49 protein-coding genes, 5 tRNA genes, 1 pseudogene and 1 other annotated feature are annotated in these 57,671 nt (G+C 59.5%); of the genes and pseudogenes, 11 read left to right on the top strand and 44 right to left on the bottom strand.

Features of this window, described 5'->3' with window-relative positions:
- Positions 1–309: 309 nt before the first annotated feature.
- The 6 genes from ADN01_RS10205 to ADN01_RS10185 form a co-directional block, all read right to left on the bottom strand.
- Complete coding sequence (locus ADN01_RS10205; protein WP_147238934.1) at positions 310–1,500, bottom strand: DNA adenine methylase; 1,191 nt, start codon at positions 1,498–1,500, stop codon at positions 310–312.
- Positions 1,449–2,762 carry a hypothetical protein gene (locus tag ADN01_RS19275; RefSeq protein WP_147238935.1) on the bottom strand — a complete coding sequence of 438 codons (1,314 nt, stop codon included), beginning with the start codon at positions 2,760–2,762 and terminating at the stop codon, positions 1,449–1,451. The genes ADN01_RS10205 and ADN01_RS19275 overlap by 52 nt, the downstream gene beginning before the upstream one ends.
- A 4-nt stretch (positions 2,763–2,766) precedes the next feature.
- Complete coding sequence (locus tag ADN01_RS10200; RefSeq protein WP_075071111.1) at positions 2,767–4,299, bottom strand: DGQHR domain-containing protein; 1,533 nt, start codon at positions 4,297–4,299, stop codon at positions 2,767–2,769.
- Between the two features lie 262 nt (positions 4,300–4,561).
- On the bottom strand, positions 4,562–5,092 hold the full coding sequence (locus ADN01_RS10195; RefSeq protein WP_062419788.1) for a hypothetical protein: 531 nt from the start codon (positions 5,090–5,092) through the stop codon (positions 4,562–4,564).
- On the bottom strand, positions 5,085–5,855 hold the full coding sequence (locus tag ADN01_RS10190) for an ImmA/IrrE family metallo-endopeptidase (RefSeq protein ID WP_062419789.1): 771 nt from the start codon (positions 5,853–5,855) through the stop codon (positions 5,085–5,087). Before ADN01_RS10190 ends, ADN01_RS10195 begins: the two co-directional genes overlap by 8 nt.
- Positions 5,842–6,183 carry a helix-turn-helix domain-containing protein gene (locus tag ADN01_RS10185; protein ID WP_160318409.1) on the bottom strand — a complete coding sequence of 114 codons (342 nt, stop codon included), beginning with the start codon at positions 6,181–6,183 and terminating at the stop codon, positions 5,842–5,844. The genes ADN01_RS10190 and ADN01_RS10185 overlap by 14 nt, the downstream gene beginning before the upstream one ends.
- Before the next feature lie 168 nt (positions 6,184–6,351).
- Between ADN01_RS10185 and ADN01_RS10180 the strand changes: the two genes are divergently transcribed.
- Complete coding sequence (locus ADN01_RS10180; RefSeq protein WP_201778669.1) at positions 6,352–7,305, top strand: alpha/beta hydrolase; 954 nt, start codon at positions 6,352–6,354, stop codon at positions 7,303–7,305.
- 5 nt (positions 7,306–7,310) lie between these two features.
- Here ADN01_RS10180 and ADN01_RS10175 read toward each other — a convergent pair whose 3' ends face one another.
- From ADN01_RS10175 to ADN01_RS10150, 6 genes are all read right to left on the bottom strand, one after another.
- Entirely contained in the window at positions 7,311–7,955 is a 645-nt protein-coding gene (locus ADN01_RS10175; protein WP_062419791.1) for a cation transporter, read from the bottom strand.
- A 5-nt stretch (positions 7,956–7,960) separates the two neighbouring features.
- Positions 7,961–8,683 carry a diacylglycerol/polyprenol kinase family protein gene (locus ADN01_RS10170; RefSeq protein ID WP_062419792.1) on the bottom strand — a complete coding sequence of 241 codons (723 nt, stop codon included), beginning with the start codon at positions 8,681–8,683 and terminating at the stop codon, positions 7,961–7,963.
- Complete coding sequence (locus ADN01_RS10165; protein ID WP_062419793.1) at positions 8,673–9,140, bottom strand: MarR family winged helix-turn-helix transcriptional regulator; 468 nt, start codon at positions 9,138–9,140, stop codon at positions 8,673–8,675. Before ADN01_RS10165 ends, ADN01_RS10170 begins: the two co-directional genes overlap by 11 nt.
- A gap of 246 nt (positions 9,141–9,386) precedes the next feature.
- Positions 9,387–9,474: transfer RNA gene (locus ADN01_RS10160), tRNA-Ser, on the bottom strand.
- Between the two features lie 28 nt (positions 9,475–9,502).
- Positions 9,503–10,900: an MBL fold metallo-hydrolase gene (locus ADN01_RS10155; protein ID WP_062419794.1), complete on the bottom strand. Its 1,398-nt coding sequence runs from the start codon at positions 10,898–10,900 to the stop codon at positions 9,503–9,505.
- Between the two features lie 9 nt (positions 10,901–10,909).
- Positions 10,910–12,037, bottom strand: a complete 1,128-nt coding sequence (locus ADN01_RS10150; protein ID WP_082142977.1) for a ribonuclease D — start codon at positions 12,035–12,037, stop codon at positions 10,910–10,912.
- A 136-nt stretch (positions 12,038–12,173) separates the two neighbouring features.
- On the opposite strand from ADN01_RS10150, the gene ADN01_RS10145 reads away from it, so the two are divergent.
- Both ADN01_RS10145 and ADN01_RS10140 read left to right on the top strand, forming a co-directional pair.
- Positions 12,174–12,851, top strand: coding sequence for a response regulator transcription factor (locus ADN01_RS10145; RefSeq protein ID WP_062419796.1), 678 nt, complete (start codon positions 12,174–12,176; stop codon positions 12,849–12,851).
- Positions 12,851–14,230: a sensor histidine kinase gene (locus ADN01_RS10140; RefSeq protein ID WP_062419797.1), complete on the top strand. Its 1,380-nt coding sequence runs from the start codon at positions 12,851–12,853 to the stop codon at positions 14,228–14,230. The genes ADN01_RS10145 and ADN01_RS10140 overlap by 1 nt, the downstream gene beginning before the upstream one ends.
- Positions 14,231–14,296: 66 nt before the next feature.
- Here ADN01_RS10140 and ADN01_RS10135 read toward each other — a convergent pair whose 3' ends face one another.
- The 4 genes from ADN01_RS10135 to ADN01_RS10120 form a co-directional block, all read right to left on the bottom strand.
- Positions 14,297–15,049, bottom strand: a complete 753-nt coding sequence (locus ADN01_RS10135; RefSeq protein ID WP_062419798.1) for a hypothetical protein — start codon at positions 15,047–15,049, stop codon at positions 14,297–14,299.
- 82 nt (positions 15,050–15,131) lie between these two features.
- The gene (locus ADN01_RS10130) at positions 15,132–15,611 is read right to left on the bottom strand and encodes a GNAT family N-acetyltransferase (protein ID WP_160318408.1); all 480 of its coding nucleotides are present in this window, start codon (positions 15,609–15,611) and stop codon (positions 15,132–15,134) included.
- Between the two features lie 108 nt (positions 15,612–15,719).
- Positions 15,720–16,583 carry an SPFH domain-containing protein gene (locus ADN01_RS10125; protein ID WP_113918805.1) on the bottom strand — a complete coding sequence of 288 codons (864 nt, stop codon included), beginning with the start codon at positions 16,581–16,583 and terminating at the stop codon, positions 15,720–15,722.
- Between the two features lie 72 nt (positions 16,584–16,655).
- A complete protein-coding gene (locus tag ADN01_RS10120; RefSeq protein WP_160318407.1) occupies positions 16,656–17,264 on the bottom strand; it encodes an NfeD family protein in 609 nt (202 codons plus the stop codon).
- A gap of 167 nt (positions 17,265–17,431) precedes the next feature.
- On the opposite strand from ADN01_RS10120, the gene ADN01_RS10115 reads away from it, so the two are divergent.
- Positions 17,432–19,348, top strand: coding sequence for an FHA domain-containing protein (locus ADN01_RS10115; RefSeq protein WP_062419802.1), 1,917 nt, complete (start codon positions 17,432–17,434; stop codon positions 19,346–19,348).
- The gene (locus ADN01_RS10110; protein WP_075071110.1) at positions 19,345–20,469 is read left to right on the top strand and encodes a PP2C family protein-serine/threonine phosphatase; all 1,125 of its coding nucleotides are present in this window, start codon (positions 19,345–19,347) and stop codon (positions 20,467–20,469) included. Before ADN01_RS10115 ends, ADN01_RS10110 begins: the two co-directional genes overlap by 4 nt.
- Before the next feature lie 17 nt (positions 20,470–20,486).
- Here ADN01_RS10110 and ADN01_RS10105 read toward each other — a convergent pair whose 3' ends face one another.
- Positions 20,487–21,353: an HpcH/HpaI aldolase/citrate lyase family protein gene (locus tag ADN01_RS10105; RefSeq protein WP_062419806.1), complete on the bottom strand. Its 867-nt coding sequence runs from the start codon at positions 21,351–21,353 to the stop codon at positions 20,487–20,489.
- Between the two features lie 20 nt (positions 21,354–21,373).
- Between ADN01_RS10105 and ADN01_RS10100 the strand changes: the two genes are divergently transcribed.
- Positions 21,374–22,048: a DUF3267 domain-containing protein gene (locus tag ADN01_RS10100; protein WP_062419807.1), complete on the top strand. Its 675-nt coding sequence runs from the start codon at positions 21,374–21,376 to the stop codon at positions 22,046–22,048.
- 78 nt (positions 22,049–22,126) lie between these two features.
- Here the strand turns inward: ADN01_RS10100 and ADN01_RS10095 are convergent, their stop codons facing one another.
- Entirely contained in the window at positions 22,127–22,513 is a 387-nt protein-coding gene (locus tag ADN01_RS10095) for a response regulator (RefSeq protein ID WP_062419808.1), read from the bottom strand.
- 186 nt (positions 22,514–22,699) lie between these two features.
- Here ADN01_RS10095 and lexA point away from each other — a divergent pair, with 186 nt between their 5' ends.
- Positions 22,700–23,422: a transcriptional repressor LexA gene (gene lexA / locus ADN01_RS10090; RefSeq protein WP_062419809.1), complete on the top strand. Its 723-nt coding sequence runs from the start codon at positions 22,700–22,702 to the stop codon at positions 23,420–23,422.
- 109 nt (positions 23,423–23,531) lie between these two features.
- Here the strand turns inward: lexA and rplL are convergent, their stop codons facing one another.
- The 15 genes from rplL to ADN01_RS10015 all read right to left on the bottom strand — a co-directional run bounded on the left by rplL (position 23,532) and on the right by ADN01_RS10015 (position 31,723).
- Positions 23,532–23,912, bottom strand: a complete 381-nt coding sequence (gene rplL / locus ADN01_RS10085; protein ID WP_062419810.1) for a 50S ribosomal protein L7/L12 — start codon at positions 23,910–23,912, stop codon at positions 23,532–23,534.
- Between the two features lie 89 nt (positions 23,913–24,001).
- The gene (gene rplJ, locus ADN01_RS10080) at positions 24,002–24,529 is read right to left on the bottom strand and encodes a 50S ribosomal protein L10 (protein ID WP_062419811.1); all 528 of its coding nucleotides are present in this window, start codon (positions 24,527–24,529) and stop codon (positions 24,002–24,004) included.
- A gap of 38 nt (positions 24,530–24,567) precedes the next feature.
- Positions 24,568–24,721 (bottom strand) — a sequence feature (ribosomal protein L10 leader region).
- 58 nt (positions 24,722–24,779) lie between these two features.
- Positions 24,780–25,499 carry a 50S ribosomal protein L1 gene (gene rplA, locus ADN01_RS10075; RefSeq protein WP_062419812.1) on the bottom strand — a complete coding sequence of 240 codons (720 nt, stop codon included), beginning with the start codon at positions 25,497–25,499 and terminating at the stop codon, positions 24,780–24,782.
- Positions 25,500–25,552: 53 nt separating this feature from the next.
- Positions 25,553–25,978 carry a 50S ribosomal protein L11 gene (rplK, locus tag ADN01_RS10070; RefSeq protein ID WP_062419813.1) on the bottom strand — a complete coding sequence of 142 codons (426 nt, stop codon included), beginning with the start codon at positions 25,976–25,978 and terminating at the stop codon, positions 25,553–25,555.
- An 88-nt stretch (positions 25,979–26,066) separates the two neighbouring features.
- On the bottom strand, positions 26,067–26,717 hold the full coding sequence (gene nusG / locus ADN01_RS10065; RefSeq protein WP_082142979.1) for a transcription termination/antitermination protein NusG: 651 nt from the start codon (positions 26,715–26,717) through the stop codon (positions 26,067–26,069).
- A 45-nt stretch (positions 26,718–26,762) separates the two neighbouring features.
- Complete coding sequence (secE, locus tag ADN01_RS10060) at positions 26,763–26,999, bottom strand: preprotein translocase subunit SecE (RefSeq protein WP_062419814.1); 237 nt, start codon at positions 26,997–26,999, stop codon at positions 26,763–26,765.
- Between the two features lie 62 nt (positions 27,000–27,061).
- Positions 27,062–27,134 (bottom strand) — tRNA-Trp (locus ADN01_RS10055).
- Between the two features lie 54 nt (positions 27,135–27,188).
- Positions 27,189–27,359, bottom strand: coding sequence for a 50S ribosomal protein L33 (rpmG, locus tag ADN01_RS10050; protein ID WP_062419815.1), 171 nt, complete (start codon positions 27,357–27,359; stop codon positions 27,189–27,191).
- A gap of 43 nt (positions 27,360–27,402) precedes the next feature.
- Positions 27,403–28,605: an elongation factor Tu gene (gene tuf / locus ADN01_RS10045; protein ID WP_075071109.1), complete on the bottom strand. Its 1,203-nt coding sequence runs from the start codon at positions 28,603–28,605 to the stop codon at positions 27,403–27,405.
- A 46-nt stretch (positions 28,606–28,651) separates the two neighbouring features.
- Positions 28,652–28,724: transfer RNA gene (locus ADN01_RS10040), tRNA-Thr, on the bottom strand.
- Between the two features lie 68 nt (positions 28,725–28,792).
- Positions 28,793–28,876 (bottom strand) — tRNA-Tyr (locus ADN01_RS10035).
- Between the two features lie 85 nt (positions 28,877–28,961).
- Positions 28,962–29,033 (bottom strand) — tRNA-Thr (locus ADN01_RS10030).
- Between the two features lie 147 nt (positions 29,034–29,180).
- On the bottom strand, positions 29,181–29,432 hold the full coding sequence (locus ADN01_RS10025) for a FeoC-like transcriptional regulator (protein ID WP_062419817.1): 252 nt from the start codon (positions 29,430–29,432) through the stop codon (positions 29,181–29,183).
- 3 nt (positions 29,433–29,435) lie between these two features.
- Positions 29,436–31,475 (bottom strand): ferrous iron transport protein B, encoded by a 2,040-nt coding sequence (gene feoB / locus ADN01_RS10020; RefSeq protein ID WP_062419818.1) that lies wholly within the window; start codon positions 31,473–31,475, stop codon positions 29,436–29,438.
- Positions 31,472–31,723, bottom strand: a complete 252-nt coding sequence (locus tag ADN01_RS10015) for a FeoA family protein (RefSeq protein ID WP_062419819.1) — start codon at positions 31,721–31,723, stop codon at positions 31,472–31,474. Before ADN01_RS10015 ends, feoB begins: the two co-directional genes overlap by 4 nt.
- Positions 31,724–31,883: 160 nt before the next feature.
- Here ADN01_RS10015 and ADN01_RS10010 point away from each other — a divergent pair, with 160 nt between their 5' ends.
- The gene (locus tag ADN01_RS10010; protein ID WP_062419820.1) at positions 31,884–32,558 is read left to right on the top strand and encodes a metal-dependent transcriptional regulator; all 675 of its coding nucleotides are present in this window, start codon (positions 31,884–31,886) and stop codon (positions 32,556–32,558) included.
- A gap of 81 nt (positions 32,559–32,639) precedes the next feature.
- Here the strand turns inward: ADN01_RS10010 and ADN01_RS10005 are convergent, their stop codons facing one another.
- On the bottom strand, positions 32,640–35,717 hold the full coding sequence (locus tag ADN01_RS10005) for an NHL repeat-containing protein (protein ID WP_062419821.1): 3,078 nt from the start codon (positions 35,715–35,717) through the stop codon (positions 32,640–32,642).
- A 272-nt stretch (positions 35,718–35,989) separates the two neighbouring features.
- The gene (locus tag ADN01_RS10000; protein ID WP_062419822.1) at positions 35,990–39,169 is read right to left on the bottom strand and encodes an NHL repeat-containing protein; all 3,180 of its coding nucleotides are present in this window, start codon (positions 39,167–39,169) and stop codon (positions 35,990–35,992) included.
- A gap of 240 nt (positions 39,170–39,409) precedes the next feature.
- Here ADN01_RS10000 and ADN01_RS09995 point away from each other — a divergent pair, with 240 nt between their 5' ends.
- A complete protein-coding gene (locus ADN01_RS09995) occupies positions 39,410–39,775 on the top strand; it encodes an MGMT family protein (protein WP_062419823.1) in 366 nt (121 codons plus the stop codon).
- Between the two features lie 63 nt (positions 39,776–39,838).
- Complete coding sequence (locus ADN01_RS09990) at positions 39,839–42,181, top strand: hypothetical protein (RefSeq protein WP_075071108.1); 2,343 nt, start codon at positions 39,839–39,841, stop codon at positions 42,179–42,181.
- 86 nt (positions 42,182–42,267) lie between these two features.
- On the opposite strand, the gene ADN01_RS09985 is transcribed toward ADN01_RS09990, so the two are convergent.
- From ADN01_RS09985 to dnaK, 3 genes are all read right to left on the bottom strand, one after another.
- Positions 42,268–43,623, bottom strand: a complete 1,356-nt coding sequence (locus ADN01_RS09985; protein ID WP_062419824.1) for a hypothetical protein — start codon at positions 43,621–43,623, stop codon at positions 42,268–42,270.
- Positions 43,624–43,777: 154 nt separating this feature from the next.
- Positions 43,778–45,055, bottom strand: coding sequence for an NBR1-Ig-like domain-containing protein (locus ADN01_RS09980; protein WP_062419825.1), 1,278 nt, complete (start codon positions 45,053–45,055; stop codon positions 43,778–43,780).
- Positions 45,056–45,414: 359 nt separating this feature from the next.
- On the bottom strand, positions 45,415–47,265 hold the full coding sequence (gene dnaK / locus ADN01_RS09975; protein ID WP_062419826.1) for a molecular chaperone DnaK: 1,851 nt from the start codon (positions 47,263–47,265) through the stop codon (positions 45,415–45,417).
- 170 nt (positions 47,266–47,435) lie between these two features.
- Here dnaK and ADN01_RS09970 point away from each other — a divergent pair, with 170 nt between their 5' ends.
- Positions 47,436–48,767 (top strand): NfeD family protein, encoded by a 1,332-nt coding sequence (locus tag ADN01_RS09970; protein WP_160318406.1) that lies wholly within the window; start codon positions 47,436–47,438, stop codon positions 48,765–48,767.
- On the opposite strand, the gene xylB is transcribed toward ADN01_RS09970, so the two are convergent.
- The 6 genes and pseudogenes from xylB to ADN01_RS19630 form a co-directional block, all read right to left on the bottom strand.
- Complete coding sequence (xylB, locus tag ADN01_RS09965; protein WP_062419828.1) at positions 48,764–50,272, bottom strand: xylulokinase; 1,509 nt, start codon at positions 50,270–50,272, stop codon at positions 48,764–48,766. The two genes, ADN01_RS09970 and xylB, sit on opposite strands and share 4 nt — an antisense overlap.
- Positions 50,273–50,349: 77 nt before the next feature.
- Entirely contained in the window at positions 50,350–50,877 is a 528-nt protein-coding gene (locus ADN01_RS09960; RefSeq protein ID WP_062419829.1) for a DUF2179 domain-containing protein, read from the bottom strand.
- A 20-nt stretch (positions 50,878–50,897) separates the two neighbouring features.
- Positions 50,898–53,072, bottom strand: coding sequence for an alpha-glucan family phosphorylase (gene glgP / locus ADN01_RS09955; RefSeq protein ID WP_062419830.1), 2,175 nt, complete (start codon positions 53,070–53,072; stop codon positions 50,898–50,900).
- Between the two features lie 169 nt (positions 53,073–53,241).
- Entirely contained in the window at positions 53,242–53,715 is a 474-nt protein-coding gene (locus ADN01_RS09950) for a hypothetical protein (protein WP_062419831.1), read from the bottom strand.
- Between the two features lie 27 nt (positions 53,716–53,742).
- The gene (locus ADN01_RS09945) at positions 53,743–55,764 is read right to left on the bottom strand and encodes a hypothetical protein (RefSeq protein ID WP_062419832.1); all 2,022 of its coding nucleotides are present in this window, start codon (positions 55,762–55,764) and stop codon (positions 53,743–53,745) included.
- A 34-nt stretch (positions 55,765–55,798) separates the two neighbouring features.
- Positions 55,799–57,671: pseudogene (locus ADN01_RS19630) on the bottom strand (hypothetical protein); the annotation flags it as partial.

The raw sequence follows: 57,671 nt of genomic DNA, 5'->3' as shown, positions 1-57,671 counted from the left end.
TAATTTTCCAACCAAAAGAAAACCAAAAAGGCGGCCAATGGCCGCCAGAGGTGTAAGAGGGGGTGTGTGTTGAGGGGGAGGGGGTTTAAGACCAGGGACAGGTGTTTACAGAGCAGCGTCTGAAAGGCTGTTTACCTTTGGTATCGCCGGAGGGGAGAGGAGACTATACGGTTGGAGGGGCGGGGGGAAACACCCATCGTTAGGATAGCAGTAACATCGGGGAATTGTAGATGGGGTAGAAAAAATGTTAGCTTCAGGCTGTAGATTGGTTTAATCTTTTTTCATTCGAACAAATCATCATTTATAGTTTTAATTAATCGGCTTTAATAGAAGAATTAACTCGTCTGACTTTTGCCTCGCCGTTCTATTGTAATTATTACCACCTAAGGTGCTAAACATACCTTCGATATTATTATGACATTCAATATTAAACAATGGATGCGCAACTTGTTTGACGTAATCCCCTGATAAGCCATTGCTTGACTGTCCACTTGGATAAGTAAGAATAATTGTGCATTTCTTTGACGCCAATGCGCTAAACAATCTACTTAGAGCTGCTTTGGCTTGAGTAATATTGCTAAATTCTGATTGCGGTCGTTCGTTTATAGGCGGGTACCTCCCAACCCCCTCGACGCTACGTGTTTTTCGTACCTCAGCAAAAGTTTCTAAAACGTGGTAGAAGCGACTATATTGAACACTGGAATACGGCGGATCAATGAAAACAAGATCGGTAGGTTGGACATACACAAGAGCGTCTTCTGCATTACCAGTAATTACTTGTCCTTCGACATTCGCATGTTTTGGACACAAACTTTCTAATGCCTTTTTGACATATTCAATTGGATCCCTTGACCATGACTCAAGGATATATTTACCAGCACCTTTGGTGGGTTGAAATGGCTGAGCCGTATGCCCTGGCGAAGCGACACACTGACTAGCGGCAGATATACATGCAGCTAAACAAATTGTTCGTTCCTGATCATCGTGAGGCAAAGAATCCAATAGCAGGTCAAAAGTAATCGCCTGCGTGGGACTAAAATAGTGCCCCCCGTAAGCATTCCATATAGGGCCTATATTCGATAACAAAGAACACAAATCTCTTGCTCGATCAACATAAGCTTTTATCCCTTTTGGCCCTATACGTAGCTTCTTCCCTCTAATCCATAAGTCACTCTCGTTCCTTCGAATTTCAACAGGTTTTATCCATCGCTCTTCAAGCATCGAAAAGTTCATTGGCTTTGTACGGCAAATAATGGATTTGGCAAGTACTGCTGAGTATTTTTGAAGATCAACCGCTAAAACAGGTTTTTGAGTATTTTCAGCTACAAACCAAGCGACGGACCCAGAGCCAGTAAATAGATCCACCATCCTTTCAGCGCATTCAACTTCTCGGAGAAGTAAATGCCCTAAGCCATTATTCAACATCGTTCGTTTCGATCCCATATATTTCATAATCCGATAGCCCAAAGACCAGCCTTTGTAAATTGTTTCACTTGCCACAATTCATATGGAACAGAATAATGTGCTTGGGTAACACATATGTTAGTATCTGCTTGATCAAGAAAATCCTCCAAACCTAGAATGGCTTCATCTATATCGCTCCATAAATCGCTCATCTGTTCCGGCGGATTTCCTGGTGTCCATAATCCATTGTTAATTCCGAAGTTTGACCACCAGAATTCGATATCCGAACTACTAATAGAACTTTTTTCTAAAAAATTCTCAACAGCAGCAGACGCAATTCGAAGCAAAATAAAAGCTCGACATAAAACTGGAACGGGGTCGGTCCCCGTAGTTTTATGGAAGGCTGTTTTTTCTGCATTCTTTAAAATCTCATTTGTAATAGGATTTGAAGATGTCATGACTCGATAAAGACGCGAATCTGTACCAAGGCCAAGATTAACCATGGAGGTTGCAACGAATTGCTCAAAATCCATCCTGGTAGTTTTACGACGTTCATAAACAGCTAGCAGAATTTTTCGGAGTAAAATTTGGTCTAAGATAGCAAATCGATTTGCTGCAAAAGGTTCTGTTACCTTCCATGCTTCAAGGCACATACTTAAATCATTCTCAAAGTGACGTGAAGTTGGTAGCTTAGTAATACCTTGAGGTCGGTAGCTTACCTCATTTCTTCTAGTATGGTCTTCTCCAAGAATTTTAAGGTCAATCGACCATGCTTGTAACCAATCCTTGGCTACTTCAGGAATTGTTGGAGAACCAAGCACAACGTCTGCGCTTGAGATCCAATCTGAAAATGGTCTTCCTTCCAGTTTGAGCACGTTAAGAAAGCGAGGGCTTTTAGCTTTATCCTGCGCCCAGGCATTGATCAAGTTCTTTACTACATCATGAGTGTTACTTTTAAAAAAGAAACAGTCCCCACGATTATCAAAATAGAAATGTTTATTATTAAAGATGCCGATTCCTTCTGTAGCAAAATAAGCCATCAATGCACGTAATTGTGCGTAATAAGCCATAAATACAGAATTAGCTGAGTCTCCATTTAGGAGATTGTCCATTCCCAAAGAGAAGAACTTCCAACCATCACAACAATGTAGAACTGTTGATGCGGCAATATATTGAGCGAGGTGATCTGGTTTAGAAGGGGCTGAATTATCCTCTCGTTTTATTGTATCAATTACATCGGAACGGTAGATATTTCTATATAACCACCTGCTTTTTATAAAAGCTGATTTTTTGATTCTCTCTGCAGAGGAAATGATTAAGTTTGGAGAAGAGTTTTGAACAACGGTTTCGATTGTCATAGTCTTAGTACTTTAGAACTCCCCTTAAGCGTTCTGCAATTCTTGATATTTCTTGATCTTTCGCATCACATAACCTTCGAATAAGCTGTAGGCGCATTTCTTTATAACCGCTGCTTCCTTTGTATACCATTTGACCTCTTCTGGTTTCCTCGTCTAGTTGGGGAGTAGAAGAAGCTCTCCAGTCAAATTCAGCGATAATCCGCGCTATCTTTTCCAAGAAAGGGTATACCGGTTGCTCTCTTAAGGTCTTCACGCTTTCTGAAATCGCATCGTCGTTTATAACATCACTTTTTAATTCATCTAAGACCCATTCACTCAATTTCAGAATGTCAGCTCCAATGAAACACATATCGTTTGTCACTTGCAAAACACCCCTTACCCCTTGGTCTGTTGCCAAAAGCGAATAAGGGCCAGAAAAAGCAAGGTCCGTTTGATTAGCGTTAAGGAGAGGCAAACTCTCCTGACGAATTACTGATCTTAAATGTCGCATCCATGGTTCATCCATTCCAAGAATTACCGTTTGTATCGCCTGCCACACTACAATCAGGAAAGCGCCTTGCTTAATTCTGTTCCATTGCAACAGGTCTCCTTTATTTGTGTGGAGCTCATCACCAAATAATCCGCCGATCGGTGCACCACGTTTCACGTAACTAGTTAACAATGAACGAACAAAAGCCGCTTGAGTTACATCACCGCCCCTTTTCTCACCCAGCATATTAATCCGACCACGCCATGGACTTTCAGGGTGCGACCAAAGTATCTCCGTTAATTCCTGAGCACGGGTTTCTCGGTAAACAGCTGGACCATTTTGGGCTTTTTCTAACCAATCCTGTATGCGTAGCAATGGATATAAGTCATAAGCCAAACTTGTGTTAATCTTCTTAGGTTTGATGTTGATCGTATAAAACAAATAGGCTTGCCAAGTAAAATCAAGATTATTAAAAGCCACCACTGGGAGATCAAAATCTCCATCAAGCTGTTCGTTATTTTCAAATGAATATAGTCGATGTTGTCCATCAATAATTTCTAATGGTGGCACATTCGGATTCCAGTCATCATCTAAAAACCCTTTTGGCAATACCAACCGAGCCATAGATTTATCTACCAACTCAACCCTAATTGCATTTTCGGCTAACAACTTACTTCCATCTCTTTCTGCACCTACTGGCAGGATATTAGCAACTATAGCAGTAGGTAGCCAACCAGGCATTCGAAGATCACTATATTCGTCCTGCTTTTTTTGATTCTCATTAAGCTCAGACCAAGGATAGCCGCCATGGATGAATCGCCCTATCTCTTCGGCTCTTGGCTTCTCAAGCGTGCGTTGTACAGACGTATCTTGGGCTCTAGGGCGGTCTGCTTTGCGCTGATATACTTTAGACAGTCTTCGTAGTTGGAGGGCAGACAATGTAAACAGGAAGAACTGGGGTTCAGGAATTCGTCGATGCTTTTTATCCGCAAAATGCACGTTGTCCCATTCCCTTAACCATTGCCGAACAATTATTGCATTTACGTGCATTTCATTCATTTTTTTCATCGTGTCCTACCTTTTCACCTCAATTGAAGGTATTTTCTGGAGGCGATTGGGTTCTAATTGTTCAATATTATGCAGGATTATGGAATCCACACCGTGATAGTCAAATTCTTCAGGTTTTAATGATACAACAAATCTCATTTTGTCTGCAAGGAAATTTTTGTTGACGAATATCATAATGGCATTTAACCGTCTTGGGTGAAGACATCCTGATAAGATTTTATGGTCTTTTCTATGAGACCATCAATCAGCAGTCCTCCCTCCCCTATGATTCCCGACTTGCCAGGAACTCAGAAAACGTATCCGTGGGCAGCTTGCGGTTGCGCTGGAGCATTTGCTTCCAGATGGCATTGCCCTGCCCTTCGCTGATCAAATGCTGTTCCAGCGCCTCAGCCATGATATCGGCGCTGGTGCGGTGCTGCAAATGGTACCTGCGGATATAGGGCAGAATATCGCGCAGGTTATTGCTGCCCAAAATGCCGTTGTAGTGTTGGGTCAGAACAATCGCGGCAGCCTCACCGCTGCCGATGACCTTATACCCCGGGTCCGGTTTGGTGGTCAGTTTAAAATAAAAATCCCCCTCGGTTGTACCGGCGCTGATTTGATAGAGCACCACTTTGCCGGTTTGCCGCAGCACATCCACTTTGTGTTTCATGAAATGCACTTTGCTCAGCTCAGCGTACACCTGCTGGGGGATGCCGATGCGTCCGGCGTACAGCCGCAGAACCAGGTTCTCCTGGCCGACCACCAGAAAGGTGGAGAGGCAGTCTGTATCCAGGAACAACGGCTCAGTCATACGTCTCCTGGCCTTCGGCTTCCAGGTTGAAAACGATGTCAGCCCGGTAGGCCTCCAGCAGCAGCCCTTCGTATTTGCCGCTGGAGATGACATCCGCGTCCAACAGCCGCTGCGCCAGCCCAATGTAGCTGCCGCTGGTGAAATACTGACGGTTCTCCGGCGCGGGCACATATAACTCATCGCTAAACCCCAATCGGCGCGCCGAGGCGACAATGCCGCCCTTGAGGGTGTTGGCAGCATCCAGGGTCAGCCAGCCGTCTCCCACCAGTCGGTAGAGGGTGGCCTGGCGGCTCATGCGGAAATACTGCTCAATGCGCACCACATCCTCCACCGTCAAGGCCTGGCGCGAGCCCTTCTGCAAATTCTTCTCAATAAAGCTGTGCAGTGCGTCATTGGGCGCAAGGAAATACGAAGCGAAGCAGTCTGCGTTCTTTTCCTCTTCGTCTTTGGCGGCGCCAATTTCACCGCCGCAGATCACGGAGGCAATCTCTTTCTGGACGAAGAGGTGATACAGCTCATGCGCCGCCGTAAAGCGCTGCCGCCCCAGCGTGCTGGTGGAGTTGATGGCGATCAGCTGCTCGCCGCTGTGCGTGCGCATGCACATCCCAGAAATGCGCGCGGAGAATGGGTAAAACACCAGGGTCAGGTTCTCCTGCGACTGCAGGATGGAAAGCACTTCGACCGGCGAGAACAGATCCTCGCCAAAGCGTTTGCGCAGTTCATTGGCCTGGTAACTCAGCTCGCTTTGTTTATGCGGCTTCATGCACGCTCTCCCGCAAAAGGGTGCGCATCTCATCCAGGTTCAGGGCGATCTTTTGAATATCGGCAATCGCCTGAAGGTCTTCAACTTGCATACCATCCGCACGAAAGGCAATCTGCAAGGTCGCCGCTGCATCTTCTGCGTTCATCAAAACACCCAGAGAAAGGCCAAACAGGCTGCCCAACCGCTCCAAATGATCCACTTGAAACTGGCGTTCACCCTTTTCACATTTTGAAATCATGCTTTGATCCACCCCCAAGAATTGCGCGATCTGCGCCTGACTCAGGCCGGCCTTCTCGCGCAGTCCTTTGACCTTTTGTCCGATATTCATTTGGGTCATCCTACTCCTCCGTGAGTGACTTGAGTATAGCACGCGTTTGTCATATTTTCAATAGGATTTATTATAATTTTATGACAAATTTGACGTACCGCAATTCCCGCAGCGACCGAGCGGGTGTTGAGGGTTATAATTCCCCTATCCCCCTCCCTGGAGGTCCCCGTGGCAAAAGACCTTTCCACCGTGCATGCCGAACTGCGCCCCATGGCCAAATTCCTCCCCCGGCTGCCCTTCCGCCGCTGGAACATCCCCCTCCTTCAGCGGCTCATACGCCTGCAGCCCGGGGTCAAGCCGCCCGCGGGCGTCCTGGTGGAAGATGTGTGGGCCTCCCGCGCGGAGGGCGGCGCCCCACCCCTGCGCCTGCGCATCTATCAGCCCGCCGCGCGGCCCGCGCCCACCCCCGCCCTGGTGTGGATGCACGGCGGCGGCTATTTCCTCGGCCGGCCCGAACAAAACGACCCGCACCTGTGCTATCTGGTGCAGCAGCTGGGCATCGTCATCCTCTCGGTGGATTACCGCCTGGCACCGGCGCACCCCTTCCCCGCTCCGTTGGAAGACGCCTACGCCGCCCTCACCTGGGCGCACAGCCGCGCCGATCTGCTGAAAATTAACCCCCAGCGCCTGGTGGTGGGCGGCGAAAGCGCCGGCGGGGGGTTGGCGGCGTCCCTGGCCCAGCTGGCCCACGACCGCGGCGAGGTGCAGCCCGCGGCTCAGCTGCTGGTCTATCCCATGCTGGATGACCGCACGGTGCTGCGCGAAGATATCAACCGCGCCGAGCACCTGCTCTGGTCGCCAGAAAATAACCGCCTGGGGTGGGAACTGTATCTCCACCAGCCGGTGAGTTCAGCCCCCCTGCCCCCCTATGCCGCCGCGGCCCGGCGCGCAGACCTCTCTGGCCTGCCGCCCGCCTGGATCGGCGTGGGCACGTTAGACCTGTTCTATGAAGAAGACCTGGCCTACGCCCAGCGCCTAAAAGACAGCGGCGTGGCATGTGAAACCACAGTCGTTCCCGGCGCCTTTCACGGCTTTGACCAGTTCGGCCCAAGGTTCCAGGTGGTGCGCGATTTCCGCGCTGCACAGGTCAGCGCCCTGCGGAAGTATCTATTGGGGGATTGACGAAGCTAAGCTGCGCGGCGGTCCCACTGCGCGCGCGCCATGCGCAGGCCGCTCCACAGCAGGTAGCCCGCCACCATCACCGACCCCAAAATGTCCACGTAACGCGTGGCGGGGTGGCTGGGGGCGAGGGCGACCGCGGCCAGGGCGGCCACCACGCACAGATCCACGCTGGCCTTGGCGCGGTATAAGCCCATCTGGGCCGCGATGACAGCGCTGTACTGCTCGCGCGTCAGCACAGTATACCGCCGCCAGAACCAGGTGTTGGCCAGCAGCCCCAAAAACGCGATCACCAGCCCGAAGATCACTTTGCCCCCCGGCTCAAATATCGAAAGCCGCGAAACGGCCACCCCCAGCATCACCAGCCCAGAACAAATCATCGCCCCCGCCACGCTGAACCCCGCCGTGCGCTCCAGCCGCGCACGGTCGGCCTCGCTCTGGGCGGCGCTGCGCTGCAGCTGGCGAAAGACCCACCAGGAAAGAAACAGGGCCACCAGTTCCACCCCCCGCCGGATGAAATCTGCCAGCTGGGTGGTGGAATGGCTGGTCAGCATGGCGTAGCCCGTAAACAGCGGCCCCGGCGCGCTCAACAGCAGGGCGGTCAGCAGCGTCTTCTCCCGGCTGGCCGCCTGATCTTTGGAAAGTGCGTTCATGGGTGTCAGATCCCCAGGTAGGCAAACAGCGACATCAGCGGCAGCATGGCAAAGGCCGCCGACAAGGGCACGGTCAGCGTGTCCATGCCGCGCGAAGAGAACAGCTCCACCAGCGCGCAGATCGGCGCCACCAGGGCCGCCACCGTCAGGCTCGCCAGCCAGGGTTGGTTGACCTCCACCAGAAGGGTGATGAAAATGGTCAGCCCGGCGGTGATATACATGGCGAAGGTGCCTTCATAGGTTTTCGTCCCCTGAATGCGCGGATGCTGAATGCGGCGGCGGCCGATGGATTTGCCCACCAGGGCCGCGGCGGCGTCGCCCAATCCCCAGGCCAAAACGGCCACCACGGCGATGAACTTCCACGACTCCCCCAGCAGCCCCCAAAACACAAAGAGCAGCACGGCCATTGCCCCTTGCACAATCAGCAGACTGCTGCGGAATTCGCCGCCTTTGCGCTCCACGGCGATGCGCTGGAACCAGGCGGTTTTCTCCGCCAGCACCAGGGCCGGGTAGGCGATGGCCGCCAGCAGGAACACCGTCAGCACCGCCATATACCAGGTGGTGAAACATTTCACCAGGGGAAAAATGGAAAGGGTAATCAAAAGGTGGTACAGCTTACGGGTGATCTCAAAAGGCAGTTTGACATACGCCTTGAGCAAGATCACCGGCAGCCCCAGGGCAATCAGAAACCCAAAGTAACATCCCATACCGATCCAATCAGGCAGCATCGCGGTCTTCTTTGTTTTGATTCTTCTGCGCGCGGGTGAAGTTCTCCGACATGCGCGTGAAAAGGTGAAGGAAGGCGGCCAATTCTTCCTGCGAAATCCCCTGCATGGCAGCCGCATACAGCTGGTTATAGGCCCGCTCAATCTGGGGGCCAACGGTGCGCGCCCGCTCCGTCAGCCGCACACGGTGAACGCGCCGGTCGCTGGGGTCTTCCTGGCGCAGCACGTAGCCTTTTTGCTCCAGCGAGTCAAGGGCCCGTGAGACCGCCGGCTTGCTGATATCCAGCTGCTCCACCAATTGCTCCTGCCCCAGCTCCCCCTGCCCCTGGGTAAACAAGTGCAGCAGGATGTTGCCCTCTGCGCTGCTCAGGTTCAGCGGGCGCAGCTCTTCATTGATAATTTTCCGGGCGGAGCGCAGCATCTGATGCGCCCGCTGCCAGACATCGCGAATATCGTACATTTTCCCTCTCTGAAGGGCGGCACAAAATTCGTTAACATGTTAACCAAGTGATCGTCCGGATTATACGCGCAATTGGTTTCTCTGTTAATGGCTTTCTGTGCAGGCTTTCAATTCTGTAATGCCCGTTCCCCCCCAGCCAACCCCAGTTAAAGAAAAAAGCCGCCGCGGATGGCCGTCCGCGCAGCTTTTATCCGAGGCCGGCCCTGGAGGGACGCTGACCTCTTACCATCTTATTCGTGTTTACAGCGGAGAGGGTGGGATTCGAACCCACGGTGACGACGAGCGCCACAACGGTTTTCGAGACCGCCCCGATCGGCCACTCCGGCACCTCTCCAAGCGGGTTCATTATACCTGAGACCGGCTTAAATATCCACCATCTCGTCCTGAATTGGGTAAATGATTTCCGTCTCCGGCAGGGCCGGCCGCAGCTTTTCAATCAGCACGCCCGAAGAGCGCGGCTCGCCGTGCACGACGATCAATTTTTTCAGGCGCCCATTGCTGGCCTGGGCATAGCGCATCAGCAGAGCCTGGTCGGCATGGGCCGACAGGCCGCCGATGGTGGCCACTTCGGCGCGGCGGGTGAATTTTTCGCCAAAAATGCGCACATGCGGCTCGCGGTCCGCCAGGCGGCGGCCCAGCGTATCCGGCGCCTGCCAGGAAACAATCGCGATGGTGTTGCGCGGGTTTTCGATGTTGTTGCGCAAATGGTGCAGAATCCGGCCGGCTTCCGCCATGCCCGAAGCCGAGATGATCACCATCGGGTCGCTGCGCTCGTTCAGCGCTTTGGATTCATCCACCGACTGGATATAGGTGAGGGTCTTAAAGGTCAGGGCCGGGTGCTTGCCGCTGAGCACAAAGGCGCGGGTTTCTTCATCAAAATCGTCTGCAAACTCTTTGAACACATCGGTAGCCCGCACCGCCAGGGGGCTGTCTACGAACACCGGGATGGCAGGCAGCTCGCCGCTGGTAATCATACGGTTGAGCGCGTACACCAGTTCCTGGGTGCGTCCCACCGCAAAGGCCGGAACGATCACCTTGCCGCCGCGCGCCACCGTGCGCTTGACCACATCCCGAAATTCACGGAAAGCAACTTCGGGGTCACCGTGCACCTTATCCCCATAGGTGCTTTCCATCAATAAGTAATCCACATCCTGAGGCAGGGTGGGGTCTTTCAGCAGGGGCAGCTGGTAGCGGCCAATATCGCCGGAGAACCAGAAGCGGTAGCTGCGCCCGTTTTCCTCCACGTCCAAACACACGCTGGCCGAGCCCAGGATATGGCCGGCGTCCACCAACTTCGCACGCACGCCGGGGATGGGGGTGAAGCTCTCGTTGTAATTCTTCTTCACAAACAGCGGGCGCACGTCAATGGCGTCCTGCACGGTATACAGCGGCTCCACCAGGGGTTCGCGGCGCTGGCTGCGCTTCTTGTTCACAAAGGCAACGTCCATCTCCTGCACATGCGCCGAATCCTGCAGCATGATATCCGCCAGTTCCACCGTGGCGGGCGTGGCGTAAATGGGCGCGTTAAAGCCGTTCTTCACCAGGTTGGGCAAATTGCCGCTGTGGTCAATATGGGCGTGCGAAAGGATCATCGCGTCCACAGTTTTGGGATTGTAGCCAAAATTCAGGTTCTTTTCGTAGGTATCGCTGCGCCGGCCCTGAAACAGACCGCATTCCAACAGCAGGCGGCGGCCGTTCACTTCAATCAGATATTCCGATCCAGTAACCGTATGGGCTGCGCCCAAGATGTGCAGCTTCATGACAGCCTCCTATGGGCGAATGATACGCAGGATCTCACTGCCAAAGTTCTGAAAACGCCAGGGGATGGTATTCATCAGGCCGCGCAGCTCCTCCAGGGTGGCCGGGCAGCTCTGGGCAATCCATTCCAGCACATCGCGCGGCAGCACCACATCCGAAGGCACTTGCAGCGATTCCGCAGTCTGCTTGCGCCAGCTGCGCAGGGCGTCCAGGCGGGTCAAATAGGCGTCGCTGGGGCGCGGGTTGTGCGCGCGGGTCAGGGGGGGTTCACGCAAACCGCGCTGCACAGCCTGCAGCAAAGCATCACCGTGCCGCTGCAGCAGGCGGCCGTTCAGCATGCCCAGGTTCTCCAGCGCGGGCCGTGTCTGCGGCAAACTGCGGGCAATTTCAAACAGCACCTGGTTGCTCAGCACTTTAAACACGGGCAAATTCGCCATCCGCGCCTGCTGATCGCGGTACTGCACCAGAGATTTCAGCACCGCCAGTTGGGTGGCGTTCAGATCGTGCGCGCCGGGGATGCGCCACACGGCGTTGCCGTTTTCCTGCGGGGGCACTTCCGTGTTCTCCAGGCGGCAAAAATCCTCCTGGGCCAGCTCCCAGCGTCCGCGCTGGCGCAGTTCCGCTTCCAAACGGGCGCGCAGGTCAATCAGATAGTGGCTGTCCAGGCGGGCATAGGCCAACATCTCCGGCGGCAGCGGGCGGCGGCCCCAATTGGCGCGCTGGTACTGCTTGTTCAGCTCAATCTGGAATTCCTGCTCTAAGATGCCGGCCAGCCCCACGTTTTCCCGTCCCAAGATCCGGCTGGCATGCATGGTGTCAAACAGGTGGTGAATCTCAAAGCCAAAATCGCGCTTCAGGCAGATGACGTCATATTCGGCCGCGTGGAAGATCTTTTCAATCTCCGCGCGCGAGAACACCCCCGCCAAAGGGTCCAGGCTGTCAATCGCCAGGGGGTCAATCAGATAGTCTTTCTCAGCGGTGGAAATCTGAATCAGGCACACCTGCTCTTGATAGGCATACAAGGAGTTTGATTCGGTATCCACCGCCACCTGCGCTTCGCGCAGCAGTTGGCCGGCCAAACGCTCCAGGGCGGCGTAACGGTCTATCCACACAGGCGGCTGCATTAAAGAGGATGCCATGCGGGTGATTATAGCGCAAACTGAGATCAAATTCCCGAATCCGGATTGCTTTTTTCAAAAACCAGCTAAAATTAAAGGATAAGCTTGATATTTCGGTTCCAACAACCTGGAACAGTTTTTTCGGCTGGGAGGCATTATGAATGAGAAAGTTTTGATCATTGAGGATGATGAAGCCATTGTGAAGCTGCTGCGCCGCTCGCTGGCCTATGAGGGCTACCAGGTGGACGCAGCCTTAGACGGCGAGAGCGGCCTGGCCCTGGCGCGAGACCGGCAGCCCGATCTGGTCATCCTGGATTGGATGCTGCCCGGCATGGATGGGCTGGAAGTCTGCCAGCGTCTGCGCGCCCTCAGCAATGTGCCCGTGCTGATGCTGACCGCCAAAGACACCCTTCACGACCGTGTGCAGGGCCTGGACGCCGGCGCCGATGACTACGTGGTTAAACCTTTCCAGTTGGATGAGCTGACCGCCCGCATTCGCGCGCTGCTGCGCCGCACCCAGCAAGACCGTACGCCGGTGCTGAACTTTATGGATCTCAATCTGGATACCTCCACCCGCCAGGCCGAACGCAACGGGCGCATCATTTCGCTCACCGCCAAGGAATACGATCTGCTGGAGCTGTTCATGCGCCACCCCCGCCAGGTGCTCACCCGCGAAATGATCTTCGACCGCGTGTGGGGCTACGACTTTGGCGGCGAAAGCAACGTCTTGGATGTGTACATCCGCTACCTGCGCCAGAAGTTGGAAGGGGATAAGGAGTCGCGGCTGATCTACACCGTGCGCGGTGTGGGGTATGTCATGCGCGAGACGGCATAATGTCGCTGCGTTTACGCCTGACCCTGCTGTACACCAGCCTGCTGGGGGGCACCATGCTGCTGGTTTCAGCCCTGGTGTACGGTCTGGTGAACGTGATCCTGCTCGACCAGGTGGACCGCACCCTGGTCCAAAACTCGACTGCCATCATCTCCCGCCTGCGGATGAACACCGCTAACACCTTCGACCCGCGCGGTTTGGTGGATCTGCGCACCACGGAAACGGTCGAATTTCAGGTGTGGAGCACCGACCGCAAATTGCTCCTGGCCAAGCCCCCCACCCAGCGCGACCCGCTGGATAACGCCGGGCGCTGGGCCGATGAGCCCCGCTATCAAACCATCCGCCAATCCGGCAAAAGCCTGCGCGTCCTCTCCATCCCCCTGAAAACCATTCGCGGCCCGGTGGGCGTGCTGCAAATCAGCCAGAACATCACCCTGGTGGATATGATCCTCTCCACCCTATCGCTCATCCTGGTGCTGGTGCTGGCGTTGGGACTCGTCTTTTCGGGACTTTCGGCCTGGCTGGTCATCGGTCAAACCCTGGCGCCCCTGGCCACCGTCACGCGCGTGGCGGCCCAAATCACCCGCGCCGACGACTTACAGCGCCGCATCCCCATGACAGGTGTAGGCGATGACGAAGTTGGCGCCCTCATCACCTCCTTCAATCAGGTGCTGGAACGCCTGGAAAAGCTCTTCACCAGCCAGCGCCGCTTCCTGGCGGATGTCTCCCACGAGCTGCGCACACCGTTGACCGTTATCCGCGGCAATGTCGGGCTCATGCGCCGCATGAAGGAGCTGGACGAAGAATCATTAACTGGTATTGAATCGGAAGTGGACCGCCTCACCCGCCTGGTCGGGGATCTGCTCATCCTGGCCCAGGCCGAATCCGGGCGGCTGCCGCTGAACCTCATGCCTGTCTCGTTAGACACCATTCTGTTGGAAGTCTTCCAGCAAATGCGCACCATCGCCGGGGATCGGGTGAGCTTGCGCATTGCCGAAATTGATCAGGTGGAGATTGTGGCGGATTTTGACCGCATCAAGCAGGTGCTGTTGAATTTAGGCGGCAACGCCATCCAATACACCCCCAACGGGGGCGAAATTATCCTCTCGCTGCGCAAATCCGATCAGATGGCCCAAATCCTGGTCACCGATACCGGTCCCGGAATCCCCGCCGCAGATCTGCCGCACATTTTCGAGCGCTTCTACCGCGCCGAAAAATCGCGCACGCGCGCTTCCGGCACGGGCTTTGGTTTGGGGCTGTCCATCGCCAACTGGATCACGCGCAGCCACGGCGGGCGCATTGAGGTGAGTTCCCGCGAAGGTCAGGGCACCACCTTCTGCGTGTGGCTGCCGCTCAGCGGCCCGCCCAACCCCTCGGCTTAAAATCAAAGCCTCCCCCAAACGCGGGGGAGGCTATTTGATCATTTTACCCTGCGCTGCGGAAGCGCTTTAGAACCGCCGGGGAGCTGAAGACCCGCTGTTGTTTTCGCTGGGTCGAGGAACCGCCCGCGAGCTGGCCGAAACGCTGTGATAGGTGGGTTCAGGTCGGGCTGAAGCGGCGGCTTCCACTGCGCGGGAGAAGGTGGGCCGCGGCATGGGGGTGCTGGTGCCCAAGGGCGTCGAGACCGTGCGGCTGGTGGCGGGCAGGCTGGCGGGTGCGCGGCGGCTCACTCCGCGGCGCTGCGCCCCCCAGACCAGGCGGTCTCCGGCGACCGAAATCGTGCCGATGATGAGGATGCGGATCACCCACACCATGATGGCCACGAACGCGGGCACAATGTTGGTGATGATCTTCGAGTCCATGACAGCCGCACTCTGAACATTGTGCGTGGCAATCGCCATCGAAACGCCCCACCAGGTCAGAATGGCGTTCATCGTGGCGGCCAACAACCAGGCGCCGAACAAATACCAGACCTCTTTGGGTTCTTCGTTGCCCTGTTCGGGGGTGAACAGGCGCGCAATCCCGGCAAAGTCAATGCCGCAGAAGGCCACTGCCAGGATGGTTGCCCAATGAATCCCGGCGAACTTCAAATTGCCCAACAGGTCGCGCAGGGCGTAATCGGTGGTGGAATAATTGAACATCTCGAACGCGCCCAGGGCTGTGAGGATGATCAACCCAAATACGACCGATGGGTTGACCGACACATTCCGAAACAGCTGGGAGGGCGAAAAACGACCAGAGCGGGTACCGGTGAGATTCATGACAATTCTCCTTTCAGGCAGGGTAAAACTGAATATTTGTTCTAATTGATCACATTATAGAACAGATATTCTAGTTTGTCAATCACCCAATTTGAGAATTTTTCGCTTCTCCCAGCACCTTTTGCATCACAATCCCGTCTTCCCCCCCAGAATAATACTGCGGCCACACCTCATAACGGCTGTATCCAGCCGCCTGGTACAGGCGGTACGCCTCCAGGTTGCTGCGCCGCAGGGTCAGGCGTACCCTCGGCAGCCCCACCTGTTCTTCACAGGCCTCCAATAATCCCCGCCCCACCCCCTGGCGGCGGTACGCCGGGTCCACGCCCAGCGTGGTGATCCAGCCGATTCCCAGCGGGTCGCGCTTATCCCCGGCCGCAAAACCGACCATTCGTCCGGCGATGACGGCCTTCAACCGCACGATCCCCGGCAAAGTCAGCACCCCCATCAGGTCCAAAACTGGCCAGGCGTCCGCCTCAAAGCACAGCGATTCCAGGCGGCGCAGATCGTTCAGATCCAAAAGGCCGGCAGGTTGGATAGTGAATAAAGCGGGTTCGGGTGTCATATTTTCCATTCTAAACGCTTTTTGTCCGCCTGCGGCTTAAAAATCCGGTGCAGACAAATCTGTCTGCACCGGAATGGTTTCATTTTGCCATCATCTTGCTGTTATCCGCTAGGCTGATTTCTTTTCCTCACGAACGCGGATGAAATCCGTCAGCATGGAGGTGAATTCCAACGGGAAAACGAACTTGGTAGCCGGGTTGGCCGACATGGTCTTCAAGGTCTCAAAGTACTGCAGGGTGATCGTCTGGTGGTCAATCTTGCCCGCCACCGAGAAGATGCGCTCCAGAGCCGCCGAGTAACCCTCAGCGCGCAGCAGCTGGGCCTGCTTTTCACCTTCAGCCTGCAAAATGGCCGCCTGGCGCTGACCTTCCGCCACGTTGACGGCCGCTTCGCGTGTACCGGTGGATTCGGTCACCACGGCGCGGCGGTTACGTTCCGCCGAAAGCTGGCGGTTCATCGCGTCCTGCACGTCGCGCGGAGGGATGATCTCACGAATTTCGACATTGGTCACTTTCACACCCCAACGTTCGGTAACTTCATCCAAACGGGTGCGCAGGGCCAGATTGATTTTCTCACGTTCCGAAAGCACACCATCCAGCATGATACCGCCGATGACCGCGCGCAGCGTGGTGGTGGCAATACCCTGGGCTGCCAGTTCAAAGTTGCCCACTTGCAGCACGGTGTTCATGGGGTCAAAGACCTTGTAGTACCACAGGAAGTCAATCGAGATGGGGGCGTTATCGGCCGTGATGGAGGTCTGCGCCGGAATTTCACGCACTTGCTCGCGCAGGTCCACTTTGACCGCCCGATCAATAAAGGGGATCAGGATGATCAAGCCCGGCCCACGGCTGCCGATACAGCGCCCCAAGCGGAACACGACCAGACGCTGATATTCGGGAACAATGCGCAGCGCTGTGGACAAAAACACCACAAATACCAGAGCGACCACGCCAATCAGGCATAATACGGACATCGCACCTTCTTGCATTTGTCTCCTCCTTGCTGAGTATGTGCACCGGCAGAGCGCCGCAGGGCGCCCACCGGATTAATTCGGGTCTGCCTCGACGGGCGTCACCAACAAGACCAAACCCTCACGACCCACCACACGCACCCGCGTCCCACTCTTTACCATCACCGGGCAGCGCGCAGTCCATTCTTCACCGCGTACGTAAACCGCTCCATCTCCCTTAAAGCTGGCGCGCACCTCGCCTTCCATGCCGATCAACGGATCCAGGGAATGCGCCGGCTGAATACCCACAGCCTCCAGACCGCGCCGCGCCACCAGCCACAGCAGCAGCACCACCAACACTGAAACCACGCCGGCCAAAGCCGGATGGACCGCCGAAAGGCTACCGTCAGCCCCGCGGAACATGAATACCGAGCCCACCACCAGGGCTGCAATGGCCAGCAGCAGATAGGGAACCTGTTTTTTGCGCCGCACCGCCAGCCAGAAGGGGTAAAGCGCCCCCACCAGGAGCAGCAGCGCCCAGATATTGATCGGCAGACTGGCCAGGCTGTAGCCCGCCAGCACCAAAATGACCAGAGCGGCCGCCTCCAAAATGCCCGTGCCCGGCGAAAGCAGCGCCAACAGTACCAGGACAGAGCCAGCCACCAGCAGCAAATACGCGACATTGGGATCTAAAAGGAGATTCATTTTTCCCGAGCCTTTCCACCCGGAAGCAGCAAATTTGAGCAAAAACCTTTCCATGATCATTATACATCATCCCCCCACGCAGGACATCCGCCCAGGGGAGTAATCGCTATACGCTGCCCGACCGAAAAAGGATGCACAAACCTCAAAAAGTCGGTAAAATAGACTGCATGAAGCCAGAAACCCACCGGCGTATCTTTCATACGATCGGCCTGGCGCTGCTGGCGCTAAGCGTGATCTTGACCCACCCGCAGCCCGCCAGCGCACAGCAAGCGGGCCGGATTATTTTGCTGCCGCCCAACACGCAGGCTTTTCCGGAGATCGAATTCACTTTCGAGGCCTACACCGCTTCAGGTCAGTTTTTACCCGATCTGCAGCCCAACCAACTGCGCGTGCTGGAAAATGGGCAGTCCCAGCCCCTGACCGCCCTCGACCGTCTGGAGCCAGGCCTGCAGTTCATCGTGGCTATCAATCCCGCCCCGCTGATGGCCACCCAGGTGGCCGGGGTGAGCCATTATGTGCAGATTCAGGGCGCCTTACAGGTGTGGGTCACTAACCTGGGCAGCGAAGCCCCCAACGATTACAGCCTGGCCACCAATACCGGCCTGCAGGTCATCCGCGAGAAAGACCCCGCTGCCTTTGCCGAGGCTCTGGGGGCCTACAACCCCGATCTGCTCAACGCCCAGGCCGCCCTGGTCAGCCTGACCCAGGCCTTAGACCTGGCCTCGGACCCCAACCCCACGCCCAACATGAAACGGGCCATCCTCTACGTCACCACGCCGCCCAACGCTGCCCTCCAGCAGGCCCTGCCCAACCTCACCAACCGCGCAGCCCAAATGGGCGTGCGCATTTACGTGTGGATGGTGGCCCCGCCGAACGCCGCCGGCACGCCCGCGGCAGACGTGCTGTTGGAAATGGCCGGGCGCACCGGCGGGGAGTTTTTCATCTTCACCGGCTCCGAACCGCTGCCCAACCTGGAAACCTATCTGTGGTCGCAGCGCTATCTGTATCAGGGGCGCTACCGCTCGGCCTTACAGCAAAGCGGCACAGCCAGCCTGCAAATTGAGATTCAACAAGAGCAGCTGCAGGCTCTCAGCCCCGAAACCCCCTTTGATCTGCAAATTCAACCCCCCAACCCCATGTTCCTGGCCCCGCCCGTGCGCCTTGAACAGCAGTGGGTACAGGTATCGCGCACCGAAGCCCCCATCTTGGGGCCGCCCAGCGTGGAAGTGCGCATTTTGGTGGAATTCCCCGACGGACGCCCGCGCGAGCTGCGCCTTTCGCGTTTGTACGTGGATGGGGCGGTGGCCGCCGAAAATACCCAACCCCCCTTTGATGTTTTCCGCTGGCCGCTGACCGCCTACACCGAAAGCGGCACCCACCAGCTCAAGGTGGAGGTGGAGGACGAAATTGGCCTGCGCCGCGCCAGCATCAACATCCCCGTGGAAGTGGTCGTGCCGGCCAAGCCCAGCGGCCTGATGCTGCGCCTGATGACCGACCGCGGGCTGCAAACCGGCCTGGCGGTCGGCGCGGCTGTACTGGTGCTGGGGGTGGTGTTTGCGCTCAGCGCGCGCCGCATTCTGCGCGCCCTGCCGCGCCTGCCCCAAAAGCGCCAGCCCACCCGCGACCCGCTCACCCAGGTGGTGCGCATCCCCCAGGAAGCTCCTTCGGCCTACACCTCCGTCGCTTCGCCCTCCCTGCCGCGCACGCTCATCCCCACCCCGGCCAAAGCCTATTTGCAGCGCCTGGGCGAAGACGGCAGCCCCCTGAGCGGCAGCATCATCCCCCTCACTCAGCCTGAAATCACCTTTGGCTCCGATCCTGCCCAGGCCATTCAGGTGATCGATTCGCCCAGCGTCAGCCCCCTGCATGCGCGCCTGGTCACCACCAGCGAAGGTTACCGCCTGGCAGACGCCGGCTCGGTGGCCGGCACCTGGCTGAATTATGCTCCGGTTTCCTCCCTGGGCGCCCGTCTGGAACACGGTGATTTGATCCATTTTGGACGGGTGTCTTTCCGCTTCCAGCTCAGCCGCCCGGGGCGCGCCCGCACGATTCAAACCCAACCTTACCAGGACAACCTCGAATGATTCGCACCGAGCACGCCCATCTGACCACCGCCGCCGCCACCCATCCGGGGATGACCGGCAAAATCAATGAAGACCGTTACGCCGTTTCGGCTTTTCAGGCCGGCGATGAACCGGTGCTTCTGGCGGTGCTGTGCGACGGCATTGGCGGACACCAGGCCGGCGAAGTGGCCGCGGAGCTGGCGGTGGAGATCATCAGTGAAGTGGTCGCCGACAGCGACGGCACAGATCCTTTGAAGATTTTGGATGAAGCCATTGTGGAAAGCAGCGAGCGTATCCGCGAGCTGGCCGAAAGCAGCCCCACCTATCACGGCATGGGGGCCACCTGCGCCCTGGCATGGGTGCAGGGCAAACGCCTATACACCGGCACCGTAGGCGATTCGCGCATTTACCTGCTGCGCGGTGGGGTGCTGCGTCAGCTCAGCACCGACCACACCTGGATTCAGGAAGCTCTGGAAGGCGGCTTTATCCGTCCCGATCAGGTCAAAGGGCACCCCAATTCGCACGTCATCCGCCGCTACCTGGGTTCGCCCAACCCGCCGCGGCTGGATCACCGCCTGCGCCTGAACGGCAGCGAAAATGACAAGAACGCGCTGGCCAACCAGGGCCTGCTCCTTCAGCCCAAAGACCGCCTGCTGCTGTGCAGCGACGGCCTGACGGACCTGGTGGAACGCGAAGAAATTGAAGATATTTTACGGCGGCAGCCCCTGCAAAGCGCGGCCGACGCCCTGGTGCAGCTGGCCAACGCCCGCGGCGGGCACGACAACATCACCCTGGTCGTGGCCGAGGTTCCCCCGCCGCCGCCGCGCAAGCTCAGCTTTAAACCGCTGGTGCTGGGCTGCATGGTGCTGGTATTGGTCTCGGCCCTCATCGCCGTGGCCATCCTGGGCGCCCTGTGGTGGCAGCAGCGCAGCGGTGCTCCCAGCCCCACGCCAGCTCTGTGGGAGCAAAGCCTGACGCCGCCGCCGGGTGCGCCGGGACTTGCCACCGCCGCGCCCACCGCCAGCTTGCAGCCGGGGGCCACCCTGACCCCCAGCCTGACGCCCATCCTGCTGCCCGCCCCCCTGGAAGACGGCGCCACGCTGACGCCCTGGCCCACCAACCCCCCGCCGTCCGTACCCTAGCGGACCACCTGAGCGCCTCAGCGCGCCGCGTTAGCCCGATCGATCACGTTGCGGGCCGCGCGGATCAACGGCATGTCCACCATGCGCCCGTCCACGGCGTAGGCCCCGCGGCCCTGGCTGCTCTCCTGGTCAAACGAATCCAACAGACGCTGGGCCTCTTCAATTTGCGCCGGGCTGGGGGTAAAGGCCTCCGCCGTCAGCGGCCACTGGTTGGGGTGGATAATCTGCTTGCCGGTGTAGCCCATCTCCGCGCCCATGCGGGCCTCCTGACGCAGCCCCTCGGTATCGTTGAAATCAATCTTGACCATATCAATGCTCTGCAGGCCGTAGGCCGCCGCGTGCAGCGCCACCGCACCGCGCGCGTAAAACACCTCCCAGGCCGCCGGGGTGCGCGTGGCCTGCATCCAGGCCGCCAGGTCGTCAGCCCCAAAAATCAGAGCCTGCAGGCGTTCGGAGGATTGGCAGATCTCGTTCAGGCGGATGACCGCCAGGGGCGTTTCGATCAACACGATCAGGAGCAGCGACCCGGCCTCCCAGCCGTGTTGGCGTTCCGCCTGCTCCAGGCGCGCCTCCACCCAGTGCACATCCGCCGCCGATTGGATTTTGGGAACGACGATGCCGTCGGGGCGGCGGGGTAAAACCACCTCCAGGTCGGCCTCGGCCAACCCAGACTGCACCGGATTGATGCGCACCAGCTTTTCGCTGCGCCCAAAATCCAATTCCGCCAGGGCCGCGGCGATCCCCTGTCGGGCGTCGGCCTTGCGGTTGGCCGCCACGCCGTCTTCAATATCCATGCAAATGGTGTCCACCTGCAGGGTAATGGCCTTCTCAATCTTGCGCCGGTCGTGCCCGGGCATATACATCAACGCGCGTCTGGCGTGCATAGCCGCTCCTTCGAAGGAAAATGAAAATCACCTGTCCCTATTTTAACGGCAAACCCCCGCGCAGCGCGCAGATGCGCCTATGCTATAATCAAACCATGCTCGCCGTGCCCCATCTCCCCGCCGGCTTCAAATCCGCCGGCCGCCTGGACATGAAGAAAAATTGGGCCTTGCAGATTGGCCTGAACGTGCTGGGTCTAGTGCTCATCGCCCTGACGCAAATTGTCTGCCTGGCGCTGATCCGCTGGCTGCGCCCGCAAGCCGGCGCTCAGATGTTCGTGGTGGACAATGTGCTGGTCTTCACCGCCGTGCTGATCGGCCTGCTGGCGGTGATGGTGGTGGTTCACGAGCTGATTCACGGCGTTTTCTTTTACCTGTTCAGCCGTGAAAAGCCGCACTTTGGCTTCCGCGGCAGCTACGCCTTCGCCTCAGCACCCAACTGGTATTTTGCCCGCCGTGCCTACGCCCTGGTGGCGCTGGCCCCGGTGGTACTGCTGTCGCTGCCGGGGCTGGCCGCCCTGCTGCTGGGCCCCGGCGCGTGGTTGCTGGGGGCTTCCCTGTATCTGAGCATCAACGTGGGGTCTTCGGTGGGCGATCTGGCGGTGGTGGCCTGGATGTACTTCCTGCGGCGGGATGTGTACGCCCGCGACGAGGGCGACGCCGTGACCCTTTTTGTTCAGACCCTGGGCAAACGTTGACCCCTGGCAGCCTTCCCCAGAAAATAAAAAAATCGCCGCGTACGGCGATTTTTTCGTATGGATCAATGAATGTGCGCCTCAGGCCGCCGCGGGTTTCGAACGGATGTACCCCGCGATCGTCTCGGCAAAGCTCGGCACGTCCAGCGGCTTAGAAATATACGCATCGCAGCCCGCTTCCAAGGCGCGTTTGCGGTCCCCCGGCAAAATGTGGGCGGTCATAGCCACCACAAAGATGCCCGCCGTGGCCGGGTCTTTTTTCAGCGACTGGGCCACATCCCAACCGTCAATTTCTGGAATGGCCAGATCCAACAAGATCAAATCCGGCAGCTTTTCCCGCGCCGTGTTCAACCCCTCGCGCCCGTCCATGGCGGTGAGCACTTCAAACTCACCTTCTTCCAACAAGAAGCGCACCAGATCCAGATTGTCAATATTGTCTTCGATGACCAGCACAACGCCTTTCGACATCCGAAAAAACCTCCGCAAAAGCTTATCCATTTACTATACAGGGCTTTGGGGCGTCCGTCAAACAAAATCTCTTAAGAATTTTGTTAGGTGGTGAATTCTTAAAAATTGAGTCTTGACACAGAACGGATGTTCGTGTAATATAATAAATAGTACAAATGATCGAGGTTCCTCTGAAAGGAGAGGGCTATGGCACGAAAAAGCGCAGGTTTGGGTGAGCGGCACCGCAAGATCATGGAGTTCCTCACCACCTTCCAGGATAAAAATGGGTACTCCCCTTCCATCCGAGAAATCGGCGACAGCATTGGGGTCACCTCCACCTCGCTGGTGGATTATTACCTTAAAAACTTGGAACAGCACAAATACATCGAGCGCAACCAACACGTCTCGCGCAGCATTCGCATCCTGCGGCCCATGTACCCCTCCTTCACGGGGGAGGTCAAGCGCGTGGCCCGGCAGGCCGCCCAGGCCGCCAGCGACTTCTTCTCGGTTCCCCTGCTGGGGCGCATCGTCGCCGGTAAGCCCATCCCCGTGCCGTCCTCTGACCTGGCCTATTACGACCCAGAAAGCGGTGTGGAAATTGCCCGCAGCCTGATCCCCGCCCGTGAGAACATCAGCGAGCTTTTCGCCCTGGAAGTGGAAGGCGACTCGATGATTGACGCCATGATCAACGACGGCGACATTGTCGTCCTGCGCCAGGCCAACCAGGCCGCCAATGGTGAGATGGTGGCCGTATGGTTAGATGACAACGATGAAACCACCCTGAAGTACTTCTTCAAAGAAAACGACCGCGTCCGCCTGCAGCCTGCCAACCCCACCATGTCGCCCATTTACATCAACAACCCCGAACGGCTGCGCATCATGGGCAAGGTGGTCATGGTCATCCGTCAGGTCAAAAGCCAGTTCGCCTGATCTTTTCCCCTCACCGCTGCTGCACCTTCGCCTTTCACTTCAGCACAAAACAAAAAACAGGCCTCTCCTTTGCAGGAGGGCCTGTTTTTGTTGTGCAGGTCGGTGAGAATTACTCGACCGCCACCACGGCGCCAGCGGCTTCCAGCTTGCTCTTGGCATCGTTGGCAACTTCTTTGCCCACGCCGGACAGAACCTTGGTGCCAGCGGTCTCGGCCATGGTCTTGGCTTCCACCAGACCCAGGTTGGTCAGTTGGCGGATGACCTTGATGGTCTCGATCTTCTTGGGACCAGCGTCCTTGAGGACGACATCGAACTCGGTCTTTTCTTCGACGGGTTCGGCAGCGGCGGCAGCGGCGGCAGGCATGGCAGCCATGGCCACAGGAGCGGCGGCGGAAACGCCCCACTTCTCTTCCAGAGCCTTCACCAGTTCAGCAGCTTCCAAAACGGTGAGGGTGCTCAGTTCATCAACCAGCTTCGCGATATCAGCCATTTCAAATACTCCTTACGTATGTTTGTTCGTTTTCAAAAAAGGTCGGGAGGCCCACAGGCCAACCCACTTGGTTTTCCATTACCAGCCGGTTACACGGCCGGGGCAGCTTCCTTTTCGGAATATGCCTTGACGACTGCCGCAACCTGACGCGCAGGTTCGGCCAGCGTACGCACCAGTTTGCTCGCCGGGGCCAACAGAGTACCCAGCAGCTGAGCGCGCACCACCGGCAGCGGCGGCATATCCGCCAGCGCCTTCACATCCGCGGCGGAAATCACGCGAGCGCCCAAAATGCCGCCCTTGACTTCAAACGCGTCTGCTTTAGCTGCATCCGAGAACACTTTTGCCAGGGCCGGTACATCCTGGAACGCAAAGCCCATCAGGGTCGTGCCTTCGAGGGGTTTGTCGAAACTCACACCTCGTTCACGCAGGGCCATTTCGACCAGCCGGTTCTTGACCACATGAGCCTCACCGCCCGCTTCCCGCGCTTTGGCGCGCAAAGCATCGATCTCTTTCATCGACATCTTCGAAAACGAAAGCATGAAGACCGCTTGACTCTGGTTGAACCATTCGGTGTACTGCGAAACCATTGCTGTTTTTTGCTTCTTTGAGAAGGCCAACTTGAATTCACCTCCTTCCTTCCGTGATTAAATCAAATTCCTGAAAAATAAAACGTCTTCGCCCGAAAACTGCCAGGCAAAGACGCAGGAAATCAGCCGCAACGGCTGGGGGACATTCTCGCGCACTTCACCTCGGCAGGATATTAAGCCAATGTTGGCACCAGCTTTCTACGGTGATACGGGCTTATTCAATTTTGATCCGGGCGCCAGGCCGGTTTTGCCCGCCTGGCAGCCCGATTATACCACAAGTTTACTCGCGGACCGACATGATCTGGGCCGCGTTGGCGTCCACTTTGACGCCAGGGGCCATCGTAGCGGTGATGGTCATGCGGCGGATGTACGTTCCCTTGGCAGCCGAGGGACGAGCTTTCTTGATCGCTTCCATCAGCGCGGCCAAATTGTCGTACAGTTTTTCCAGGTCAAAGGACACTTTGCCAATCGGAACGTGCAGGTTGGCGGTCTTATCCAGGCGGAATTCCACGCGGCCAGCCTTGGCTTCCTGGATCACACGCGGCAGGTCAGCCGCCTGCACCACCGTACCGGCCTTGGGGTTCGGCATCAAACCGCGGGGGCCCAACACACGACCCAGGCGGCCCGCTTTACCCATCATATCCGGGGTGGAGATGGCCACATCAAAATCAGTCCAGCCGCCCTGAATCTTGTTGATCCATTCGTCGGTGTCGGCGATGTAATCCGCGCCGCCTTCCTGAGCGAACTGAACGCCTTCGCCCTGGGCGAAGACCAACACACGCACCGTCTTGCCCAACCCGTGGGGCAGCACCACCACGTCGCGCACCTGCTGGTCAGCCTGGCGCGGGTCCAAACCCATGCGCAGGTGAACTTCCACCGTGGCGTCAAACGAGGTGTAGCTGGCCTTCTGGACCAATTCCAGGGCTTCGCGGGGGGCGTAATACTGCGCCGGATTCACCAGCGCGCTTGCAGCCGTATACTTCTTACCGTGCTTAGACATGCGAACTCCTTTGTGGTTCAAACGGGCCTGTCAGCAGGCCCTCCCACGGGGTGTCAGTCGACCACCTGCAGCCCAAGGCTGCGGGCCGTTCCTTCGATCTGGCGCATGGCGCCTTCCAAATCAACCGCGTTCAAGTCTTTCATCTTCAGCTCAGCGATCTCGCGAATTTGCGCGCGAGTCACTTTGCCAACCTTGGTGCGGTTCGACGTGGCAGAGCCCTTATCCACACCAGCGGCCCGCTTCAACAGGAAGCCAGCCGGGGGCGACTTCAGAATGAAGTTGAAGGAACCATCGGTGAACACCGTGATTTCCGCCGGGACGATTTCCCCGGCCCGGTTCGCCGTCCGGGCGTTGTATTCTTTCACAAACGCCATAATGTTGATACCGTGCCCAGCCAGGGCCGGACCAACCGGGGGCGCTGGCGTCGCTTTTCCGCCAGGCAGCTGTAAACGTACAATCGCTTTCAGTTTCTTTGCCACAGCTTTACTCCTTTGTGGTTATAACGGGCGATTAGGGTGGGCGCCCTCCCACGAATATCTAAGCCTGCGCTGGGCGCAGGCCCGCTCACTAAGCTTTTTCCACCTGTAAGAAATCCAGCTCCACAGGGGTTTCACGGCCAAAGAAGTTGACCATCACGCGCACTTTGGTGCGCCCCATGTCAATTTCTGAAACCGTGCCGCGGAAGTCGTTGAACGGCCCGTCAATGATGCGCACGCGCTCGCCAACCTTAAAGGTCACCTTGACCACGGGGGCCTCGGCTTCCATGCGCTTCAAGATCTGGTTGACTTCTTCGGGCCGCAGGGCGGTGGGTGCAGTACCCATGCCCACAAAACCAGTAACGCCTGGCGTGTTGCGAACCACGTACCAGGACTCTTCCGTCATAATCATGTTCACCAGAACGTACCCAGGGAAAACATGGCGCTCGACCACACGGCGCTTACCATCTTTGACTTCGATCTCTTCCTGGGTCGGAATGACCACGTCAAAGATCATGTCTTTCATGTTCATGGTTTCAATTCGCTGCTCCAGGTTATGACGAACCTTGTTCTCATACCCCGAATAGCAGTGAATCACATACCAGGCGCGGTCCGTGCCTTCTTCGACAGCCTGTTCATCCTTGGAAGCGCCAGGGACCGGAAGCGCATCATCCCCCGCCGCTTGTACCGGCAGGGTTTCCTGGCTTTCGTCATCCTGAAAATTCTCGTTTAACGCATCCATCGTTTTTTCCTTATAAAGCTGTCCACGCCCGGCAGTTCATCCAGGCTAGGCCAAAATCAGAACCATGAGCTGCGCGAGCAGGAAATCGAGCAGGCCCAAAGCCAGGCTCATCACAGCCAAAACCATCAAAACGATCTTGGTCAAACGGAAAGTCTCCTGGCGGGTGGGCCAGGTCACTTTTCGCAGCTCGCCGACAGTTTCGCGCCACCAGCGCTTGATGCTGTTGCCCATGCGCTCGAAGAAATTCGGTTTTGCCTCTTTTTTCTCGGTTTTGTCCGTCACGCAGTACTCCTTATCTTTACGGCTAAAACGCCGCCATTAAGACGGCGTCGCCTTGGATGAGGCAGGCCAGGCAGGAATTGAACCCACAACCTCCTGTTTTGGAGACAGGCGCTCTGCCAATTGAGCTACTGGCCTATGCGAGGCTGGAAACCCGCTGGTTGTCCGGCGGGTTTCCAGCGCTCTCAATCCTTACTTTGTCTCGCGGTGCGCAGTGTGTTTGCGGCAGCGAGGACAGTATTTTTTCAGTTCCATGCGGCCGGGGTCATTACGGCGGTTCTTCTGCGAAGTGTAGTTGCGCTCTTTGCAGTCCATGCACGCAAAGGTGATCACCGGGCGGATATCTTTCTTTTTAGATGCCATACCGTTTCACGCAGCCAGTTAACCCGGCTGGCTCTCCTCTTGCTTAGTCCAGAATTTTGGTGATCACGCCAGCGCCGACGGTCAGACCGCCTTCGCGAATGGCGAACTTGGAGCCTTGCTCCAGCGCCACCGGCACAATCAGTTCAACTTCCATGTTGACATTGTCGCCCGGCATGACCATCTCTACGCCCGCGGGCAGCCGAATGTCTCCCGTCACATCCATCGTCCGAATGTAGAACTGCGGCCGGTACCCAGGGAAGAACGGCTTGTGCCGCCCACCCTCTTCCCGCTTCAACACGTACACTTCCGCGTTGAACTTGCGGTGCGGGTGAATGCTCCCCGGCTTCGCCACTACCATTCCGCGCTCCACGTCCGTGCGCTCAATGCCCCGCAGCAGCAGGCCCAGGTTGTCACCAGCCATACCCTGATCCAGCATCTTGTGGAACATTTCTACGCCCGTGCACACCGAGCTCATGCTCTTGTCGCGCAAACCTACGATCTCAACCGGTTCGCCCACTTTGATGATGCCGCGGTCCACACGACCCGTCACCACCGTGCCGCGTCCCTTGATCGAGAACACGTCTTCCACCGGCATCGAGAACGGCTTGTCAATCGCCCGCTCCGGCTCTTTGATGTAGCTGTCCACCACATCCAGCAGCTCTTTGATGCACGCATATTCCGGCGCGTTCACGTCCGTCGAGGTGCTTTCCAGCGCCTTCAACGCGCTCCCGCGCACAATCGGAATCTCGTCCCCAGGGAATTCGTTCGCGGTCAGCATTTCCCGCAGTTCCAATTCCACCAGTTCCAACAATTCCGGGTCGTCCATCTGATCCACTTTGTTCAGGAACACGACGATGCTCGGCACTTCCACCTGCCGCGCCAGCAGCACGTGCTCGCGCGTCTGCGGCATGGGGCCGTCCGGCGCTGCCACCACCAGGATGGCGCCGTCTACCTGCGCCGCACCCGTGATCATGTTCTTGATGTAGTCGCGGTGGCCCGGCATGTCTACGTGCGCGTAGTGCCGGTTCGCCGTCGAGTATTCCACGTGCGCGATGTTGATGGTGATCCCGCGCGCTTTTTCTTCCGGCGCGTTGTCAATCTGGTCATACGCCCGATATTCTGCGTTGCCCATCATCTGGCAATACTTCGTGATCGCCGCCGTCAAGGTCGTCTTTCCGTGGTCGATGTGCCCCATCGTGCCTACATTCAGATGCGGCTTGCTTCGATCAAATTTTTGCTTGGCCATGATTCCTCTCCTATTGCAAAGACATCAAGGTGCAGGCGGCAAATAGAGCCCTCAATGGGATTTGAACCCATGACCCCGTTCTTACCAAGAACGTGCTCTACCTACTGAGCTATGAGGGCTTGCCGATCCCAACTCTTTGCGCTTGTAACATCTTTGCGCTTGTGATCTTTCTCGCTTTTTCAGCGAGTGGGCGGTGAAGGATTCGAACCTCCGAAGGAGTGTCTCCAGCTGATTTACAGTCAGGTCCCTTTGGCCACTTGGGTAACCGCCCGATATTTTCGAACTGTTGCCAGCTCGCAAGTGAGATCGCGGGGGATTTCTCCCTTCCATCCATCTCACTCGCCAGCCGTCAACTGAGCCGACGACGGGAATCGGACCCGTAACCAACCGCTTACAAGGCGGTTGCTCTACCATTGAGCTACGTCGGCGCAGAAAATGATTTTAAGGTTCCTCTACAGCGCAGGAATTATACCAAACCCATGACGGAATGACAAGGCCCTGGGTTAAAAATACTTTCCGCGACGGGTGATGAGTCTATCAGAAGTCGCGGAAAGCGTCAAGATAATGTCCGCAAGTCAGCGCGGGGGATCTTCAGCCGCGCGGCTGTGCAGCTGCCACATGGGCGCGGGCGCGCTCCCGCAGCCGTGCGAACAGGACGAGGCAAGCTGGCACCCTGAACAGTCCTGCGCCGCCGTCAGCAGGCCCATGCGCTGCAAATGATCCAGCATGGCTGTCACCATCTGCGGGCTGGTGTTCAGCTTGGCCGCCAGCGCGCCAATTTCCAACGAGCCGCCCGACCTTAAGATCGTCAAAAGTTCCTGAAGCATGGTTTACAGCCCTCCCCACACCGCCAGGGCATACACACCCGCGCCCACCGCCAGCGAAATGGCCAGGGTCAGGGCCACGCTGAACAGGGTCCAGTGCCACGAGCCGCTCTCCTGCCGGATGACGGCCACGGTGGCCGCGCAGGGGATGAAGAGCAGCGATACCGTCAGGAAAGCCAGGCCGCTGGCCGGGGAATAGATGCCCGCCAGGGTGCTGGCCAATCCCGCATCCTCGGCGCTGCCAAACAAGACCCCCAGGGTGGCGATGGAATTCTCTTTGGCGAAGAAGCTGGCCAAAAGCGCCACCGTCAGGCGCCAATCCAGGCCCATCCACAGGCCCACCGGTTCAAACCAACGCCCCAGCCCCGCCAGCCAACTGTTTTCCAGGTCGCCGCCGGGCAAAGCCGCCAAAGCCCACACCACCACCGAAAACACCAGAATGGTGGTGCCGGCCTTTTCCAGGAAGGACAGCGAGCGCTGCCACACCAGCAGGCCAATGGTGCGCAGGTTGGGGATGTGGTAGAGGGGCATTTCCATCACAAAGGCCGAGCGCTGTCCGCGGAAGACCGTGCGGCTCATCACCACACCCACCAGCACCAGCACGCCCAGCGACAGCATCACCAGCCCCCAGGATACCCAGGCCGCCGCCGCGCCAAAAAAGGCCGGCGCCAGAAAGGCCAGAACGCCCAGGCGGGCTGTGCAGGGCACCAGGGGCGCCAGCAGGATGGTGAGCAGCTGCGCCGCCCGCGAATCGGCCACCCGCGCCCCCATCACCGCCGGAACATTGCAGCCGAAGCCCAGGAACAGCGGCAAAAAGGACTTGCCGTGCATGCCCATCAGGTGCATAAAGCGGTCCATCACATAGGCCGCCCGTGCCATATAGCCCACGTCTTCCAGCAGGCCCAAGACCGCGAAGAAAATCACCAGGATGGGCAAAAAGGTCACCACCGTGCCCACCCCGCCCATCACGCCGTCCAGCACCAGCCCCTGCACCCACAGCGGCGCGCTGACCAAAGCCGCCGCCAGCCAGCCGCTGACCCGCCCAATGATCTGCGTGTCCAACCACTCCTGCAGGGGCGCGCCGATTTGAAAGGTCATCCAAAACACCCCGCCCAAAATGGCGGCCAGGATCACCAGCCCCCAAAATGGGTGCGCCGCCCAACGGTCCAGGCGTTCGGTCAGGCCAATTTGCCCCACCCGCGGGCGAACCACCGCCGCGCGCACCAGCCGGCCAATCCACTCATAACGGCCGGTGGCCACCGCCAAAAAGGCGTCCTCGTGCGCCATCAACTCCTGGTGAACGCGTTCCCAGCGCTCCGCCGGCAGCAGCGCGCGCATCTGCTGGGTGATTTCCTCATCCCCTTCCAGCAGCTTGGTGGCCGCCCAGGCGGTGGGGTACGGCGCAGGCACATAGCCCTGCACGGCCTCCAGCACCACCCGCAGGGATTCGCGGTGATCTTCGCGAATTTCGGGCAGGCGCGCCACCAGCCCGCGGCGGCCCGCCAGGGTCTCCTGCACCGCCGCAAACAACTCGCGCACGCCTTCGGCGCGCGTGGCCGTCATGGGGATGACGGGCAGACCCAGGGCGGCTTCCAGCACCTCCGGCTCCACCAGGATATTCTCCTGGCGGGCCACATCCATCATATTCAACGCCACCACCACCGGCGCCGGCAAGCTGACCAGCTCGGCCAGCAGGTACAGGCTGCGCTCCAGATTGGCGGCGTTCACCACGGCGATGACCACATCCGGCTGCTCGTGCAGGATGAAATCGCGCGCGATGCGCTCTTCGGCGGAATTGGCCGTCAGGCTGTAAGTGCCCGGCAGGTCCACGAGGGTGAAGCGCTGCCCGTCGTGAGTCAGGCTGCCTTCGCGCCGCTCCACGGTCTTCCCGGCCCAATTGCCCACGTGTTGGTTCAGGCCAGTGAGCAGGTTGAACAGGGTGGATTTGCCCATGTTGGGCTGCCCCGCCAGGGCAATCAGGGTGGTGCGCTGGGCGTTTTCCACATCCAGCGCGGGTGAGGTTGCGGTGTCGCTGTGGCAGCTCATTCGTCCCTCCGCTCCACCAGAATGGCCGCGGCCTCCCCGCGCCCAATGGCCACCCGCCCGCCGCGCACGGTCACAATCAGCGGGCCGTGGGCATAGTTTTGATTGACCACCAGCTCTCCCCCTGGGGTGAAACCCAAAGCCGTCAGGCGGCTGATGAGCTGTTTACCGCTGCCCAATGAAATCACCAATCCGCGCTCACCTGCCTGCAAATCCAATAATCGCGTCTGGTTCAAAGTTGTCGGCTGCATAAAGATCCTATCTTGACGGAAAGCCCCGCCGGGCTATAATTAGAGTGTCCTACTTCACAGATTGACCATTGACTAATTTCACAATTAGTATACACTAATTTATATGCTGTTTTCAGCATTTGTCAAGATGGAAGAACGTCCTGTTTTTCATAAAGGCGCCATGACCGATAAGATTAGCCCGACGATTGAAGACTATTTAATGATCCTGTTCATCCTGCAGCGCGACGGCGAGGCGGTTCAGGGGGTGCGCCTAGCCGAGCTGCTGGGTGTCTCGCCCCCCACTGTCACCAACACCCTCAAACGCATGGTGCGCGACGGCCTGGTGAGCATGGACAGCCCCCACGGCCCGCACCTGACGGACCCCGGCATGGCCGCCGCCCGCACGGTCATGCGCCGCCACATGCTGACCGAATGGCTGCTTTCGCGTATGTTATCCTGGTCCAAAGTCCATCTGCAGGCCCATGAGATCGAACACGCCATCTCGGACGAGCTGGAAGCCGCGCTGATTGCGGACCTGAACCACCCCACCACCTGCCCGCACGGCAACCCTCTGCCCGGGTTTGAGGATCTGGCCGCCGATTGGGTCTCGCTGGTCAATCTGCGCCCCGGCGACGAGGTCGTCATCCGCCGCATCCACGAGCTGGCCGAAGAAGATAGCCAGCTGCTGCACTTTTTGGAAGAAAAATCGGTGGTGCCGGGCAGCCCGGCGCGGGTGGTGGAGGTGCTGCCCTTCAATCAGACCGTCACCCTGGAGGTTCATGGGCAGGCTGTGACCCTGGGGTTTGCCGCCGCGCAGCAGGTGTTTGCCGAGCGGCTCGCCCCCCAAACCGCCTGAAACACCAATCCTCTGGTTAAATCAAATCCGGCCCCACGGAGTTACCCGTGAGGCCGGTTCTTTATTTCCGTTCCGGTGCGCTTACTTGCACACCTTCTTGGTCGGGCAGAACTTCCACACGCTCCCGCCCGTGCCCCAATTCATCACGCCCATGTACAGATTGCCCTTATAGGGGAACAGAGCGTTTGTATAGTAAACACGACCATTGCCGCTGTTGCCCATGCCCGATGGCCCCGCCTGCGACCACCAGGTCACACCGTCTGGGGTGGTGAACACCCCCAGACCCAGAACATCATTCCCCATCACGACCACCAGATACTTGCCAACCACCGCCAAGGATGACATCACACGGTAGTTGATATCACCGCCTAAATTCTCGCCGTCGGCGATAAACTGCCAGTCGCTCGTCTTGGTGCATTGGTTTCTGCACCGCCAAATTTCCGAGGACCCTCCCGCCCGATGATGCGTGATGGCGTACAGGCTGCCGTTGAACGGGACCAACGAGGGGATCATGGTATTATCTGGATCTCCAAAACCGCTGATGTTCACCTGACTCCAGGTGCCGCTCAGGCTACGCCGCCACACCTGAGCACCTTCACCAGTATTATATGTGGATGCATACCAGGCGTCCTGATACTCAATTGCATCCAGAATAGCAATGTTATCATCGCTGCCGAAACCGTCACCGCCCAGACCTTCTGGCTCCCAACTGCCCGCATCCCCTGTGGTGCTGCACCATAACTGCGCCCCAGCGCCAACACTCCAGGTGCTGGCGCACAGTTCATTTCCCAGCTTCATCATGCGGAAGACTTCGGGGTTACGCTGTCCCTGGTCAAAGCCGTTGTTTACCACAATCTGCCAGCTCAGCCCGTCGGCCGTGCGCCAGATTTGCCCGCCGTTGTTGGGGTCGTTATAGGTGTAGGTGGCGGCGTAGAGCATGCCGTTGTATTCAAAAAGGTGGTTAATGGCCTCGGCGCTGTTATGGAAGCCGTCGCCCTCCACCATCATCCAACCGCTCTTCGCTTTGCGCCAGATCTGCGCGCCGTGTTCCCCATCACTCCCCGCGTACAGCATGCCTTTGAACATCGCTACGGTATATACTCCCGTAGTCCAGCGGCTGCCGAAGCCGTTCAGACTTTGCTGGCCGAAGTAGGGCACGCCAGGGGCGTACACCTGAATGCGGTGGTTGTCGCGGTCGGCCACGTAGAGATTGCCTTTCTTGTCCATCGCCAGGCTCATGGGGACGCGCAGCTGGCCCGTACCGCCGCCCCGGCTGTACCAGCTACCGCCGATGGTACTGAGATACGCGCCGGTTTTGTCGAAGACCTGAATGCGATAGTTCCAGGTATCCGCCACAAAGACATTGCCCTTGGCATCCACCACCACATCCTGCGGACCGTACAGGCGGTCGTGTGTGTCGCCGCACAGGGTGGTGGTGAAGGTCATCAGGTAGCGCAGACGTTTGTCGAACTTCTGCACGCGGCAGTTGCTGTCATCCGCCACATACACGTTGCGGGCCTTATCCAACCCAATACCCTCTGGGTAGCGGAAGTGGGCGTTATCTGAACCTTCTTCGCCGCGCACACCCACGGTGGCGACCACCACGCCGTATTTGTTCAGTTGGGTCACGCGGTGCAGCGCGCTATCGGTCACGTAGATGTTGCCGGCCGAATCGCGGGCGATGTCGCTGATACTCTCAAATGGGCTGTCGGGCGCCCAGCAATCCCCGCCGCCCGCGAATACACCCAGGTAAGCGCCGTCAGTACTTCTGTACTTATGAATGGTACAGTCCATGGCCGCATACACGGTCTTGCCGTCGGAGACGATACCGTTGGGAGTTCCCACGAAGTCCGGGGGATCTCCCCCAAAACCGGATTGTCCCACCGTCCAGGCGGCAGAGCCGTCGGGGTTGAGCTTGATCAGGCGCAGCCCGCCTTCGCCCAGGATGACGGAGCCGTTCGGCTCCACTTCCACAACCTTGGGTTCAAAGAAATGCTGGTCATCCGTGGGGATAAATTGGTTGGTGTGGCCGAACTGGCGCAGGTAAGCCTTGGTAACCGCGTTGTACACCAGCACGCGGCGATTGGGGCTGTCGGCGATGTAGACTTTACCACTAACCTCATCCACCGCCACACCGTGCGGTTCCATAAAGTGGGTGGTGTCATCTCCCTGAACATCCAGTTCACCGAAGGCGCCGGCGTAGCTGAGATTAGCGAGGTTGTAATAGGGCACGTATGCATCTTGGATGACGCCTACGTACAGATAGCCGCGGACGTTATCCACCGCGACCGTGGTGGGACCTTCCAGACCGGTGATCTGCGCCAGGTAATCGCCGTCGGCGTCGTACTTCACCACGCGGTTATTATCGGCGTCGGCCACATAGATGTTGCCGGCAGCGTCCACAGCCACACCAATGGGGGCGTTCAGGTGGTCGTTATCGTCACCGCTGACGCCGGCCTCACCGATGGTGAAGAGATGATTGACGTCGCTGTCAAACACCTGAATGCGGTGGTTGTAGGTGTCGGCGATGTAGATCTGGCCGTTGACGGGGGAGATGAAGATGCCTTCGGGGGTGTTGAAATGCTCATCGTCCGTCCCCGAAGTTTCGGGGTCGCCGATCCACCCGGTTTGTTCCCCCAAGGGGTTGAGGATGCGCACGATATTCAGGTTGTGGTCGGTGACGTACAGGTTCCCGTCCGCGTCTGTGGCCATCTTCAGCGGGTCCTGGAAATAACCGTCCTCAATCCACCCGGTCTCCGTGCCAGGGTGGCCGAAATCAACCAGGTGGTTGCCGTTGGCATCGTACTTGCGCACGGCTTTGGCCCACGGATCAGAGATGAAGACGCTGCCGTCCGTATGCACCCACACCGAGTGCGGCCAGGCAAAATAGCCCGGATGATACCAGGGGAAGGCTTGTTCGCTGACCCCGTAGGTTTTCTCATAGCGATACACCGTCCCTGGCTTGCCCAAGGCGATGGCCTGGGCGTTGATTTCCGCCCCCTGCGTCACCGCCACCCCCAGCCCCGAGCCGCCGCGCGGCTGTGCAGGCTGCGGCCCATCCGGCGGCTCCGGAAAAGCCGCCGCACCGCTGGCATTGGCCAATAAGGACACAATCACCAGCAGCCCAACCAACCAGAATTTCTGAAACTTGGTGTGCATAGATCTTCCTCCCTTATGGAATTGGATGTGCGTTAATGACAATCATTCTCCCCCACGACTGTCTTCTCGATTGATTCTGTGTTTGGCGACCGTTCATTCGACCCCCTGAAATGAGTATAGAGTACCTTTTAGGAAATCGCAAGCGTTCAGGGGTGCCAAATTTGTCTTGAATCAGCGATGAACGCAGATACATGAAATTCTCGCTTAAATCAAACCCGGCCCCACGGAATTTTCCATGAGGCCGGGCTTTTTTTATTTCCGTTCAGATGCGCTTACTTGCACACCTTCTTGGTCGGGCAAAACTTCCACAGGCTCGCGCCCGTGCCCCAATTAAACACGCCCATGTACAGATTGCCCTTATAGGGGAACAGGCTGTTCGAGTAGTAGGTCAGCTGGTTATTGCTGTTGCCCATGCCCGGCAGACCCGCCTGTGTCCAGAGGTTGCCGTCCAGGGTGGTGAACACCCCCAGGCCCAGGTCGTTATTGCCCATCACCGCCGCCAGGCGCGTGCCGACCAGCACCAGCCCCGCACCGCGGCGGTAATTCCAGTCGCCGCCCAGGGTCTCGCCGTCGGTCACAAATTCCCAATCGCCCGTATCATCGCATTGGTCAGTGCAGCGCCAGATCTGTGATGATTCACCCGGGGAATGCACTGCCATGGCGTACAGGCCGCCCGTGAAGGGCACCAGCGAGCTGATAACAATATTTCCGGTGTTGCCAAAGCCGTTTTCGTTCACCTGGCTCCAGGTGCCGGTGTTGTCCCGCCGCCATACCTGGCCGCCGTCCGCATCCCCATCCAGATCGTCGGGGTTGCCGTCGCCGTCATCGTCATAATTGGCGTGGAAGGTCGAAGCGTACCAGGCGCCCTGGTATTCGACCAAATCTGTAATGGCGATACCATCGTCGTGGCCAAAGCCGTCGCCGCCCAGGTCTTCCTTCGTCCAGCTGCCCAGGTCGCCGCTGGGACTGCACCACAGCTGCGCTCCGGAGTTGCTGCTCCAGGTGGTGGCGCACAGTTCATTCCCCACCTTCATCATGCGGAAGACTTCGGGGTTGCGCTGGAACTGATCAAAGCCGTTGTTCACCACGATCTGCCAGGTCAGCCCGTCCATCGTGCGCCAGATCTGCCCGCCGCTGTTGGGGTCGTAGTTGTACGTGGAAGCATACAGCATGCCGTTGTATTCAAACAAGAAGTCAATGCCGTTGTTGCCGTTGCGGAAGCCGTCGGCTTCCACCACTTCCCAACCCTTCTTGCCCTTGCGCCAGATCTGAGCGCCGCGGTCGCTTTGAACCCCTGCGTACAGCAAGCCCTTATACATCGAGACCGCCGTCACCGCGTCGGCCCAGCGGCTGCCGAAACCATTGAGGGTCAGTTGGCCAAAGTAATCGGGGGCCTTGGGCAGGAACTTCTTCACCTGCGCCGTGCTCCAATCCGCGATATAGACATTGCTTTTCTTATCCACCGCCACGCCCGAGGCGTTGCGGAACTGGCTGGTGCCCGATCCCCAGTTGCCGCCGATGGTGGTCAGATACGCGCCGGTCTTATCGAACACCTGGGTGCGCACATGCCATTCATCCGCTACGTAGATGCGCCCCTTGGCGTCCACAGCCACATCTAGCGGCCGACCCAGGCTGTCGAAGCCGTCCGGCCCGCACATCTGGCTGCCGATGGTCATCTGATACACGCCCTTTTTGTTGAATTTTTGCACGCGGCAGTTGTTGGTATCGGCCACGTAGATATTCAGTTTGGCGTCCACGGCGATCCCGCCCGGTTCGGCGAAGTGGCCGCTGTCCTGGCCGGGCTCGTCCTTCACGCCCAGTTCCATGACCTTCTGGTCAAAGCGGTCGTACACCATCACACGGTGCCGCCAGCGGTCGGCCACATACACATACCCGCGCGGATCCACCGCCAGGCCGCTGACGCCGGTCAGGTGGTAATCTTCCGTACCGGTGTCCCAGTCCTGGTCAATCCGGCGCACAAAACTGCCGTCCACGGCGCTGTACACCAGCAGCCTGGCCCAGCCGTTCTGCCCCACATACACCAGCCCTGTGCGGCTGACCGCCAGGGACATCGGCCCGTTCAGGCCCTCTTCTGGGTTGTCGCTGCGCGTGCCGAACGACCACACCAGGTTGCCCAGGGCATCGAACTTGAACATGCGCCCGCCCAGCTCTTCGGCGAAATACACATTGTTCTTCGAATCGGTGTCAATTCCGCGCACACCGTAGAAATGCGCGTCGTCGGTCAAATAAGGCTTGCCGTCCGGGTCGCCCGCAATGACCGTGTAGTCCGCGTCACCCCCACCCGTGGCTGGGAAGCGGCGAATCTTCTCGCCGTCGCTGACCGCATACGTGCCTGAGACAGCGTCATAAGCCACATCGATGACGGGCCAGCCGTACACCGTGATGAAATCGGGGTCGCACGTCACCGGCCCGCCGCTCAAGTTGCAGCGCGCCACACGCCCATTGTCGCCATCTGCGATCAGCAGATAGGGGTTGGGGCTAAATTCCAACCCCAGACCGGCGGGGCGGTTCAATTCATCGTCCGCACTGCCCGGATTGCCGGTTCCGTGGAACACCGAGCAGGTGAAGGTATCGGCCGGGTCTTCTTCACAGGCCATCACACGGTTATTATCGCTGTCAGCCACATACAGCACGCCGTCATAGAATTCCACATGCGCCTGACGGTTGAAGCGTTCCGTCTGGCTGGCGTCGCCCCATTCATCGCACACACCGATGTCATAGCGCCAGGTCATAGTGAAATTATTGATATCCGCATCAAAGACCTTCACGCAGTTGCGGCCGCGATCCGAAACAAACAGACGCGTGCCGTCAAAAGCCAGGCCCATCGACTCATTTAGACGGCTCTCGTTGGGCTCGTTCCAGGGTTCATTCGGCACGTGCGCCACAACTCGCTCCCCCTCGGGCGCGTTGGGGTCTACGACCGTGATCACTTCGTTATTGGGCACCCATAGAAGGCCGTTGGCATCCACAGCCACGTCCTTGGGCCAATTCATGCCGAAGTTTCCCCAGTCGTGCATGCCGGGCCGACCAGCCAGCACCACCGGCGTCCCATCGGTTTCCAACATGCTCAGGCGCGCGCCGTCCTCTTCGGTGATAAAAAGTTCCCCCGCGGCGTTGTAGCGCAGGCCAAAGGGACGGTTCAGATACAGAATAGGGTCATCCAGGGTCGGACTGTCGAAATAAGGCGTGTCCACCTCGCCGAAAGCCGAGTTATACGAGAACACCGTCCCCGGCTTGCCCAAAGCAATGGCCTGGGCGTTGGGTTCCGCGCCCTGAGTCACCGCCACTCCCGCCCCCGAACCGCCGCGCGGCTGCGCCGGCTGCGGGCCATCCGGCGGCTCCGGAAAAGCCGCGACGCCGCTGACATTGGCCAACATGGACACAATCACCAGCAGCCCAACCAACCAGAATTTATGAAACTTGGTGTGCATCGTTATCCCTCCCAACAAAAAAGATTAAAGACCGAACTTTTCCCCTAAACGTGGTGGATCAGAACTGTAGGAATCAAAAGTTCGTGACGGATCAACCCCCAACTTTGATTATATGCCGATTCCTATCAAATTCAAGCGCACCGCGGTACAGTTTTTAAGTGCGCGCATCCAATGGGCGCATGGAATAATCGGCCTTATGGTAAGATTAGATCAGGCCCAGCTATCAGGAGGGATTTTCGTATGCCCATTGCCCCTCAGGATATTCCTTTATATGAACAAATCTACCGCGTGGTGCGCCAGATCCCAGCCGGAAAAGTGGCCACCTACGGTCAGGTAGCCAAAATCACCGGCGGGTGCACTGCCCGCATGGTGGGCTATGCCCTGGCCGCCCTGGCAGACCGCCCCGGCCCCGCCCAGGTGCCCTGGCAGCGGGTGATCAACGCCCAGGGCAAGATCAGCCCGCACGGCGCCGGTTACGGCAGCTCCATGCAGCGCAGCCTGTTGGAGGCCGAAGGGGTGGAATTTGACGCGCAGGGGCGGCTGGATTTTAACCGCTTCGGGTGGATCGGCCCGCTGGAAAGCACAGGAGGGTGGGCTGATGTATAATTTTAAGCAACTCAGGCATGCGCGCCCGCTGGGCTGCGCTGCCGTGAAAAGTGGAGCCTCCCCGTGCTAGACCTGTTTCTGCTTCCGATCCATGTCGCTTCCGGCGAAGACCAAACCGAGCTGCCGGGCTTGCTTTCCACCGCGGCCCCGCGGCGCTGCGACCGCACCCGCGCCGGAGACCGCCTGGTGGCGCTGTTTCAGGTATGTGCCGGGCCGGCCCTCACCCCAGCGGGCATGGAAATGCTGCACAGCAAGCTGAGCGATACCTTTTACCGCACGCGCGGCACAGTCACCGGCGCGCTGCGCGCCGCCGCCGAACAGGTGAACCTGACCCTCTTAGAGCAAAACCGCGCCCAGGGCACGGCCAGCGAAATCAGCCTGAGCATGGCGGTGCTGCGCGGCGACAGCCTGTTGGTGGCCATTTGCGGCCCGGCACGCGCCTGGCTGCTGGCGCGCGCAGAAATTCAAGAAATCGCCGACAGCGAAAGTGGCGGGCGCGGTTTGGGCATCAGCCGCAAGGCCAGCCCGTGCTTCGTGCAAACCGCGCTCAAGGGCGGCGAATTGCTGCTGCTCAGCCCCACCCCCTTGCCCGCCTTCAGCCAGACAGTCACGGCCGAGCGCTTCACCCTGGAGAATATCCGCCGCCGGGTGATGGCCCAGGCCAGCGGAGACCTGCAAGCCGCCTTGCTGCAATTCCAACCGGGCAGCGGCCTGCTGCGGCGGCTGCGCCCGCGCGCTGCCGGTTCGGCGGCTCCCTCAGAACCGCGTGAACAGCCGCAGAGCCCCATCGAAGCTCCCGCCAGCGTGCCAACCCCCGCCGAACCTTCTTTCAGCACGCCGGTCCCAGCCGAATTTCCCATCAGCGCACCGCCGACAGCCGAGCCCTCCTTCAGCGCGGCCTCCCCGGCCCAACCTGCTCCCGTGCCGGAGCCGGTGCGCATGGAAGCCGCCGCGGAAGAGCCCGCCCCAGCCGGGGTATACGTCACCGGTGAACGCCTGCAGCCCCCCAGCCCGCCCACCCCGCGCCGCCCGCGCCGTTCTGGCCCGGTCATCAGCCCCGAAATGCGCAAGGGTCTGGCGCGCGTCTGGTTTGGGGCCAGCCGCTGGGGTCAGCGAGTCCAGCAAAGCGCGCAGAAATTCCTGAATCAGGCCCTGCCCCAAAGCGAAGACAGCAGCGGCGGGCCGAGCCGCAACGCCATGCTCTTCATTGCCATCGCCGTGCCGCTGGTGGTGGTGGCCATCGCCGCCACGGTGTACCTGTTCGGCCCCAGCGGACGGACGCAGCAATTTGAAAGCTACGTTCAGCAGGCCGCTGCCCTGGCCCAGCAAGCCCGCGACAGCAAAGAGCGCGACGCCCAACGCATCGGTTGGGCGCAAGTGGTTAACCTGTTGGACAAAGCCCAGGAATACGGCGAAAGCGCCGAGGCCAGCAGCCTGCGCAGCGAGGCCACACAGGCCCTGGATCAACTGGACGGCATCACCCGCCTGGATTTCGTCCCCCTAGTGTCCTCCGGCTTCACCAGCACAGCCCAATTCATCCGTATCGCCGCCAACAACAGCGAAATTTTCCTGCTGGATCAATCCAGCGGGCGGGTTTTCCGGCTGTACCTTTCGGGGCAGACCTACGAAGTGGATAACAGCTTCACCTGCGGCCCCGGCTCTTACGGCCTGATCACCGTGGATAAATTGATTGATCTGGCCCTCATCCCCGCCGGGATCAGCGATTACACCCTGCTGGCCATGGACGCGGGCGGCAACCTGGTGTACTGCGGGGCCAACAAGCCCCCCGAAAGCCAATCCCTGACCCCGCCCGACACCCAATGGGGCTCCATTTCAGCCATTGATTTCCGCCAGCAGGTGCTGTATGTGCTGGACCAAGAGAAAGATCAGGTGTGGGTCTACCCCCGCAACCAGGACGAAGGCGTGGTCGGGCTGGTGTTCTCACCGCCGGGGCTGTTCTTTGACCAGCAAGTGCCCGACCTGGCTGAGGTCAACGATCTTGTGTATTACAACCAGAATCTGTTCCTCAGCACGCCGTCAGGCCGCATCATTAACTGCACCTTCCGCACCTTCACCGTCAGCGGCAAAACCACCTGTGACGAAAACGCCCCCCTGCAAGATACGCGCAGCGGAAATCAAGCCCCGGTCTTTACCTTCCCCGCCGGAACGCAAATCACCCAGATGCGCTCCACCCCGCCGCCGGAACCCGCCATCTACCTGTTAGATGCCGCCAGCCGCTCCGTCTTCACCTTCAGCCTGCGCCTGAATCTGGTGCGCCAGATTCAGCCCCGCGCCACCGCCGATTACCCCGCCCTGCGCGGCAAAATCACCGCTTTCACCATCACCCCCAACCGCCTGGTGCTGCTGGCCTACGGCAACGAACTGTACTTTGCCTATCTGCCCTGACCCGCGGCTAACGGAAATTTAAATCAAAAAGGGCTGCCCAATTCTACTCGGGCAGCCCTTTGGATTCACCGGTTGGATGGTGTCGATTAATCGGTGGAGTTGTTCCAGAACCAGTTGTAGGCGTAATAGCCCAGCGAGCTGTCGGCACGAATGGCGATGCGGCTGCTGCCTTTCAGCCCGTCGGGGATGGTGAAGGTCTGTTCAAAGGCCCCGCCCGTGCCCGAATTGAAGCTGGCAACCACCACGCCGCCCGCCGCCAGCGTGCCGTACGCACCCATGCGCACGGTGAAATCCGTGTCCGCCGGGAAATTGTTGGTCGTCACGGTGACGGTGTCATCCTTCACCACCGCCTTGATGGAGAAGGTGGGGATGCCCGTGTAGCTGGAACCGCTGCCGCTGCTGGAGCCGCCGCTGGTGGTGTTGTTCCAGAACCAGTTGTAGGCATAAAAGCCCTCAGCCGCCTCCAGGCGGATGGCGATGCGCGTGCGGCCCTTGAGCGAATCGGGGATGGTGTAGGTCTCCTCAAAGACCCCGCCCGCCCCCGAATTGGTGGTGGCCACGACCACGCCGCCCACACCCAGGGTGCCGTATTCGCCCATGCGCACCTTGAATTCATAGCCCGCCGGGAAATTATTGGTGCGGATCTTCACGGTGTCATCCGCGGCCACTTCTTGAATGGAGAAGGTGGGGATGCCCGTATAGCTGGAGCCGCTGCCGCCGCTGGAGCCGCCGCTGGTGGTGTTATTCCAGAACCAGTTGTAGGCATAGTACCCGGCGGTGCTGTCCATGCGGATGGCGATGCGCTGATCGCCCTTGAGCGAATCGGGGATGGTGTAGGTCTCTTCAAAAGCCCCGCCCGCGCCCGAATTGGTGGTGGCAACCACCACACCGCCCACACCCAGGGTGCCGTACACGCCCATGCGCACGGTGAAGGTTTGATCCTTGGGGAAATTATTGGTGCGGATCTTTACCGTGTCATCAGTCGCCACTTCCAGGATGGAGAAGGTGGGGATGCCGGTGTAGCTGGAACCCGAACCGGGGGTCGGGGCTGCATCCGTGTTGTTCACGAACCAGTTATAGCTGTAGTAGCCGTCCGGGCTGTCCATGCGAATGGCGATGCGGTAATCGCCCTTGAGAGAATCGGGAATGGTGTAGGTCTCCTGAAAAGCGCCGCCCGCGCCCGAATTGGTGGTGGCGACCACCACGCCGCCAATGGCCAGCGTGCCGTATTTCCCCATGCGCACGGTGAAAATCTGTCCGGCGGGGAAATTGGCGGTCTGAATCTTCACACTGGCGTCTTCAACCACTTCCAGGATGGAAAAGGTGGGGATGGTGTAGGCCGCGATCGGCTGAGGATTGGGGAGCAAAACCCCCAACACCACCGCCAGAGCCACCAATCCCTGAATGAGCTTAAAACTGCTTTTGCTAAAAATGGAAAACATTTGGCCCTCCTTAGGTCTCGCACAAACCCTTTCAGGTTTGTTCACCGGCAGCCCACCCACCGCAGCGGGCTGATCCGCAGCTTGCCTTGCTAACTTTTGAACCCTGCGCGGCGCCCTGACCCAGGGGCAAGAGCGCCGCGCTATTTTGATACGATTAAGGCTTGAACACCACCGGAACCAGCCAGAACACACGGTCATCCTTGGAAGAGCCGTTGTTGTTCACCCGCAGATAGAGTTCAATGCGCTTGCCCGCAAATTCCGACAGGTCAATATCAATCGTGGTCCAGTCGCCGTCGTATTCTTCATCCCACGACCCCAGGTTTTTAGTGGAGGTCTCGCCCTCCAGCGCGTAGCTCACCCGGAAGGTCACGTCGCAGTCAGTGGCTTCGTTCATGCAGCCCACGGTCGTGCGGAAGTGATCACCGTCGCGGATCTTCAGGGCGGGGAAGCGCCCCACAATGTAGCCGCTGTCGCCCGAATTGGGGGCTACAATGATGGCCATTTCATCTTCCTGATAGCCGTCTTCCAGCTTGGGGGTCTTGGAACGCCGCACCGAGCCGGTGGAGGTGTTATCCCCATCGCTGGGGCAGGAGATCTGGCCCTTGCTGGTGCGCCAGATGGCCTGGCAGTAGTTATAGGCAAAATCGCGCGGGTGGTCGCTGTCCCAGCTCCCGGGGTCGGTGTCGCCGACTTCAATCTTGACCCAGAAGGGGTTGTTGGCGTTGGCGCCCAGCCCAAAGAGCACCCCGTTGGAGCTGCGCAGTTTCCAGTTGCCTGTGTATGAGCCGCTGGAGGAAGGCGCCTTCAGCGAAACCGACAGATCCACCGAGTCGCCGGGGCGGATGGTGGCGGGCAGCTTCTGCGAAGCCGGGCCGCTCATGGCGTTGCCGCTGTCAAAGACCAGATCAAATTCGTTGGTCCAGTTGCAGCTGCCCGAATTCTTCAGCCGCCAGGTCTTGGTGAAGGACTGGTTGGCCTGCATCTTGGTGCCGTCGGGGATGGTCACATCCGAGATGAACTGCGCCCGGTAACAGGGCACGGCAATGGTGTTGGTGGCGATGGGCGTCGGCGTCCAGGGGACCGCGGTCAGGGTCGGCACCGCCGTCGAGGTGGGGGCCAGAGTCTGAGTGGGCGGCAGGGTCTGCGAAGGCGCCAGGGTCATGCTGGGAATGGAGGTGGGGGTGGCCGTGAAGCCGCCGCTGGGGGCTTCCCCTGCGTCGGGCGTGGTCTGTGCCACGCGGGTCAGCTCCTGCACCAAAGAGTCAAAAGCAAACTGCGTCTGCTGGGCAGACACGGTTTGCACCACCGCCGTGTTCATCGCGTTCGGATCCAGGCTGCCGCCGTCGGCGGGCATGCCCGGCAGGTTGCAGGCCGATAGGCTCAGAATCACCACCAGTACCATTAAGAAAGTGGGGGAAATTCGCTTCAACATCACATTCTCCTTTCGAAATGGGCTGCAAGGGCGATCCATTCGCTGGCAGCCGATACCTCATAGACGCTGAAACACCCCGGACAGTTCCCGCGCGATACGTTGATAAATTCTATCTTAATCAAGACCGAAAAAAAAGTCTTGCAAGTATTGTTCCATTTTTATTGTAGCTATTATTTTGGATAGATCAATCAGGGAAAGCGGGTAAAAAGCGATAAAATGCGCATTTTGGGTCAACAATTACCGAAATCTTCAAGAAAACGCCGGAATCACGAAGTCCGGACGCCCCCCTGAGGGAACGCCCGGACCCGTGCGGTGCTTACCGATAAACTGAATTGACGCGCGCCCTGCCGTGCGGCAGCTCAGGCGTCGCGGAATTCTCCGTCCACCACCTCAGGCTCCCCATTCTCCGCTGCGGGCTGATCGGCGGCCGCGGCGGGTTGGTTCTGCAAAGCCCGCTGCAGGGCCTCGCTCAGTTGACGAATGCGGCTCAGGTCGCTGCCGCCAGACGCCTGGCGCAGTTCGTTGATGCGGTTTTGCAGCTCGGTGCGCTGCATCCCCGATACGCCGCCTGCGCCCAAAACCTTCTCGGCCTGATACAGCAGGTTGTCGGCCAGGTTGCGGGCTTCGGCCAGTTCGCGGCGGTGCTGATCTTCGGCGGCGTTGGTCTGCGCCTCGCGCACCATGCGTTCCACCTCGGCGGTACTCAATTGCGTCGAAGCGGTGATGGTCACACGCTGTTCGCGTCCGCTGGCCTGATCGCGCGCCGAAACGTTCAAAATGCCGTTGGCGTCCATATCAAAGGTCACCTCCACCTGCGGCGTGCCGCGCGGGGCGGGTGGGATGCCGTCCAGGCGGAAGCGGCCCAGACTCATGTTGTCGGCGGCCATCGGGCGCTCGCCTTGCAGCACATGCACATCCACAGCCGTCTGGCCGTCTTCGGCGGTGGAGAACACCTGACTCTTGCGGGTGGGGATGGTGGTGTTGCGTTCAATCAAGGGCGTCATTACCCCGCCCAGGGTCTCCAGACCCAGCGACAGGGGGGTCACATCCAGCAGAAGCACATCCTGCACTTCACCGCCCAAAACGCCGCCCTGAATGGCCGCGCCGACCGCCACGACTTCATCCGGGTTAACGCTCTTGTTGGGCTCTTTGCCCACCAAACCCCGCACAAAATCTTGCACCATGGGCATGCGCGTAGAGCCGCCCACCAATACCACTTCGTCAATCTCCGCCGCTTTCAGACCCGCATCGCGCAGCGCGCTTTCCAATGGGGCACGCAGCCGCTCAACTAAATCGCGGGTCAGCTCTTCAAAGCGGGCGCGGTTGAGGCTGATCTGCAAATGGCGCGGGCCGCTGGCATCGGCGGTGATGTAGGGCAGGTTGATCTCGGTCTCCATTACGCTGGAAAGCTCAATCTTAGCCTTCTCGGCCGCCTCGCGCAGGCGCTGCAGGGCCTGACGGTCGGCGCGCAAATCAATGCTTTCGTTCTTTTGGAAGGTGTCGGCCAGCCACTGCACCACGCGCTCATCCCAGTCGTCCCCGCCCAGGTGGGTATCACCGTGGGTGGCTTTGACTTCAAACACACCTTCGCCCACCTCCAAAACGCTGACGTCAAAGGTACCGCCGCCCAGGTCGAACACCAGTATTTTTTCGTTGCGTTTCTTTTCCAACCCATACGCCAGGGCTGAAGCGGTGGGCTCGTTGATGATGCGCAGTACCTCCAGACCGGCAATCCGGCCCGCGTCTTTGGTGGCCTGACGCTGACTGTCGTTAAAATACGCCGGAACGGTGATGACCGCCTGGGTCACCGGCTGGCCCAAATAAGCCTCGGCGTCTGCCTTCAGCTTGGCCAGGATCATGGCCGAAATCTCCTGCGGGGTGTATTCGCGCCGGTTCATGGGGATGGACACGCGCGCATCCCCCGCCGGGCCGCTCACCACGCGGTAAGGCACCATCTGACGCTCTTGCTGCACTTCATCGTAACGGCGGCCCATGAAACGCTTCACCGAGAACACCGTGTTTTCCGGGTTAATCACCGCCTGGCGCTTGGCAGAAAGCCCCACCAGTCGTTCTCCATTTTTGTTAAACGCCACCACCGATGGACACAGCCGCGATCCTTCTGCGGTGGTGATGACCACCGGGTCTCCGCCTTCCATCACGGCTACCACGCTGTTGGTGGTTCCCAGGTCAATACCGATAATTTTTCCCATTGTTCTGCACTCCTTTCGCAAAGAACTTCTCAGGTTTAGCTTACCCGCCCCCCATACGAAGGGTATTAACGATCTATAGGAAATTTGTTAAGCCCGGCCTGCCAGCCCAAGGTGTGACACGGCGCATGGGGTTTGGACAACTTCACGTTATAATGAAAGCGGAGGACGTTATGAAATCACGAATGGCTTCACGGCTGTGGCTGGTCTTCTTCTGCATCTTTTGGGTTCTGAGCGTCATCCCTGCCCAGGCTCAAAGCAGCGCCCCCCAGGCGGTGGTGCTCACTTTCCGCGGGCCCATCACCCCGGTGCTGGTGGAATATCTGGAACGCGGTTTACGCGCCGCAGATGAGCAAAACGCCAGCGTGGTGGTCTTGCAGCTCGACACCCCCGGCGGGGCGATTGACACCATGGAACGCATTGTGCAGACCATCCGCTCCAGCCCCGTGCCGGTGGCCGTGTATGTTTCCCCACGCAACGCCGCCGCCAGCTCAGCCGGTGCGCTGATCACGATGGCGGGGCACGTCGCTGCGATGGCCCCCGAAACGACCATCGGCGCGGCCAGCCCGGTGGGCGGGCAGGGTGAGGATATTGAAGAGACCATGCAGGCCAAGGTGAAGGAATCGCTCAAGGCCTCTGTGCGCGCGCTGACCGCCAACCGCCCGCCCGAAGCCACCCGTCTGGCGGAAGATATGATTGATTCCGCCAAAGCCGTGACTGTGGAAGAAGCCCTGGCCATCGGCCTGGTGGATTACAAAGCCTTCGATGTGCAGGATTTACTGGAGCAGATGGACGGCCGCACGGTGGAGCTAGACAGCGGCAGCGTGACCCTGACCACCGCCGGGGCGCAGCTGGTGGAAATTCGCGCGTCGCTGATCGAAAACGTACTGCAACTGCTGATCAACCCCAATCTGGTGTTTCTGCTGCTTTCCACCGGCATTTGGGCCTTGATGATCGAACTCTCCAGTCCCGGCGGCTGGGTGGCCGGTTTCATCGGCGTGGTGTGCATCCTGCTGGCGGTCTACGGCCTGGGGATTCTGCCGGTCAACTGGTTCGGCATTCTCTTTATCGGCGTGGCCTTTGTGCTCTTCGTGCTGGAGGTGAAAACCCCCACCGTGGGCATGCTCAGCGCCGCGGGGGCCATTTCGCTCATCGCGGGGGCCTTGATCCTCTTTAATTCGGTGCGCATCCCCGGCCTGCCGCGCATTTCGCCTGTGCTGGTGGTGGTCACTTCCATCGTCCTGGCGGCCAGCTTCCTGGCCATCGTCACCTTTGCCCTGCGCGCCCAGCGCACACCGGTACTCACCGGGCGAGAAGCCCTTCCGGGTCAGGTGGGCGTGGTTCGTACGGCGCTGCACCCGGCTGGAACCGTGCAGGTGGCGGGCGAGCTGTGGGCCGCCGAGGTGGAAGAGGGCCAGCCGCACGCCGCCGAAGGGGAGCGTGTGGAAGTGCTGTCCGTCAACGGCTTACGCCTGACAGTGCGCAAAGTGAACCCGCCCAGCTAAGCCGGGCGCGCAAACCCCGCCTGGCGCAATGCCGGATACAGCCGGCAGTAACGCGCATAGGCCTGCGTGTACAACTCGGCCCGCTGCGGGTCAGGCAGCACGGGCTGCCCCAGCGGGGAAACAGCCTGCTGAACTGCCGCGCGCACATCTGCGTACACGCCGCCGCCCACCCCCGCCAACATGGCCGCCCCGCACGCCGTGATTTCCTCCCGCTCGGTGGTGTAAACCGCCTGCCCCAAAATATCCGCCGCCAGCCGCACCCACAGGGGATGGCGCAGCGCGCCCCCCGCCAGCAGCAGCCCTTCCAGCGGCGCGCCCGCCGTGGTGAGCGCCTCTAACCCCTGACGCAGGCTGAACACCACCCCCTCCATCACCGCCCGCGTCAGATGAGCGCGCTGGTGCGATAGGCTCAGCCCCGCGAACAGGCCGCGCACCGATGAATCCAGGTGCGGGGTGCGTTCCCCGGCCAGGTGCGGCAGGAAAAACAGCCCCTCCTGGGCTGCCTCCACCCCCTGAGCAGCCTCCGCCAGGCTGGCGTAATCGCTGCCCGGCCAGAGCTGATCGCGCAGCCAGCGCAGCGAAAGCCCCGCCGAAAGGGTGGCCGCCTGCAAATGCCAGCGGTCGGGCAGGGCGTGGCAGAAGAGGTGTACGGCTTTGCGGTGCGGAGCCTGGCGGGCCGCCGCGCGCGCATCCGCAACCGGCGCAAAGATCTGTCCGCCCGTGCCGATGGTCACCGCCGCCCAGCCTTCATCTAATAACCCCTGACCCACCGCCCGCGCCGCCTGATCGCTGGCCCCAAAGACCACCGGCGTGCCCGCCCGCAGTCCGCAGGCCGCCGCCATAGACGGCCGCAGCCCGGCTGCCGCCCGCGCCGAGAGGTTCACATACGGCAGGTTTTCTTCCCGCAGACCCGCAAGATCCAGCACCGGCTGGCTCCAATAGCGCTCAAAGGGGTCAAACAGCAGCGTGGCCGAAGCGTCGCTGTCCTCAGTACCCAGGTCGCCGCTGAGCTGCCAGCGCAAATAATCCTTGGGGGAAACCAGCCAGCGTGTGCGCCGGGCGGTATCAACCTCGTTTTGGCGCAGCCACAGCCAAGAGACCAACATCATCCCCGCCGCCAGCGGGTTACCTGTCCATTCCGCCAGGGCGTCGGCCCCGGGACTGCGCAGCAGCGCGTACACCTGGGGCTGACTGCGGCTGTCGGCCCATAAAATCGCCGGGCGCAGCACCTCTCCCGTGCCGCTCAGGCACACCAGCGAATGCATCTGGCCGGTCACCCCCACCCCGGCCACCTGCTGCGGCGAGACGCCGCTCTCGGCCACCGCCCGCCGCAGGGCGCGCAGACTGGCCGCCAGCCAGTCCTGGGGGTCCTGTTCCGCCCAGCCGGGCTGCGGGGTGTGCAGGGCAGTTTCTTCGCCCGCCGCCGCCAACAAACGCCCGTCGCGCTGCATGACCACCGCCTTCACGCTCGACGTTCCCAGGTCCAAACCCACCAAAGCGTCCATGCTGCCTCCCGCGGTCAAACCAAAAAGTCCCCAACACCCTTTTCACAGGCATTGGGGACTCCTTTTTTAATCGGGCCTCAGGCCCGCCAGTAGCCGCGCCGGATGGGGCGCACGTCTTCCGCGGTGACAAAGGCTTCCGGGTCGGTTTCCAAAACCACCGTCTCCACGTTATCCTTGTCGCGGCGGGTCACATCCACATGCAGCACAAACACCGTGCCGTTCTTGCCGCGCGCCGGAATTTCGGTGACGGCAAAGCCGCTGGCACGCAGTTTTTCGGTGATGGACGCCCCGCGGGTGGAAGACATGATCGTGAAATGAATGTGTCCCACCGCCAGACGCTCTTCTATGAGCATGCCCACCACGTTGCCCGTGGCGAAACCGCCCGCATAACCCAGCACGTTCAGGAAATTATCCAGGTTCGAAAGCACCGAACTGATGGCGATCACAAAAATGAGGGATTGGAAGAACCCCAGTCCCCAGGCCAGTCCCTTGCGCCCCCGCACCACAAACAGCACGCGGATGGTATCCAAGGACATGTCGCCGATGCGCAGCGCAAAAATCAGCAGCGCACCCAAAAAAGCCTCTGGCGTCAAAATAAACTGCATGGTGTCCTGATCCTTTCCGGCTAATCTTCCGCCGCGTTCGGAGCTTTTTTCACACCCATCGCCGAGAGATACAGCTCGTCCATGTATTCTTTGACCATGCGCTTCATGCTGAACTGCGGAGCCAGGGTACGGATGGATTCTTTCACGCGCACCATCCAATCCCCAGGCAATTTGTCGCTGGAGCGGCGGCTGTAATACAGCGGCACAATCTCGTTCTCCAGCGTGTCATACAGCTCGCGCGCTTCCGCGTCATCCTGCAAATTGGGGTCGCTGTATTCGGTTTCGTCGCCGATGGACCAGCCGTTCATGCCGTTGTAGGCCTCATGCCACCAGCCGTCCAACACCGAGAAGTTCAGCGCGCCGTTCAAGGCCGCCTTCATGCCAGAGGTGCCCGAGGCTTCGTTGGGCCGCCGCGGGGTGTTCAACCACACATCCACACCCTGCACCAGGTAGCGTGCCACGTTCATATCGTAATCTTCCAGAAAAACCAGCCGGCCGGCCGTCTTGGCATTTTTCACCGCGCGGTACACCTGCTGGATGATCAGTTTGCCGGGTTCATCCGCCGGGTGAGCCTTGCCTGCAAAGATGATCTGCACCGGCATGCGCGTGTTGTTGATGATGCGCATCAGTCGGTCGAAATCGCGCAGGATCAAATTGCCACGTTTATAGGTGGCAAAACGGCGGGCAAACCCGATAGTCAGCGAATACGGCTCCAACAAAACGCCGCCCGCCACCACCTGCACGGGGTGACTGCCGCCCTCATGCCAGGCCTTGCGCGCCCGCTCGTTAGCGAACATGATCAGCTTGCGCTTGAGATGCTCGCGCACCGCCCACAGCTGGGCGTCGGGGATGGCTTCTACCTGCGACCAGAAATCCAAGTCGTCGGCGCGCTCGCGCCAATCGCGTCCCAGATACTGCTGGAAGAGCAAACCCATGCGCCGCGCCAGCCAGGTGCCGGTGTGCACGCCGTTGGTGATGTGCGTGATGGGCACATCCGCCTCTTTGCGCTCCGGCCACAGGAACTGCCACATGGCCCGCGAAACCTGACCGTGCAGCTCAGAGACAGCGTTGGCCTGATTGGAAAGGTGCAGGGCCAAAACAGGCATGCTGAAGTTGTCGCCCCAGGATTGGGTGTGGCGCGCCAGATCAATGAACTGGTCGCGAGTCAGGCCCAATTGATCCCACACCTGCACAAAGTACTTATCCACCAGCCACAGGGGGAACTGATCATTACCTGCCGGAACGGGGGTATGGGTGGTGAAGACGTTGCCCTTGCGGATCTCAGCGGCGGCCTGCTCGAAGGTCTTGCCCTGCTGAATCATCTCGCGCAGCCGTTCCAGGGTCAGGAAAGCCGAATGGCCTTCGTTCATGTGCCAGACGTCCGGCTGATAGCCCAACAGACGCAGGGCGCGCACCCCGCCAATGCCCAGCAGGATTTCCTGCGAAATGCGCACCTCGGGGTCGTTGCTGTACAGGCGCGCGGTCAGCTGCCGGTCAGCAGGGGAATTGCTGTCCACATTGGTGTCCAGCAGGTACAGCGGAACCCGCCCCACCTGAATCAGCCACAGGCGCGCCGTCACCGCCCGGTCGGGCAGGTCCACCTGAATGGTCAGGGGCTGATGATCTTCGTCCGTCAGCGGAATGACCGGCATCTGATCAAAATTGAGGATCAGGTTGCGAGTTTCCTGCCAGCCGTCTTCGGTGATGTGCTGGGCAAAATAGCCCTGGTTGTAGATAAAGCCCACGCCCACCAGCGGCAGGCCCAAATCGCTGGCCTCTTTCAGGTGGTCGCCGGAAAGCACCCCCAGGCCGCCTGCGTACACCGGAATGGATTCGTGCAGGCCAAATTCAAAGGAGAAATAGGCGATGGATTTGTGCTTCAGCTTGGGGTATTTCTCGCTGTACCAGGTGTTGGCGCCGCGCAGATAATCATCATAGCGCTGCATGACCTTGTCGTACAGCTCCAAATACCAGCGGTCATTGGTGACCGCGTTCAAGTACGGGCGTTCCACCTGCTGCAAAAAGGCCACCGGGTTGTGCGACACGCCTTCCCACAGATTCTTATCAATGAAGGAGAACAGAATCTGGGAATCGGGGTTCCACACCCACCACAAGTTGTAGGCCAGCTCGCCGAGGCGGCTGATACGGCGGGGGAGCCGAAATTGGTTAGGGATCTCCCTGCGAATTGTTTTCATTTGAATGATACCTCTCTCTAAGGTTGGACAGTCTGAAACCGCCCACAAACCACTGCACAGCAGCAGCTTGACACTGCATTTTATCACAAATTGCCTGGACGAATTGCGGTTGTCCAGGCAAGTGAGTGTACCTCTCGGTTGACGTCAGGGGCGGAATATACCCCGCGGGTCACTTCTTTTTGGGCTTGCGCACAGCGTCAATCATCCAGCGCCCGCCCTCTTGAATGAGGATGAAGGTGCGCCGCACCTCCGCGCCGCCCACCTTGGCCTCCACCTCCACCTGGGCCACCCCCGTGGTGGGGCTGACCGAGGCCGCCTGAATGGAAAAACCTTCCAAGGCCCCGTTGAACTGCAAAAGCTCCAACGCTCCGCCCTTGGTCAGCTTTTGCACGCGGTTCTGGCTGAGATAGCCCTTCATTTGGTCCGGGTTTTCCTGATAAGCGTTCAGGAAAGCCCGCACGGTATCTTCCGCGGCGGGGGCCGTGGGCGCACCCCCTTCAGCTTCACCCGATTGGGGCAGAGAAATGATCAACGGGGTCGGCTGGGCCGAGCCGCCCGCCGGAGCTGTAAGGTCTGGCAAATTACAGCCCGCCAGCAGCAGCACCCCCAGCAGCACCCATCCGCGCTGAATCCAAGTTTTCATAGGAAGCCCTCACAGTTCGCCCTGCCCTCAGGGGGCCGCCGGGCAATCTTTCAAATCATAAAGGCGGCGGAAATCATAGGGGAAGCGGTCGTATTCATACTCCGCCACCAACCGCGCACACGAATTTTCATACGTCTGCTGGATCTCCGGCGTCAGTTGATTCCAATAGGCATAATCGAGATAGGCATAATCAAACCCCGCCGCGCGCAGCACGCCCGGCCGGGGATTTTCCACCAGCTGCGGCCATTCCGGCTTTTCCTGATACCAGGTCAGGTGCGAATTGGTGGGACGCCCCAACACCGTCACCGCCCGCCACGAGCCGGGATCAAACACCACCGCCTCCGGCTCCAGCCGGTTCCAGTAATCCTTGGCCACACGCGCGTCCAGCAGCTGAATGAAGGTGGAATTGATAGGGCGGGTGGCCGAAAGCAGCTCAATGCCAAACAGCACAAAGCCGCCGTAGCAGGCCACAAACAGCACCGAGGCCACCGCCGCCCGCACCCAGGCCTTGCGCCGTTCCATCCACATCCACAGCGCCGCCATGGCAAAGCCGCCGCTGGTGATGCCGATGAGCTGGGCCTGCACGCGGTTGATGGCCGTGGGCCCGGCGTTGCCGGTGTACTGCACCACCAGGGTGAACAGGCTGAGGATGGGCATGACGATCAGCGCGGCCTCGTACCAGCGTTGAGCACGAAAAGCCTTGATGCCCCACAGGATCGCCAGAGGCAGAGTGAAGAGCATCGGCCCAATTTCAAACAGCGCCGTCAGCAGTTGGTAGGGATTGGCCAGCGACAGGAAACCCAGATGACTGGAGAGGAAAGCTGGCGGCCACATAAGCTGGAAGCCAAAGGTGAAATAACCGCCGCCCGTTTCGGCGCCGGACACCTTGCCCACCAAGCCGGAAAACAGACCGCTCCATACCCCGCCCTGCACCGCCGCCGCCGCCAACACCGGCAGCAGCACCAGTCCCCAGCGCCACAGCGAACGCGGCACGCGCCAGGTGCGGTTGAGGGCCATAAACAGCACGGCCACCGCCCCAAAGCCCACCAGCAGCCGCACCAGGCTGGTTTCGGCCACCAGCGCGCGCGCCGCCAGCACCGCCGCCGTCACCACCCCGCCCCGCCAGCCGCGCCAGCGGTTATGGGTCAGGAGGATGAAGGTTCCCAGCACGCCGCTCATGGCCCCCGCGCCGGAGTGATAGGTCCAGATGCTGGGGGCGTTCATCCCGCTGGCATAGGCAAAGGGAAATTCCCACTGCGATCCAGCGTCCACTGACCAGGTGCCCTGCATGGCGGTGAAGAAATCCGGCGCGCTCTGGCCCGCCGAACCGATCATTTGAATGTGATCGGAAAAGCGCCGCAGGATGCCCTCCGGCAGCAGCAGCATCAGCCAGCGCGTGCCGCCGTTAAAAGCCGCAAACACCACCATCATCCACCCCGCCAGGGCGCTGCGCGTGGCCCGCTGCACCCACAGCCCGCCCATCAGCAAGGACAGGGCCAGAGCAAAGGCGCGCACCAGGTCCAGCGCGCTCCACGGGAACAAATCGCCCAGGCGCATCACCTGCGCAGCGAAGAGCAGGGTGTAATAGTGATAGTCAAAGGTCACGTTGGGGTCCAGCGCAAAGCGCGGGGGGATATCCCCAGCCGCCAGCATGGACGTGGTGGGCAGGTTCTGGTAATCATCCAAAATGGCCAGCCCGCGCCCCGCCGAGAACAGCACCAGGGTCATAACCGCCAGCGCCAGCCACTGCAAAGGCAGAATGCGCATGCGGAACAGCCCCGCGACCTCTTTCCAACTGCGCAGCGGCAGCGAAAGCGCCAGCCCCGCTGTCAAAACCAGCCCCGCCGCCAGCCAAAACGCCAGCGGCACGGGCATATAGCGGCCCAACAGGTTAGCCAGCCAGATTTCCAGGGCCACCCCCACCCCCAGGCCCACCAGCACCTCTTCATTATCGCGCAGCCGGAAGGCCCCGCGCACAATCCACACCCCGCCCAGGAAACACATGCCCCCCCAGGCCGCCAGGCTCGCCGCTTCCAGTAAAACGCTCACCGATTCTCCTCCATGCACAGCTTCCTGCCCGACCCTAGGGGCGCGGGCACTCTGGGCCGGGTTCCGGGTTCGGTTTGGGGGTCAGCAGCTGCACCCCCACATCCATAAACGTCTCGACCGGTTCATAGTAGCACAAGACCGGCACCGAAACCCATTTGACCCAGGCGTCATTTTCATTGCCGAACTGGTAGGTCTCCCCCTGATAGTTCACCCACAGCGGTTCGCTCAGGATCAAAGAAAAGCGCTGGCGGGCCAAATCTTCAAAGAAGGCCTCAAAATAATCCTCATTCTCGGCCATAGCTTCATCCATCAGCAGCTTTTTCTCGTACTGCGGCACCAGGGGCACCTGTTCCACCAGGTTAAAGGTCAGCAGTTGGCGCTGATCAATGAAGAGCACCTCGCCTTGCTGGGCAAAATGGCTGACCTTTTGCTGCACCACCGCCAGCACCTCAGCGGCGCGCTCATGCGAGGGTAAATCCATCGGATGCGCCTTGAGCATGCCCTGAGAGGCGGGGTACAGCACCACCGCCAGGGTCAGGGCCGCGGCCCACCAGGGGCGATCCCGCTGCGCCAGCAGCCAGCCGCCCAGGCCCGCCTCCCAGGCCAGCGCCGCCCAAAACAGCAGGCCGATCAGGAGCATATCCAGATTGTGCAGGTTGCTGCCGCCGCCAATTTTGACGCTGATCACCAGCCCCACGCCCAAAAAGGCCAAAAGCACCCCCGCCACTGCCAGTTTTTGCCACACGTCCAAGCGCCAGCCCTGGCGGCGCGCAAACAGCACCAACAGCAGCACCAGCGGGCCGGCGGCCATCAATAGGCCCAGCACAATCCCCGGCGCGTAGGTGGGGTTCGGCCACAGCCGGTTCCACAGCAGCGGCTGGCGCTCTAAAGTGGAGGTGATGCCCTCAATGCTGACCACCCCGCCGCCCCCGCCGGTGCTCACCCCGCGGCTCAGGCTGCGAACCCAGGCCAGCAGTTCCGGCAGCAGATAGCCGCCAAACACGCCCGCCGCGCCCAGGACCCCCGCCCGCACCCAACGGCGCAGCGCGGTGGTGACGCCGGGGATACCCGTGCTGATAAAGGCCACCATCGCCGCCCACATGGCCGGTGCAAACAGCCAGGTGTAGCGGCTGACCCGCGCGTAATACCCCGCCAGGCCCACCAGCAAAACCGCAGCCGCCAGCGGTGCGCGCCAGGCTGCCGCCACCAGGATGGCTGCCAGCACCAGGGGCGAATAAATGGGCCCCTGATTGAGGAACAGATAGGTCCATAAGCCCAAAAATAGCAAAGTCCAACCCCGTGCGCGCCCGGCGTGAAACGCAAACCAACCCAGCAAGATGTAGGGCACGCTGTACACCAGCGCGCTCCACAGCCGCACGCCCAGAATGGACACGGAAGGCAAAATGAAGGGCAGGCCCCACAGGCTCTGCCGCCCGCGGTCAATATAGGCCGGAATGCGTAGATGGGCCGGATAGTTGTAAATATCGCGCCCGTACATCAGCGAATAATCCCACAGGCGGTTGCCCTCCGACCAGGAGAGGCGGAAAGGATACGAAACCACCTCTTGGGCCGCCAAAAGGGCCGCGAAGACGATCCCCAAAGCCACACCGGCGCTCAGCCAGCCCTTCCAGGTGAAAAGGGATGGAGCTTTGCCCGCCGCCAGCCAGGCCATCACCACCAGGGCAAAACCGTAGGCCAACGTGCGGAAATAGGGGCCGTTCAGCACCCCGCTCCATTTGGTGTACAGGAACAGCCAGCACACCGCCGCGCTCACGGCCAGCCCCGCCGCCCACAGCAGCGCCAACGGCAGGCTCGCACGCAAGCGCAGCGCCCATGCCAGCCAGCCCGGCTTCCACAGCAGCACCGCACCCAAAAGGGCTGCCCCCACAGCAAAGGCTGCGCTCACC

This window comes from Levilinea saccharolytica, assembly GCF_001306035.1.
Classification (GTDB): domain Bacteria; phylum Chloroflexota; class Anaerolineae; order Anaerolineales; family Anaerolineaceae; genus Levilinea; species Levilinea saccharolytica.
The sequence above is the reverse complement of the archived record's forward strand: the minus strand, read 5'-3'. Positions and strand labels throughout refer to the sequence as shown.

Coding starts and splice junctions, on each gene's coding strand:
- ADN01_RS19275 (WP_147238935.1), bottom strand. CDS start 2,762: ATGACAATCGAAACCGTTGTTCAAAACTCTTCTCCAAACTTAATCATT.
- ADN01_RS10200 (WP_075071111.1), bottom strand. CDS start 4,299: ATGAAAAAAATGAATGAAATGCACGTAAATGCAATAATTGTTCGGCAA.
- ADN01_RS10195 (WP_062419788.1), bottom strand. CDS start 5,092: ATGACTGAGCCGTTGTTCCTGGATACAGACTGCCTCTCCACCTTTCTG.
- ADN01_RS10190 (WP_062419789.1), bottom strand. CDS start 5,855: ATGAAGCCGCATAAACAAAGCGAGCTGAGTTACCAGGCCAATGAACTG.
- ADN01_RS10185 (WP_160318409.1), bottom strand. CDS start 6,183: ATGAATATCGGACAAAAGGTCAAAGGACTGCGCGAGAAGGCCGGCCTG.
- ADN01_RS10175 (WP_062419791.1), bottom strand. CDS start 7,955: ATGAACGCACTTTCCAAAGATCAGGCGGCCAGCCGGGAGAAGACGCTG.
- ADN01_RS10170 (WP_062419792.1), bottom strand. CDS start 8,683: ATGCTGCCTGATTGGATCGGTATGGGATGTTACTTTGGGTTTCTGATT.
- ADN01_RS10165 (WP_062419793.1), bottom strand. CDS start 9,140: ATGTACGATATTCGCGATGTCTGGCAGCGGGCGCATCAGATGCTGCGC.
- ADN01_RS10155 (WP_062419794.1), bottom strand. CDS start 10,900: ATGAAGCTGCACATCTTGGGCGCAGCCCATACGGTTACTGGATCGGAA.
- ADN01_RS10150 (WP_082142977.1), bottom strand. CDS start 12,037: ATGGCATCCTCTTTAATGCAGCCGCCTGTGTGGATAGACCGTTACGCC.
- ADN01_RS10145 (WP_062419796.1), top strand. CDS start 12,174: ATGAATGAGAAAGTTTTGATCATTGAGGATGATGAAGCCATTGTGAAG.
- ADN01_RS10140 (WP_062419797.1), top strand. CDS start 12,851: ATGTCGCTGCGTTTACGCCTGACCCTGCTGTACACCAGCCTGCTGGGG.
- ADN01_RS10135 (WP_062419798.1), bottom strand. CDS start 15,049: ATGAATCTCACCGGTACCCGCTCTGGTCGTTTTTCGCCCTCCCAGCTG.
- ADN01_RS10130 (WP_160318408.1), bottom strand. CDS start 15,611: ATGACACCCGAACCCGCTTTATTCACTATCCAACCTGCCGGCCTTTTG.
- ADN01_RS10125 (WP_113918805.1), bottom strand. CDS start 16,583: ATGTCCGTATTATGCCTGATTGGCGTGGTCGCTCTGGTATTTGTGGTG.
- ADN01_RS10120 (WP_160318407.1), bottom strand. CDS start 17,264: ATGAATCTCCTTTTAGATCCCAATGTCGCGTATTTGCTGCTGGTGGCT.
- ADN01_RS10115 (WP_062419802.1), top strand. CDS start 17,432: ATGAAGCCAGAAACCCACCGGCGTATCTTTCATACGATCGGCCTGGCG.
- ADN01_RS10110 (WP_075071110.1), top strand. CDS start 19,345: ATGATTCGCACCGAGCACGCCCATCTGACCACCGCCGCCGCCACCCAT.
- ADN01_RS10105 (WP_062419806.1), bottom strand. CDS start 21,353: ATGCACGCCAGACGCGCGTTGATGTATATGCCCGGGCACGACCGGCGC.
- ADN01_RS10100 (WP_062419807.1), top strand. CDS start 21,374: ATGAAAATCACCTGTCCCTATTTTAACGGCAAACCCCCGCGCAGCGCG.
- ADN01_RS10095 (WP_062419808.1), bottom strand. CDS start 22,513: ATGTCGAAAGGCGTTGTGCTGGTCATCGAAGACAATATTGACAATCTG.
- lexA (WP_062419809.1), top strand. CDS start 22,700: ATGGCACGAAAAAGCGCAGGTTTGGGTGAGCGGCACCGCAAGATCATG.
- rplL (WP_062419810.1), bottom strand. CDS start 23,912: ATGGCTGATATCGCGAAGCTGGTTGATGAACTGAGCACCCTCACCGTT.
- rplA (WP_062419812.1), bottom strand. CDS start 25,499: ATGTCTAAGCACGGTAAGAAGTATACGGCTGCAAGCGCGCTGGTGAAT.
- nusG (WP_082142979.1), bottom strand. CDS start 26,717: ATGGATGCGTTAAACGAGAATTTTCAGGATGACGAAAGCCAGGAAACC.
- rpmG (WP_062419815.1), bottom strand. CDS start 27,359: ATGGCATCTAAAAAGAAAGATATCCGCCCGGTGATCACCTTTGCGTGC.
- tuf (WP_075071109.1), bottom strand. CDS start 28,605: ATGGCCAAGCAAAAATTTGATCGAAGCAAGCCGCATCTGAATGTAGGC.
- ADN01_RS10025 (WP_062419817.1), bottom strand. CDS start 29,432: ATGCTTCAGGAACTTTTGACGATCTTAAGGTCGGGCGGCTCGTTGGAA.
- feoB (WP_062419818.1), bottom strand. CDS start 31,475: ATGAGCTGCCACAGCGACACCGCAACCTCACCCGCGCTGGATGTGGAA.
- ADN01_RS10015 (WP_062419819.1), bottom strand. CDS start 31,723: ATGCAGCCGACAACTTTGAACCAGACGCGATTATTGGATTTGCAGGCA.
- ADN01_RS10010 (WP_062419820.1), top strand. CDS start 31,884: ATGACCGATAAGATTAGCCCGACGATTGAAGACTATTTAATGATCCTG.
- ADN01_RS10005 (WP_062419821.1), bottom strand. CDS start 35,717: ATGCACACCAAGTTTCAGAAATTCTGGTTGGTTGGGCTGCTGGTGATT.
- ADN01_RS10000 (WP_062419822.1), bottom strand. CDS start 39,169: ATGCACACCAAGTTTCATAAATTCTGGTTGGTTGGGCTGCTGGTGATT.
- ADN01_RS09995 (WP_062419823.1), top strand. CDS start 39,410: ATGCCCATTGCCCCTCAGGATATTCCTTTATATGAACAAATCTACCGC.
- ADN01_RS09985 (WP_062419824.1), bottom strand. CDS start 43,623: ATGTTTTCCATTTTTAGCAAAAGCAGTTTTAAGCTCATTCAGGGATTG.
- ADN01_RS09980 (WP_062419825.1), bottom strand. CDS start 45,055: ATGTTGAAGCGAATTTCCCCCACTTTCTTAATGGTACTGGTGGTGATT.
- dnaK (WP_062419826.1), bottom strand. CDS start 47,265: ATGGGAAAAATTATCGGTATTGACCTGGGAACCACCAACAGCGTGGTA.
- ADN01_RS09970 (WP_160318406.1), top strand. CDS start 47,436: ATGAAATCACGAATGGCTTCACGGCTGTGGCTGGTCTTCTTCTGCATC.
- xylB (WP_062419828.1), bottom strand. CDS start 50,272: ATGGACGCTTTGGTGGGTTTGGACCTGGGAACGTCGAGCGTGAAGGCG.
- ADN01_RS09960 (WP_062419829.1), bottom strand. CDS start 50,877: ATGCAGTTTATTTTGACGCCAGAGGCTTTTTTGGGTGCGCTGCTGATT.
- glgP (WP_062419830.1), bottom strand. CDS start 53,072: ATGAAAACAATTCGCAGGGAGATCCCTAACCAATTTCGGCTCCCCCGC.
- ADN01_RS09950 (WP_062419831.1), bottom strand. CDS start 53,715: ATGAAAACTTGGATTCAGCGCGGATGGGTGCTGCTGGGGGTGCTGCTG.